The following is a 46930-nucleotide window of genomic DNA, read 5'->3' as shown; positions in this document are numbered from 1 at the left end:
ACCCCACCCACAGAGTCGGCAGTCGGAAAATCATCCAGCCCCCGGAGCGGCCACCCCCGGAACCGCCCCGGCCACCCACCCTCCCGAGAGCCCCCCACCCCACAGAACCCCCCACCCGTTTGCCTCCCGCTAGCGCCTGCTTGCAATTGCAAGCGCCCTGCTGCACGCTGTCTCCATGGCCTCACTGAACGTCGGCTCGCTGGGCGAGTACATCCGCGAGCAGCGCCGCAACGCGCAGTACTCACTGCGCCAGCTGGCGGAGGCCGCCGGCGTGTCCAACCCCTACCTCAGCCAGATCGAGCGAGGGTTGCGCAAGCCGAGCGCGGAGATCCTGCAGCAGATCGCCAAGGCGCTGCGGATCTCGGCGGAGACGCTGTACGTCCAGGCCGGGATCCTGGAGGAGCGGCGGGGTGAGGGCCTGGAGCTGCGGGCCTCGATCCTGGCCGATCCGCTGATCAACGAGCAGCAGAAGCAGGCGCTGCTCGCGGTCTACGACGCTTTCCTCAAGGAGAACGCCGCTTCGGCCTCCACCCCGACGACCGACGGCGCGGCCACCCAGCACACCCACCGGGAGGACCGGTAACCATGCCGATCACCGACGAGATCAAGAAGACCCTCACCGACCCGACCCCGCTGTACGCCCTGGCCGGTGCCGGGGACCTCGCGTACGAGAAACTGCGCGAGGTGCCGGGCCGGGTCGAGGCGCTGGCGGCGGACCGCCAGGGCGCACAGGAGAAGGCGACCGCCAGGCTGCACGAGGCGCAGGAGTTGCTGGCCGGGGCACCGGCCAAGGTCTCCGAGGCCGTCAGCGCCTTCCCCGCCGACCTCAAGGTCCTGCAGGAGCGGGCCCAGGACTTCGCCCTGCAGCAGGTGGCCCGCGCGCTCGAGCTGGCCGTCCGGGCCAAGGAGACGTACGACGAGCTGGCCGAGCGCGGCAAGGTCGTGGTGGAGAAGGCCCGCCCCCAGCAGGCCCCGGCCGCCGCACCCGCCGTCGAGGCCGAACCGGCGGACGACGCCGACGCCCGCGCGCCGAAGAAGTCCGCCAAGGCCCGGAGGAGCAGCCCCGAACTCTCGGAGTGACCGCGTGACCGCGTGACCGCGTGACCGTGCCCGCGCCGCCGGGGCACATCCGGTGACGGCGGGACGTTCACACCGTGCGGGCGGCCGCCGTGCCAGGATGAGCGGCGGCCGGGGCGCAGCAACCCGAGAGACGTAGGAGATCGCGATGACCGGAGTGTTCCAGATCCTGGCCTTTTCCTACCTGAACCCGTTCTGGTGGCTGGCCGTCGCCATCCTGGGCTACAAGTTCTTCGCGCTGGTCGACGCGGCCACCCGCCGGGAGGACGCCTACCGGGCGGCGGACAAGAAGACCAAGGGGTTCTGGGTGGCGGTCCTCGGGATCAGCTTCGGCTGGGACCTGCTGTTCGGGGCGAACTTCCTCGGCAGCATCGGCACCCTGGCCGGCCTGGTCGCCTCGATCGTCTACGTGGTGGACGTCCGCCCCGCGATCCGGGCCCTGACCGGCGGCAGCGGTCGGGGCGGGCGGAGCAACACCGGCCCGTACGGCCCCTGGTAGGCCACGGCCGGTCGGACGGACGACGCCGCAGCCCGGGCGGGGAGTTCTCCCCGCCCGGGCTGCGGCGTTCCGGCAACTCGGCTCGGCCGAGGAGCTCGGCCGAGGAGCTCGGCCGAGGAGCTCAGCCGAGCAGCAGTTGCACCGGGTTGCGCTCCAGCAGCAGCACCGCGACGTCGTCGGTCAGCGCGCCGCCGTTCAGCTCCTCGACCTCCGCGATCGCGCTGTCGACCAGCCGGCCCCGGGTGAGCCCGGCGGCCTGGTGGTCGGCGATCAGGTCGGCGAGCCCGTCCTGGCCGAGGCGGCGCGACCCGGCCCCGACCCGGCCCTCGATCAGCCCGTCGGTGTAGAGCAACAGTCGCCAGCCGGGCTGGAGTTCGACCTCGTGGGCGGGCCAGGCGGCCTGTCCGTCGTGGCAGGGCAGCAGGCCGAGCGCGGGTCCCGCGAGCTCGGAGGGCAGGGTGACCGGGGTGTGGTCGCGTCCGAGCAGCAGCGGCGCCGGGTGTCCGGCGAGGTAGAGCCGGGCCTTCTCGCAGGTGCCGAGCGAGTCGAGGTCGGTGACGGCGGCGCCGGGTTCGATGACGAGCATGCAGAGCGTCGCGAAGATCTCGTCGCTGCGCCGTTCGTGCTCCAGCACGTGCTGGAGGGTGGTGAGCAGGGTCTCGCCGGTGAGGCCGGCGAAGACCAGGGTGCGCCAAGCTATCCGGAGCGCGACGCCGAGCGCGGCCTCGTCGGGGCCGTGGCCGCAGACGTCGCCGATCACGACGTGGACGGTGCCGTCCTCGGTGCGCACGGCGTCGTAGAAGTCGCCGCCGAGCAGGGCGCGGCGGCGGCCGGGGCGGTAGCGCCGGGTGAAGGAGAGCCCGGCGCCGTCCAGCAGCGGGGTGGGCAGCAGGTGGCGCTGCAGGCGGGCGTTCTCCTGGCCGCGCAACTCGGCCTCGACCAGGCGGCGCTGGGACTCGTCGGCGCGCTTGCGCTCGACGGCGTAGCGCAGCGCGCGGGCCAGCAGCGGGCCGTCCGTCTCGTGCTTGAGCAGGAAGTCCTGGGCGCCGGCGGCGACGGCGGCCGCGCCGAGTTCGGCCCCGGCGGCGTCGGTGAGCACCACCACGGGGATGTGCGGGGCGCGGCGGAGCAGCTCGTGCAGGCCCTCCAGGCCGTCCGAGGCCTCGGACGGGTGCGGCAGGTCGGCCGGGGAGGCCAGGTCGAGCAGCACGCAGCCGAACTCGGTGCCGCGGGCGCGTCCGCGCCGGGTGGCGAAGGAGGACTGGGCGAGCAGCTGGGTGGCCTGCTCGAGGCCGCGGGCCCAGTGGATCTCGATCGAGGTGCCGCTGTCGGCGACCGCCGCCTTGATCAGCTGGGCGTCCGAGGCGTCGTCCTCGATGACCAGCAGCCGCAGCGGCGCGCCGCCGCCGTCGGGCCCGTCGCCGGCCGGCGGAACGCTTCCCGCCTCGGTGACGTGCGACGGGTGGTGGGTGCCGTGCGCGGTCCGGACCGGCTGCGAGCGGGGGTGGGGTATCGGGGGAGTGGCCGTGGCCGGGCCGGTCGTCGCCGGGCGCTTACGGGCATGGCCGACGGGGGCGCCGTCATGGGCGCCCGGCAGGTCCGCGGCACCAGGTGCCCGCCCGTCTCCCGTTGCGGGCATCGGTGGTTCCTCCCTTTCCCCGACTGCGTAACGGCCGGCGTCCGTCCGCAGTGCCCGCCTGGCACCGCGCGTCGGGGAACTTCTCGCGACCATAACGTGATCTCCGGGGATTTCTCTGGCCGACCGGCGCCGTTGTGGTTATTGCCACGCCGGTGGCGGGGTGGTGATCGGATTCGGACGACGGCTCGGATCCCGGCCCGGCGGCTGCCGGGCGGGCCCGGGGAAGGGGGTTGGTGGTGAGGACACGGATCACCCTGGTCGAGGGTGACATCACGGAACAGCAGGTGGACGCGGTGGTGAACGCCGCCAACTCGTCGCTGCTGGGCGGCGGCGGGGTGGACGGTGCGATCCACCGCCGGGGCGGGCCGCGGATCCTGGAGGAGTGCCGCCGGCTGCGGGCCTCGCACTGGGGCAAGGGGCTGCCCGTCGGGCGGGCGGTGGCGACCACGGCCGGGCGGCTGCCGGCCCGGTGGGTGGTGCACACCGTCGGGCCGGTGTACCTGGCGGAGGAGTACGAGGGGCGGGCTGAGCTGCTGGCCTCCTGCTATCGAGAGTCGCTGCGCACGGCGGCCGAGTTGGGCGCGCGCACGGTGGCCTTCCCGGCCGTGTCGGCCGGGATCTACGGCTGGCCGCCGGCCGACGCGGCCCGGATCGCGCTCGGCACCGTCGCCGGGGTGCTGGGCGGCGGTGACGCGCGGGCGGGCGCGGAGCTGGCGGAGGTGCGGTTCGTGCTGTTCGGGACGGAGATGTACGGGGTTTTCGAACGGGCCCGGAGGGAGCTGCTCGGGCCGGAGGGCTGACGCTCCCATCGTGACGTGACGAGGCGTCAACACGCCAGAGATATTCGATAACTCGTTCGAGTGAGGATGTCGGGAAGCTCACCAGCACGGCGACGCCGGACGGCGCTACGGCGCGAGCGCCGTCCAGGGCAGCGTGACCTCGCCCTGCCGCCACCGCCCCCGCGCGTCCACCAGCGGCCAGCTGCCCGCCAGCGCCGTGCACGCCGCCACCCACCGCTGCCGCGCCCCGAACGCCCCGTACGGCGCGGCCGCTGCCCAGGCCCGGTCGAAGTCGGTCAGGAAGGTGTGCACCGGCCGCCCCGGCACGTTGTGGTGGATCAGCGCCTTCGGCAGCCGTTCGGCCAGGTCGGAGGGCTGGCCCAGGCCGCCCAGCCGGGCCGCGAAGGTCACCGTCCGGGGCCCTTCCGGCCCGAGCGCGACCCAGACGTGCCGCCGCCCGATCTCGTCGCAGGTGCCCTCGACCAGCAGCCCGTCCGGGGCGAGCCGGGCGCACAGCCGTTCCCACACCGCGGCCACCGCCGACTCGTCGTACTGCCGCAGCACGTTGGCCGCCCGGATCAGCTGGGCCGGCGCGCCGCCGTCCAGCGGCACCTCGAAGCCGCCGCGCCGGAAGGTGAGCAGCGGCGGCTCGGCGTACGGCAGCGCGGCCGCGACCCGCTCCGGCTCGATCTCGATCCCGACCACCCGGACGTCCGGCCGTACCGTGCGCAGCCGTCCGGCCAGTTCCACGGCCGTCCACGGCGCCGCGCCGTAGCCGAGGTCGACCGCCACCGGCGGCCGCTCGGCGGCGCGCAGCGCCCGGCCCAGGGTGTGGGCGATCCAGCGGTCCATCCGGCGCAGCCGGTTGGTGTTGGTGGTGCCCCGGGTGACCGTCCCCACCGGCCGTCCGGTCCGTCCGCGGGCGGGCGCGGCGGTCGCGGGGTCGAAGGAGGCAGCCATGCCCAGAAGGGTAGTCGGCGTCCGTGGACCGGGTCGGCCAGCGCCCTGACCTGGGCGGATGCCGGCCCGGCCGACCGATCGCCGGGACCGGGAATGCCGGGCGACCGTCGAGTGGTTGGCACACTGGTGGTGATGTGTGCCCGGACGGGGCAGCGCACACCGGACATGCGGCGGCCCGTTCACGCGGACCCGCCGAGACGGGCCGCACACGAGGAGGCTTCAGCCAGGTGATCCAGCACCCCGTCCGTTCGGTACGCCGTGCCCAGTCCGCCACGCCCGCGCGGGGCCGGTTCCAGTCGCTCGTCCCGGGCCGGCGCCGCCCGCGCCGGATAGCCATGCTCAGCGTGCACACCTCGCCGCTGCACCAGCCCGGCACCGGGGACGCGGGCGGGATGAACGTCTACATCGTCGAGCTGGCCAAGCGCCTGGCCGAGCTCAACATCGAGGTCGAGGTGTTCACCCGGGCGATCTGCTCGGACGACGCGCCGACCGTCGAGCTGGCCCCGGGCGTGCTGGTCCGGCACGTCACCGCCGGGCCGTACGAGGGCCTGGTCAAGGAGGACCTGCCGGCCCAGCTGTGCGCCTTCACCCACGGGGTGCTGCGGACGGAGGCGGGCCACCGCCCCGGCCACTACGACCTGGTGCACTCGCACTACTGGCTCTCCGGGCAGGTCGGCTGGCTGGCCGCGCAGCGCTGGGGCGTGCCGCTGGTGCACACCATGCACACCATGGCGAAGGTCAAGAACGCCGCGCTGGCCGAGGGTGACACGCCCGAGCCCGCGGCCCGGGTGATCGGTGAGACCCAGGTGGTCGAGGCGGCCGACCGGCTGATCGCCAACACCACCGAGGAGGCCGCCGAGCTGGCGCTGCACTACGCCGCCCGGCCGGAGCAGCTGGCCGTCGTCCACCCCGGCGTCAACCTGGACGTCTTCCGCCCCGGCGGCCCGCGCACCGCGGCCGACGCCCGGGCCCGGCTGGGCCTGCCGCAGGACGCCGCGGTGCTGCTGTTCGCCGGGCGGATCCAGCCGCTGAAGGCGCCGGACGTGCTGCTGCGGGCGGTCGCCGCGCTGCTGGAGCGCCGCCCGGAGCTGCGCGAGCGCCTGGTGGTGCCGGTGGTCGGCGGGCCGTCCGGCACCGGGCTGGCCCGGCCGGAGAGCCTGCACAAGCTCGCCGCCCAGCTGGGCATCGGCGACGTGGTGCGCTTCCACCCGCCGGTCGGCCAGACCCGGCTGGCGGACTGGTACCGCGCGGCGACGGCCCTGGTGATGCCCTCGTACAGCGAGTCCTTCGGCCTGGTGGCGCTGGAGGCCCAGGCCTGCGGCACCCCGGTGGTGGCGGCCGCGGTCGGCGGCCTGCCGGTCGCGGTGCGGGACGGCGAGTCCGGCACCCTGGTGCCCGGCCACGACCCGCTGGAGTGGTCGCACGCGCTGGAGCCCTACGTCACCGACCCGGCGCTGGTGGCGCGGCGCGGCGCGGCGGCGGCCCGGCACGCGGCCGCCTTCGGCTGGGACACCGCCGCGGCGACCACCGCCGAGGTGTACGCCGGCAGCCTGGCCCGCCCGGCCGGCCGGCTGGCCGGGGCCCTGCGCCGCTGACTCCGGTGCGAGACCTCGGCTGCGCTCTTCGGGTACTGCCGAGTAACGTCACCCCCATGGCAATCCGCACCAAGGACGAGGCCCTGACCCTCCTGCGCACCGCCCTGGACGACGCCGGAGTGTCCTGGGAGCCGGCCGCCGCCGACCCGTACACGCTGGTGGCGACCCTCCCGGGCACCCGCAAGCTGAACACCGCCTGCGCCCTGCGGGTCGGCGACCACACCCTGTCGGTGAACGCCTTCGTGATCCGCCGTCCGGACGAGAACCACGAGGCCGTCTACCGCTGGCTGCTGGAGCGCAACACCCGCCTCTACGGCGTCGCGTACGCGATCGACGCGCTCGGCGACGTCTACCTGGCCGGCCGCCTGCCGCTGGAGTCACTCACCCCGGACGCCGTCGACCGGCTGCTCGGCACGGTGCTGGAGAACGCCGACGAGCCCTTCAACACCCTGCTGGAACTGGGCTTCGCCTCGGCGATCCGGCGCGAGTGGGAGTGGCGCACCAAGCGCGGGGAGTCCACCCGCAACCTGGCCGCCTTCGCCCACCTGGCCGCCCCGGCCGCCGACTGACCCGACCTGAGCACCCGGGCCGGCGCGGCCCCGGGTGCTCAGGCGCCCGCCGGAGCCTTCTCGGCCTCCGCCGTCGGCGCCACCCCGGTCGCCGCGTCCGCCCCGGCCGTCGTCCGAGCGCGGCGGGCCACCGCCACGTGACCGAGCGCCGCCACCGTGCCGCAGATCCCGCAGCCGACCCACAGCACCCCGGCGCCGGCGTGCTGCAGCACCACGCCGCCGACCCCCGGGCCGAGGAACATGGCGAGCGACCAGGAGAGCGAGTAGACGCCCTGGTAGCGGCCGCGTCCGTGGGTCGGTGACAGTTCGGCGACCAGGCCCATCGTGGTCGGCGCGTTCAGGATCTCGCCGACCGTCCAGACCGCCACCGAGAGCGCGAACAGCCAGGCCGAGGAGCCGGCGAGCGCCGCCAGCCCGAAGCCCCATCCGGCGAGCAGGCAGCTGGCGATCAGCAGTCCGGTCCGGGAGCGGCCTTCCATCCAACGGGTCAGCGGGATCTGCAGCACCACGATGAGCAGCCCGTTCAGGCCGATGACCACTCCGTACTCGGTGGCGGTGATGCCCGAGGCGCCCATGTCGACGGGCAGGGTGGTGCTGCTCTGCTGGAAGACCAGGGCGAGCAGCAGGTTGAGTCCGACCACCGCCATGAACCGGCCGTCGCGGAACACCGTGCCGAGGCCGATCGTGGGTCCGCCGTCGGCCTTCGCGTTCGCGAGCGGCTGCGCCGGCTTGGTCTCCGGGATCCGGATGAAGATCACCACCGCGCAGACCAGCGTGGAGAGCGCGTCCAGCAGGAAGAGCGTGAGGTAGCCCTGGGTCGCGATCACCCCGGCCACCGCGGCGGAGACACCGAAGCCGATGTTGATCGCCCAGAAGTTCAGCGAGTACGCCCGGACCCGGTCCTCGGCCGGTACGAGGTCGGCGATGATCGCCGAGGTGGCCGGTCGGGTGGCGTTGTTGCACAGGCCGACCAGGAAGGCCACCACGGCGATCGCCACCTGGCCGTCCACGAAGCCGAGCACGGCGGTGGCCGCCGCGGTGCCGAGCTGGGCGGCGACCAGCGTGGGCCGGCGCCCGATCCGGTCGGCCAGCACGCCCGCGCCGACCGCCGCGATCGTCGAGCCGAGACCGAAGAGGGAGGCCACCAGGCCCGCGTAGGAGGCCGAGTACCCCCGCTCGGTGGTCAGGTACAAGGACAGGAAGGTGATCACGAAGGCGCCGAGCTTGTTCACCAGGGTGCTCACCCAGAGCCACCAGAACTGCCGCGGCAACCCGCCCACCGTCTCGCGCACCAGTCTTCGGATCCGGGAATCGGCGGCCAGGGTTACGAGCATGTGGGGGCTCCCGAGGGCAGGCGTCCGCTGAGCGGCGCGGGCAGGCCCGGTCAGCCGACGTGGGTAAGTGGCAGATAACCGCGGCACAGATTACCCAGCCGCCCATGGCCCCCACCAGGGGTTTTCCGGCCCTCCACTAAGCTGGGGGCCATGGCTGACACGACGTACCGACTCATCCTGCTCCGCCACGGCGAGAGCCAGTGGAACCAGAAGAACCTGTTCACCGGTTGGGTCGACGTCGACCTCAACGAGAAGGGCGAGAAGGAGGCCGCCCGCGGTGGCGAGCTCCTGGCCGCCGAGGGCCTGTTCCCCGACGTGGTGCACACCTCGCTGCTGCGCCGCGCCATCCGCACCTCGCAGATCGCCCTGGACAAGGCCGACCGCCACTGGATCCCGGTCAGCCGCAGCTGGCGCCTGAACGAGCGGCACTACGGCGCGCTGCAGGGCAAGGACAAGGCCCAGACCCTGGCCGAGTTCGGCGAGGAGCAGTTCCAGCTGTGGCGCCGCTCCTACGACACCCCGCCGCCGGTGCTGGCCGACGACGCCGAGTACTCGCAGGCCGGTGACGCCCGCTACGCCGACATCCCGAGCGAGCTGCGCCCGCGCACCGAGTGCCTGAAGGACGTCGTCGAGCGGATGCTCCCGTACTGGTACGACGCCATCGTCCCGGACCTGGCCGCCGGCAAGACCGTGCTGGTCACCGCCCACGGCAACAGCCTGCGCGCGCTGGTCAAGCACCTCGACGGCATCTCCGACGCGGACATCGCCGGCCTGAACATCCCGACCGGCATCCCGCTGGTCTACGAGCTCGACGCCGACTTCAAGCCGGTCGCCAAGGGCGGCCGCTACCTCGACGCGGAGGCCGCCGCGGCCGCCATCGAGGCGGTCAAGAACCAGGGCAAGAAGTAACCCACCTGGCGAAACGGCCCCCCACCTGCGCGTTTGGCGCTGGTGAGGGGCCGTCGTCATTCCCGGGCCGCCTGTGGGCCGTCAGCCTTCGTGATCTTGGGGCTTGAAGACCCCTTCGATCGCCTTCCGGGCCCGGTGCCGGCTGTCCGGCATCAAGTGGGCGTACACCCGGAGCGTCAGCCCCGGATCGGCGTGGCCCAGGTACTCGCTCACCGCCTTGATGCTCTCCCCGGCGTCCAGCAGGACCGACGCGAAGAAGTGCCGGAGCGCGTGCATACCGTGCTCCCGGGCGGACGCGTACGACTCGCCCTTGCCGGGCGTCGGGATGACTCCGGCGGCGGCCAGCGCGGGTTTCCAGTGGTCTTCGTTCAGCATGCCGCGCCAGACGATCGACTCGGACAGGCTGGTGAAGATCAGGCGCTTCGTGACCGGCGGTCCACCGACCTTCATCCACGGCAACGTGATTTCCACCGGTGGGAACCGCTTCATGTGGGCCTTGAGCGCGTCGGCCACCGGCGCCGGGAGCGGCACGCTCCGCAGCGTCCCGCCCTTCGGCGGCGCGAACACCGGCTTGCTCCGGCTCAGCTTGAGCTGCTGGGTGACGTGCATCGTGGTCGCGTCGAAGTCGAGCGCATCCACGGCCAGGCCCAGGATCTCGCCCTGCCGAAGCCCGCAGCCGGCGCCGACGTCGACCGTCGCCCGGTACCGCTCGGTCATCGCCTCCCGGACGGCGAAGACCCGCTCCGGCTCCCACGGGACGACCCTCCGAGAGCCGACGACCGGCGGGCGCACGGTCTGTGCGGCGCACGGGTTCCGGAGCAGAATACCGTCGTCCACGGCCGCGCTCAGCACCGCCCGCACGTTGGAGAAGATGACCCGGGCGTACGACCCGGACATGCCGGAGGTCTCCAGCTCGGCCACGAACTCCCGGATGTGGCTGGGCTGGAACGACACGACCGGCCGGGCCCCGATCCGCGGGAAGGCGTGCCGCCGCAGCTGCGACTGCATCGAAGCCTGCGTGTTCGGGTCGCTGGTCTGACTCCTCAGCCAGTGTTCGGCGAACTCCTGGAACGTGGTCTTCGCCGTCGTCGGGTCGAGGTACTGGCCGCGCGACATGTCGGCCTCGATCCGGGCCAGCCACTCCTCCGCCTGCCGCTTCTGCCGGTCGGGGAAGCTCTTGCTCTTCTCGGTGCCGTCCGGGGCGACGTAGCGGGCCCGGTAGCGCTTGCCAGTGCCGTAGCGGTCGGCGCGGACCCGGCGGGGCTTGCCGTCCGGGCCGGTCGCGGTCTTGTACCAGCGGTCTTGGATGTGTCCGGCCATGAGGCCGCTCCTAGGGGTTGAAGCGTGGACGTGATGGAGGGGGTGTCAGGCCGGGCGCGGGAGGGGTGTCAGAGGCGTCAGAAATGGGTGTCAGACGCGTCAGACACCCCTCGCACGCACGCGTTACCTGGGGAAAACGGCCCTTTCGGCGTCACGGCCGTCTGACGCGTCAGGGCCGTCAGAAAGAGGGCTGGGCGGTGGTTCAGGCTGCCTGGTGGGTCTGGTCGGCGACCCACTGGGCGACGGCTTCGGGGTGGTAGCGGAGGTGCCGGCCGACGCGGAAGGCGGGCGGGCCTGTGCGCTTGCGGCGCCACTGGTACACGGTCTCCAGCGGGACGCCGAACATCGCAGCGATGTCCTCGGGGGTGAGGAAGCGGGTGGGCAGGGCGACGACGCTGGGTCGGGGGTCGTCCGAGGTGCGGCGGGTGGCCATGGGCCTCTCCTGCGGTGGTCGGGTTGGCGGGTGTCAGGCCAGGCGGGCCGGGGTGTCAGCGGCCGATGTCAGGCGGTGTCAGAGGCCGCCTGACACCGCGTTTGCCTAGGGGTTTGGGTGTCAGGGCTGTCAGGTGTCAGGGGTGTCAGGCCCGATGCCGGGGAAGACCCTGAGCCGGCGGGATATCCGGGGGCTCAGGGGCGAGAGCGGGCGCCCGTGATGCTTCACGGTTTCTCACGCTGAGCGATCTCCCACCCACCCCCCACCCGGTGGGAGAACGTCCTCCCGACCCTCTGAGCGGGTGGGAAGGGTCTTTCTCGGGTGGGGGGTGGGTGGGGGGAGACTACGAACAGTTACGGGAATCGGTGGTGCGTTTTGCTCGGCGGCCGGGTGCGGTGAGCTGTCGGACAGCAAGAGGAGCACCCCCCTCGCGGGCGCCGGTGCTCTTCTTGCCTGTCTGGGCGCGGCCCGGCGGGCGTCTGGCGCGGCTTGAAGAGGCCACCCGCCCGCCCTGGGGTGGGGTGGCTTCTTCTGGTCCGGCCGCGCCGTGGTGGGGAGCGTGCTCGGGGCGTCGTGGTCGCCGGTGGGGTGTCGAGGCCTCTGGACGGTCGGGCGGTCGGTGCGGCGGGTGTGCGGGGCATCGGGGGCCTCCGATGGGTCGGGTTCGGTGGTCGGTTCGGAGAGTTGGTGCGGTGCAGCGTCCGCAGTGCCCGCAGCGTCCGCAGGTGCGCTATCCGCACTGGTCGGGCGGGGTGTGGGGGGTGTGGACGCTGGCGGGGGTGCAGCGTCCGCACTCGGGGTGCCAGCGTCCGCAGCACGGGTGGTTGCGGACGCTTGACGGGCCTTTGCGGACGCTGCGCGGACGCTGGCGGGTCAGTTAGTGTCCGGGAAGTTCCTGCTGGTCAGGGGGCCTGCGCACGGACGGCCAGGACACTGCGGGCACTGCGGACGCTGCGTTCACCGAACTCTCCGGATCGGCCAGGGAGATTGTGATGAGGCGGCGGCGGTGGCGGTCGGCTGAGCGCTGAGTGTCGTCGACCAGGACGCCGACCGTGCGCAGGACCGGGGCGAGGCGCTTGAGCTGCCCGCTGGCGCGGGTGGCGTCCTTGGGCCACTTCGGGTGGAAGGTCTCACCGGTGAGGGACAGGCGGGCGAGGAGTTCCCCGGCGGTGCCGCTCCAGTGACCGGCGTCGTCCACCAGGGCCAGGACGGCCGAGCCGAACGGGTCGCCCTCCAGGGCGTCGGCGTTGGTGTTCGCGGAGGCGGCCAGGTAGGCATCTAGGGTGGTCCACCCCCGGATCTGGTCGAGGGCGGCCAGTACGCGGGCGAAGTCGGCCATGCGCGGCAGGCTGTCCAGCCGGATCATCGGCAGCAGGGCCAGGGCTTCGGCAAGCAGGTCGAGTAGGGCGGCCAGGATCGCGGGGCGGTGCTCGGCGAACGCGGCGTCCAACTCCTGCTCGGTGCGGCGCTGGGAGGGGTCGATGAGCTGGAGGTCCAGGGTCATCAGCCGCTCGGCCAGGTCACCGGCCAGGGCCCCGGCGTCGATGGTGGTCATGGCCAGCACCCGGCGGAAGGTGAGGACGACGACGTCGTCGTCGGTGTACAGGGCGCGGTCCACGATGCCGTCGCCGGTCACGGCCTTGCACAGGGTGTCGGACAGCCAGGGCGGGATGGTGGAGACGTTGTCCAGGCACAGCGCCCAGGAGTTGAACGCCTGGGTGGCCCACGCCTTGATGTCCCGGGGCTGGGAGCGCTTGGTGGCCGGGGAGGGGTCGATCAGGTTCACCACGGTCTGTGCGGCTTTGGACTTGCCGGTGCCCTGCTCGCCCTTGAAGGTCAGGATCGGGTGCGGGATGTGCGGGATCCACGCGGCGACCAGCCAGCCGACGAGCTGGCGGAAGGCGGTGTCGTCCATGTTCACCAGGGAGCGCAGCCGGTCCAGGCCGGTGGCGGCCTGGTCGCGGTCGGGGGTGGGCATGACGGCCATGGCGCCGGAGCGGCGGAAGTAGACCGGGGAGCGGTCGGCCAGCAGCCAGGAGCCGGGCGTGATGATGACGCACCGGCCATCGGCGGTGCCCAGGTCCAGCACGATGCGCTCCGGTCCGCCGGCCACCCGCAGGTGGACCGGGACCGGGTCGGTGGCGGCGGCCTGTCCCTCCAGCACGGTCATCGCGTCGGCCAGGGAGCCCTGGGAGGGCACGGAGCCGCCGTTGGCGTCGGTGTAGGCGCGGGCCAGGGCCGAGCGCAGACCGGCCTTTCCCCGCAGCGGCAGCACGATCCTCGGCCCGTCCAGGGCGACGGCGTAGGGGCGGCCGTCCTCGGACACGATGAAGTCGTAGCGGGCGCGGGCCAGGGCGACGAGCTGGGTGGCCTGGTTCGGCTTGCCATCGTCGGCGGACACGGCGGCGCGGGCGACCGGCCGGGCGGGCCTGGTGTCGGCTGGGCGGGTCTCGCTGCGGGGATTGGTTGGTGGAGCGGTCGGAGTTGGTCGGGTCGTCTCGGGCACCGTTGGTGTCCTTCCGTCGTGTCGTCAGTCGAGTGGAGAAGTCGGGCGGGCCGGGGCCGACCGCGCGTCCTACCGCTGCCCCTTAAGAGCGCTTCTCCTTGGGGGAGTTGGCGGTGCTTGCGCGCGCACGCTCGCCCTCGATCCGCCAAGGAGAAGCGCTCTTAAGGAGGGGTGTTCACCGGCGGTCGGTCGGGTGCTCACCGGCGCTCACGGCCGGGCTTGAAGAGGCCACCGCCGCGCCTGAAACGGCTGCGGGGCGGGTGCCGCCAGGCCGGTGGCGGGGCTGGAGAAGCGCTTCTCCGGCCCCGGGTGTTCACCGGCCCTGAGTCGAGCGCTCACCGGTGTTCACCGGCTCTGACCAGGAGGTTCAGGTCCACGGCCGGAGGTTTCAGCCGCACCCCGGGCCATTTCAGGGACGGCCCCAGGTGTTTCAGCCCCGGTCAGTGAGCGGGGTGTGAGCGGCGGTGAACACCCCGGTGGTCACCGGTGAACACCCTCCTGGACCGGCCGCCGTTTCAGGCGCGGGGGTGGCCTCTTCAAGCCCGCTCGCCCCGGCTTCAAGGGCGCCCGGTGAGCGGCCCGTGAGCGGAGGTGAACACTGGTGAGCGTTCACCTGTCCCGGCCGCCGTTTCAGGTCCACCGGCGGCCGTTTCAGGTCCGGTCTTCCGGGGTTTCAGGGGCGCCCGGTGAGCGGCCCGTGAGCGCAGGTGAGCACCGGTGAGCGTCCACCCGCACAAGGCGTCAGGCGGCGGCCGGGGCCAGCAGCGACAGGACCGGCGCGGCCGGGGTCGGCGGGTGCGGGGCGGTCATGCCGAACGTGCGGGTGACGGCCTCGGCCACCAGCTTGGTGTAGGTGTAGAAGGGCCGACGCGGGTGCGACAGCGCGGCGCGGGCCAGCTCGGAGTACTCCTCGATCTGGGACGCGTCGGAGTCCACGATCGTGAACCGCAGGGCCTCGGCCAGTTCGTCGGAGTGCTGGAGGTCCGAGGCAGTGAGCATCATCGCCGGGTGGAAGGCCAGCAGGCCCACCAGGTCGTAGAACCGCAGCGACAGCGACACCCGCACCGAGAGGCGGGCCTCGGTCTCGCCCGGGTCCGCCTCGCCGAACAGCGAGACGTTCTCCTGGACCGCGTCGACAGTCAGGGACGGCTGAGTGGTGAGCGAAGCGTGCATGATGGAACTCCCTTCACCGGGGCACGAAGCGGCGTACTGACTTGGCGGTTGGGGCGCCGCTTCGCTGCGTTTGGGCAGGTCAGAGAAGTGCTAAGCCCTTCCCCCGTGCTGCTTAGGGGGGCTTTCGCTCTCTCGCGATACCCAAGGTAGGCAGAGGCTGCCTGTGCGTCAAGCCCCTCTAGCGGTACGCTTGCTTCGCCCCCCTAAGCGGTGAAGGGATCACGATGCACGAGGAGCTTGAGCAGGTGGCCAACGTGGCCGTCCCGATCGAACGGGCCAAGGCGGCGATTGCCCTGATGGCCGACTACCAGAACCGGGTGGTCGAGCTGTCCCGCGTCCGCCGGGAAGCCATCGAAGAGGCGTCGGCGGCGGGCATGTCGCAGACCGAAATCGCTGCTCTGCTCGGTGTAAGCCGCGGGCGTGTCGGTCAGCTCGCGTCCGCCGGCCCCGCCCCCGAGCGGGCGTTCTTCGGGTTGGGGCCGATGACCGTGGCGGTCGGAGGCAAGTACGAGGCCGGGAAGTCCCTGGAGGAGAACCCAAGCGAGGTTGTGACCAGGGAAGACCTGAGCAACTACGAGCACCTGCGCAAGCTGTTCACGGGTCTCAAGCTCGACTCGGGCTACGAGGTGATCCCGCCGTCCGGCATCGTGAACCTCAACCGTGACCACCTGGTCGTCATCTGTGGTCCGCGGCTGTCCCCGATCGTGGCCCAGGTGCTCGAAGGTGACGACAACCTGCGGTTCCGCAAGGACGACGCCTGGCACCTGGTGGACCTGCACACCGACACCGAGTACCGCTCGCCGCTCGACGTGGATGGCACGGCCGGGGACGTCGGCTACCTCGCTCGGCTTCCCCGCCTCGACGGCAAGGGGACGTTCCTCTACGTCGCGGGCATCCACGCGATCGGCGCGAACGGAGTCGTGCACTACCTGGAGAACCACCTCGGAGAGCTGTACCGCGAGGTTCGGACGAAGCGTTTCTCCACGCTCATCTCCTGCCGTTACGACCCGAAGACCCTGGAAGTTCTGGAGAGCAGCAGGGTTACCCCGATCTACCGACACGAGGGCTGACAGATGCGCGTCTCCATCGCCACCGCTCCGGGCGGCGCAAACCCGAACGAGGACTGGGTGGCGGCCACGCCCACGCTCGCCATCGTCCTGGACGGCCTGAGCACGGCCGGGCTGGACACCGGCTGTCGGCACGGCGTCCCGTGGTACGTCTCCCAGCTCGGCGGCCACCTGGTGGCCGCACTGGCAGAGCCCGGCCGGCCGCTGGCCGACGGGCTGGCGGAAGCGCTGGAGCAGGTGGCGGCTCTCCACCCGGGATGCGACCTCGGCAACCCCGGCACGCCGTCCGCGACGGTCTCGATCCTGCGGGCTGGTGCCGACCGGTTCGACTACCTCGTTCTCGCGGACTCGCCCATCGTTTTCGAGCGGGCCGACGACTACCAGATGGTCACCGACCTGCGGGTGGACACCGTGGTGCCCGAACTCCGCGCCGAGACGGAACGGTTCGCCACGGGCACGCCGGAGCACACAGGGGCCGTTCGCAGGATGGTCGAGGCCCAGAGGCTCACCCGGAACACCCTGGACGGCTACTGGGTGGCGGCCTCCAACGGCGAAGCAGCGCGCCATGCGCTCACCGGCGCGGTGCCGCTGGCCGGAGTCCGAGCAGCGGCAGTTCTGTCCGATGGGGCCTCGCGACTCGTCACCGAGTACCGTGCCGCATCGTGGGCGGACGCCTTCGCGACGCTCCGCGAGACTGGTGCGCATGGTCTGATCTCGGCCGTACGAACGGCTGAGGTCAGTGACCCTGACGGACTTCGATGGCCGCGATACAAGGTCAGTGACGACGCTGCTGTGGCGTTCTGCCAGCTCTCGTAGCCAGGACGGGTACCTCTTGGGTCTGCTGCAAGGAGGCCTTCCGAGCACCGATCCTTCGAGAAGAACCCGAGCACTGATCCTTCGAGAAGAACCCGAGTACCGATCCGAGAAGAAGATGCTGGTCGAGGCGAAGTTGCGAGGAACGACGAGGAACTGCGAGGAACGAAGAGGAACTACAAGGAAGTGAGAGCGCTCGTTTCATGTGGTTCAGTTGATAGAGTTCTCTTGTTGCTTGCTAGCAAGCAACAAGATCTTGCCAGCGAGCAACGAAGCAAGTTGGTTCAAACTTCTTGATTGAAGTCTGGAAGTAGCGAACGGTTGCTTCACTAGCTTCTACAACAGAACGCCCGGACCTGGCGGCAACCAGACCCGGGCTCCTGTGTAGAGAGGTCGAGTGAGTCCGGCCGACTAAGCAACGGCCGGGCTTGCTCGCGCTAGCCCTGGGCGCTCGTCCGGTTCTGCTCTCGACCATGGGGGAGCGCTAGTTCAGCGCACCAGCTGCTCTACGCAGCTCGCGATAGCCGTCACCGCCGTGAGTGCCGCAATGATGATCTGCCCCCAAGAGGGCTGACTCTCCTGCTTCCTGGCAGGTGGCCGTCGCTTTCCCATGTTTGCCCAGCTCCTCGGGTTGAAGTGTCTCGCAATGCGAGAACCTCGGCCGCTCGCCGAGGCGCGCAAGACCGTTGGAGCTGAACATCGATCAGCATACCGGTTGAGAGCGTGCGTTAAGACGTTTGCGGCGGTGATTACCCTTGATTAAGGCATTGGCTTCGGGCGTATCCGACCGATGTGACGTCGGTGCCAGGGCTGCGGTCCAGGGGTTCGCGCCCCGGGCCGTCTGTGGGCCGTCCGGCGTCGATCAAGGGCGGCCAGCGATGACAACTGCCGACGCCTCAGCCCCAGGTCAGGGGCCGTTGATCAGGCCCGAAAAACAGACAGGCCAGACCCAGGGCAAGAAGTAAGCCCGAAGGTTCCAGGGCTCCGCACCCGGTTCGCCGGGGGCGGGGCCCTCGGCATTCAACCGGCCTGCGGTGCGGGCGAGCCGGGGTCCGGCGGTCGACTCCCGGCAGCGCCCAAAAACGGTGGAGCGTCGAGGGGCCGAAGGACTTCCCGGCCGCCGGGCCCGCCGACGGCACCACCTACGCGGGCGGCAACGCCCGCTTCGCCGGGCTGGACGACCCGCACGGCGGCGCGTGGCCGACCACTCCGGTGACGGCGGGCCAGCAGCTCACCTTCACCCGGAGGTTCACGGCCAGGCACGCGATCACCGCCTTCGAGTACCACCTGACCAAGCCGGGCTACGACGCCGCCCAGCCGATCACCCGGGACGGCCTCGACCCGACGCCCTTCCTGGTCGTCCCGTACGGCGGGGTGCAGGTGCTGCCGAGCACGCTCAGCCACACCGCGACCCTGCCGAGCAGGCGCACCGGGCACCAGGTGGTCGTCGCGGTCTGGACGATCGCCGACACCGGGAACGCCTCCTACTCCTGCACCGACGTGCGGTTCTGATCCCCCGACCACGGGACGGGGCGCCCCGGGGTGCACGGCGCTGCACCCCGGGGCGCCCCGGTGGGTCCGGTGACGGTGGGCTTCCTCAGTGACCGCCGCAGCAGCCGCCGTCCGCGCCGCCGCACTGGCAGGGCGCGCCGGACTGGCAGCCGCATCCGCAGCCCGGGCCGCAGCCACAGCCGGCCGCGAGGACGGGCAGCAGCTTCGGAGCGGGCGGCTCGACGGTGTCGTGGGCGGTTGCCGGTCGGGTCGGGTTGGCCTTCATCGAGCTCTTCCCTCCTAGTGACGGGCACACCACGGTGCCCCGTCCTCGAGTGAAGCCGCCGTTCGGCGGGAGCGTCAACGGGCGCGCAGTGGTGGGAAGTACGGGGAACCGTGCGCCCACACCACCGTCGCCGCAGGTTTACTCACCCCTGGAGGTGAGCCGCGGTCACTCCGCCCCCGCGGTCGCTCCGTCCTGCCGTCACTCCGCCCCCGCGGCCTCCGCCGCCTCGGTGGCGGCCACGAACTCGGCCACGTGCTCGCCCGTCACCAGGTACACCACGCGCTTGGCGACCGACACCGCGTGGTCCGCGAAGCGCTCGTAGTAGCGGCCGACCAGGGTGATGTCGACGGCGGTCTCGATGCCGTGGTGCCAGCGCTCGTCGATCAGGTGCGACAGCAGCTCGCGGTGCAGGGCGTCGATCCGGTCGTCGTCCTGCTCCATCTCCAGGGCCTTGTCGACGTCCTTGGTGGCGATCACCAGGCCCGCCTTGGCCACCAGGCGCTGGGCGAGCTGGCCCAGCTCCAGGACGGTGGACTGCAGGTCGGCGGGCACCGCCGACTCGGGGTAGCGCATCCGCGCGACCTTGGCGACGTGCCGGGCGAGGTCCCCGCAGCGCTCCAGGTCGGCGCTCATCCGCAGGGACGTGACCACGATGCGCAGGTCGGTGGCGACGGGCTGCTGGCGGGCGAGCAGGTCGATGGCGCGGTTCTCGAGATCGTGGTGGAGATCGTTGATCTTCTCGTCGGCGGCGATCACGCCCTCCGCCAGCGCCAGGTCCGCGTCGAGGAGGGCGGTGGTGGCCCGGCCCAGGGCCGAGCCGACCAGCCGGGCCATCTCGACCAGGCTGTCGCCGATCGCATCGAGTTCCTCGTGGTACGCGTCGCGCATGTTCTCTCCTCAGTAGCTGTGTCGGTGGCGGTGCCGACCGGTCAGCCCGTCCGACCATCGTTCCGCGTTCGGGCGACCGCTGCTGGTGGCGCGAATGGTACGCGCGCACCCGAGACCCCGGCGGCCGTTCGGCGCACCGATCTCTCCCACACGGGCTGCATGACCAACTCTGTGCCGTTCGGGCGACGAGGCACGGCCGCCCCGGTGAACCGGCAGCCACCTGGAGGTGAATTCTCGGCAACGCGCGGTCGATGCCTTGATCCAGCCCTTGGGGAGTGCCCAGGCCGTGCGCTTACGCTGGCCACATGGACGTGAACGTGGCCGCTGCCGCTGCCTGCGCCATAGCCGGGCTCGGCGTCGGCCTCACCGCCTCCATCGCCTTCCGCTGGAGCGAGCGCGAGCAGGCCAGGAGCAGGTACGCCGGCGGCAAGCACTACGGCCGGTACCAGCCGCTGGGCACCGGCACCCCGGAGCCCCCGCTGCCGCCGGGCGTCGACACCGTGCTCTCCGTGCTCCGCTCCTGCGCGATCGTGCTGGGCGAGGGCGACGAGGTGGTCAAGGCCAGCTCGGCGGCGTACGCGATGGGCTTGGTGCGCGGCGGCGCGGTCGCCGTGGACCAGATGCTCGCACTGGCCCGCGCCACCCGCCGGGACGGCGAGATCCGGCAGGTGGAACTGGAGGTGCCCCGCCCCGGCGCGGCCCGCGCGGCCGAGCCGCTAGCGGTCTCCGTCCGGGTCGCCCCGCTGGGCTCCCGGCTGGTGCTGGTGCTGGTCGAGGACCAGACCGAGCGCCGCCGGGTGGAAGCCGTCCGCCGGGACTTCGTGGCCAACGTCAGCCACGAGCTCAAGACCCCGGTCGGCGCCCTGTCGCTGCTCTCCGAGGCGGTCGCCGACGCGGCCGACGACCCGGAGGCGGTGCAGCGCTTCGCCGGCCGGATGCAGGTCGAGGCGACCCGCCTGGCCAGCCTGGTGCAGGAGATCATCGACCTCTCCCGGGTCCAGGACGACCGGCTGATGGTCGACCCGGAGCCGGTCGCGGTGGACGAACTGATCGCCGAGGCGATCGACCGCTGCCGCCAGCAGGCCGCCGCCAAGCAGATCCTGATCGCGGCCGGCGGCATCGCCGGGCTCTACCTGCACGGCAACCGCGGCCAGCTCGCCGCCGCGCTCGGCAACCTGGTGGAGAACGCCGTCAACTACAGCCCGCCCCGTACCCGGGTGGCCATCGCCACCCGCCGGATCTCCAGCGCCGCGGCGCTCGGCGAGGCGGACGGCGAGCTGATCGAGATCTCGGTCACCGACCAGGGCATCGGCATCTCCGAGAAGGACCGCGAGCGGGTCTTCGAGCGCTTCTACCGGGTCGACCCGGCCCGCTCCCGGCAGACCGGCGGCACCGGCCTCGGCCTGTCCATCGTCAAGCACGTCGCCGCCTCGCACGGCGGCACCGTCTCGGTGTGGAGCGTCGAGGGACAGGGTTCGACCTTCACCGTGCGCCTGCCCGCCGGCCAGGCGCCCGCCACCCACGACGACCCGGACGAGCGCGACCCGGACGAGCGCGACGACGACCTCGACGGCGACGCTTCCGACGACCGCGCACCCCGCGCACCCCGCGACGAGCCCGGTGCCGACACCGCCGGGCCCGCCACGGCACCCCGAACCCTCACCACGGACCGCACCGACCGTACGGCCCGTTCGCTCCCCGCCGGGGAGCGGCAAGTACCCCTGACAAAGACAACCCAGCTTGCCCCGGAGGCCTGATCGTGACCCGAGTACTGGTGGTCGAGGACGAGGAGTCGTTCAGTGACGCCCTCTCGTACATGCTCCGCAAGGAGGGCTTCGAGGTGGCCGTCGCCGCGACCGGCCCGGACGCCCTGGAGCAGTTCGAACGCAACGGCGCCGACCTCGTCCTGCTCGACCTGATGCTGCCGGGCCTGCCGGGCACCGAGGTCTGCCGCCAGCTCCGGGTGCGCTCCAACGTCCCGGTGATCATGGTGACCGCCAAGGACAGCGAGATCGACAAGGTCGTCGGGCTGGAGATAGGCGCCGACGACTACGTCACCAAGCCGTACTCCACCCGTGAGCTGGTCGCCCGGATCCGCGCGGTGCTGCGCCGCCGCGGCGAGGACGGCGGCGCGGGCGAGAACGGCGGCGGCCCGGGCGCCCTGGAAGCGGGCCCGGTCCGGATGGACGTGGACCGGCACGTGGTGACGGTGGACGGCGCCAAGGTCGACCTGCCGCTCAAGGAGTTCGACCTGCTGGAGATGCTGCTGCGCAACGCGGGCCGGGTGCTCACCCGCATGCAGCTGATCGACCGGGTCTGGGGTGCGGACTACGTCGGTGACACCAAGACCCTGGACGTCCACGTGAAGCGCCTGCGGGCCAAGATCGAGCCTGACCCGGGCGCGCCGCGCTACCTGGTCACCGTCCGCGGCCTCGGCTACAAGTTCGAGCCGTAAACCCGACGGCCCGCGATGGACGCGAAAGGCCCCCCTCCGGCAGTCGCCGGAGGGGGGCCGTCGCGTCGGTGCGCCCGCGTCAGTGGGCGGCCGGAGCGGTCGCCGTCGCGGTGGCACCGGCGACCGGGGCGCCCGGGACGGTGGCGCCGACCGACGGGGTGGCCGGGGTGGCCGGTGCGCCCGGGGTGGTGGCGCCGGCGGACGGGGTGGCCGGCGTGGCCGGGGTGGCCGGGGCGCTCGCGGCCGGGGAGGCGGCCTTGGTGGACGCGGAGGCGGCCGGGGTCGGGCCGTAGCCCTTGTACAGGCCGCGGCCGTTCTCGCCGGAGTCCGGGCTCACGCCGGCCTGGGCGTCGACCTTCTGGCCGTCCTTGAAGGCGAAGGTGGTGGTGGCGAAGCCGCCGATGTGGACGGAGGCCGAGCTGAAGGAGGCGGAGGGGTTGCCCTGGCCGCCGAGCATCACGGAGCCGCCGGCCGGCACGACGATGCTGGACTGCGGGGCGCCGGCGGCGTCCGCGAAGGTGGCGGTGGCGCTGCCGACGGTGATCGACTGCAGCTCCGCCGGGGTGCCGGCCGTGTTGGAGATGTTCACGACCAGGTTGGCGGGGCCCGTGTAGTCGCCCGAGGTGCCGACCCCGGTGACGATCACGATGTTGTTCAGTCGAAGGTTCGTCCCCAGGGTCGCCGCCGCGTTGTCCGGCTTGATCTGCAGGGTGTCCGGCGTGGTGCCGGCGGCGCAGGAGGACAGCGAGGCGATGGCGATGGCGGCGATGGCGGCGATGCTGCCGCGTCGAAGGCTGCGGCTCACGGCGGCGGCTTCTCCTAGGTCACGTGTCGACAGGTCAGGACTCAGATTATCGACCTCACTTATGCGCTCCTCACGGGGTGGTCCCCGTGTCGCACTCCCGGGGCCCGGCGGAGGCCGTCCGGCGGTACTGATGGCATGGCCGGGTCGGTGGGAGGACAAGCTTCGACCAAGATCGAATAACGATCGGGTCACGACGCGGAAAGTGGCGAAAGCTCAAGATCCAATCATGGTTGCGGGGGTGTTGCGCAAGGGTTTCGCCGGACGTCGGAACCGCCTCCGACCTGCGGGAAGCCGCTCTCGAACATCGGTCGCAGCACGTCATGGGGGTCCTTGTCAAGCCCCGAGACCGGCCCTGACCTGCGAAAACGCCCTTCGGGTGCGCCGCGAGGCGTGTTATTCTGGAAAGCCACGGAAGGGGTCCTGTCACATGACGTTCAAGGTTGGCGACACGGTGGTCTACCCCCATCACGGGGCCGCGCTGATCGAGGCCATCGAAATTCGCCAGATCAAAGGTGTGGACAAGACCTACCTGGTGCTCAAGGTGCAGCAGGGAGACCTGACGCTCCGCGTGCCCGCCGAGAACGCGGAGTTCGTCGGCGTGCGCGATGTGGTCGGCCAGGAGGGTCTGGACCGGGTCTTCGAGGTGCTCCGGGCACCGTACACCGAAGAGCCGACCAACTGGTCCCGTCGCTACAAGGCGAACCTGGAGAAGCTCGCCTCGGGCGACGTCATCAAGGTCGCCGAGGTGGTGCGCGACCTCTGGCGTCGTGAGCGCGAGCGCGGCCTCTCGGCCGGCGAGAAGCGGATGCTCGCGAAGGCGCGCCAGATCCTCGTCAGCGAGCTCGCGCTGGCGGAGAACACCAACGAGGACAAGGCGGAGACGCTGCTCGACGAGGTCCTCGCCTCGTAGTGCGGTCGGGCTGCCGCCCAACGCCCACAGCGCCCGGTGCCGGCGCGCCGCTCCCAGGACGGACCGTCCAGGGGTGGTGCAGTGGCACTCCGGGCGCTGAGGCGTGTCCGGACCACGCCCCCCGCCCGAGCCGGTCCAGGCTTGCAAGACCGTTTCTGCGCAGATGTGCGGCAGGCAGTGGACCAGTGGTTCTTCGGAAGGGGCCCCGCGCCCGCCGGGCACGCCAAGGCCATACCCACTTCGCCGAAGGAGTGAAACCTGAACGCCTCAGGAGCAGTCGCAGCAGCAGTGGTGCCCGCCGCCGGACGCGGTGAGCGGCTGGGGCCCGGCGCCCCGAAGGCCCTGCGGGAACTGGGTGGCGTGCCGCTCCTGGTGCACGCCGTACGGGCCCTCGCCCGCAGTCGGGCGGTCGGCCTGGTGGTGGTCGCCGCGCCCGCCGACGGGGTGGCCGAGGTGGTCGCCCTGCTGGACAGCCACGGGCTGGCCGGCAAGGACATCCGGGTGGTGGCCGGCGGCGCGACCCGCCAGGAGTCGGTCCGGCTCGGTCTGGCCGCGATCCCGGAGGAGGTCGAGATCGTCCTGGTGCACGACGCGGCCCGCCCGCTCGTGCCGGTCGAGGTGGTGGACGCCGTCGCGGCCGCCGTCCGGGCCGGGGCCCAGGCGGTGGTGCCCGCGGTGCCGCTGGCCGACACCGTGAAGCGGGTCGACCCCAACCCGGGCCGCCCCGAGCCGGTCATCGACACGCCCGAGCGGGCCACCCTGCGCGCGGTGCAGACCCCGCAGGGCTTCGACCGGGCCGCCCTGGTCGAGGTGCACGCCAAGGCGCTGGCCGAGGAGGCCGCCGGCGGCGCCGACGCCCCGCCCGTCACCGACGACGCCGGACTGGTGGAGCGCTACGGCGGCACGGTCGTCGTGGTGCCCGGCCACGAGGAGGCGTTCAAGGTCACCCGCCCGTTGGACCTCGTGCTCGCCGAGGCCGTACTCGCCCGCCGGAGGGCCGCCGATGACTACTGAGCCCCTGATCCCCCGGGTGGGGATCGGCACCGACGTGCACGCCTTCGAGGCTGGCCGCCCGCTCCGGGTGGCCGGACTGGATTGGCCGGACGCCGAGTTCGGGCTGGCCGGGCACTCGGACGCCGACGTCGCCGCCCACGCCTCCTGCGACGCGCTGTTCTCGGCCGCCGGGATCGGCGACCTGGGCGCCCACTTCGGCACCGACCGCCCGGAGTGGGCCGGCGCCTCCGGGGTGAAGCTGCTCGGCGAGGCGGCCCGGCTGGTGCGCGAGGCGGGCTTCGAGATCGGGAACATCGCGGTCCAGGTGATCGGCGTCCGGCCGAAGATCGGCAAGCGGCGGGCCGAGGCGCAGGCCGCGCTGTCCGAGGCGGCCGGTGCGCCGGTCTCGGTCTCCGGCACCACCACCGACGGCCTGGGCCTGACCGGCCGGGCCGAGGGGCTGGCCGCGATCGCCACCGCGGTGGTGTACCGGCGGCGTTGAGCCCGCGGGCTCGATCCTCCTGGAATAACCCAGGGCTGACGGGTGTTCACCGGGGGTCGCGGGGGCCCGGATCGATAGTGTTCGGTCCGGGCCCGCGCGGTCGTCCGGCCGGGCTCGTACCGCAGCCGATGAGAAGAGGGATCCCGATGAGTGCGCAACTCTCCGACAAGGCCAAGGCGTTGCTCGACGCGAAGAGCTTCGCCGTGATCTCCACGATCCAGCCCGACGGCAGCCCCCAGTCCTCGGTGGTCTGGGTCAAGCGGGACGGCGACGACATCCTGTTCTCCACCGTCCAGGGCCGCCGCAAGCACCTCAACCTGGTGAAGGACCCGCGGGTCTCGATCCTGATCAACCCGGCGGACAGCCCGTACGAGTACTTCGAGGCGCGCGGTTCGGTGACGATGACCACCGAGGGCGGCCGGGAGCTGATCAACGAGCTGGCCGCCAAGTACCGCGGCGTGGACGAGTACACCTGGGACGGTCCGGAGGACGTCCGGGTGGTCGTGCGGCTCTCGCCGCGCAAGGTGGTCGGCAGCATCTGACCGGCGCGGACGACCGGCGTTTCCCCGGGGCCGGGCCCGCCGTTCCCGGGGAACGTCCTGCCGTTCCCCGGTTAATGTCGCGGGGCACCCCCCGCCGCCCACTACGCTTGACGCTGTGAGCATTCGTCTGTACGACACCAGCACCCGCCAGGTACGCGACTTCGTCCCGCTTGTACCGGGTTGTGTCTCGATCTACCTGTGCGGCGCTACCGTCCAGTCGGCGCCACACATCGGGCACATCCGGTCCGGCCTCAACTTCGACATCATGCAGCGGTGGTTCGCCTACCGCGGCTACCAGGTGACCTTCGCCCGCAACGTCACCGACATCGACGACAAGGTGATCGCCAAGGAGCGCGAGCTCGGCACGCCGTGGTGGCAGATCGCCTACGAGAACGAGCGCGCCTTCAACGACGGTTACAGCTCGCTCGGCTGCCTGCCGCCGACCGTCGAGCCGCGGGCCACCGGGCACATCCCCGAGATGATCGAGATGATGCGGGGGCTGATCGCCAAGGGCCACGCCTACGCGGCCGACGGCAACGTCTACTTCGACGTGAAGTCGTACCCCGACTACCTCGCGCTGTCCAACCAGAAGCTGGCCGACCTGCGCCAGCCCGAGGGCGAGGGCGAGACCGGCAAGCGCGACCAGCGCGACTTCGCGATGTGGAAGTCCGCCAAGCCGGGCGAGCCGAGCTGGGACACCCCGTGGGGCCGCGGCCGCCCGGGCTGGCACCTGGAGTGCTCGGCGATGGCCCACAAGTACCTGGGCGCGGCCTTCGACATCCACGGCGGCGGGCTGGACCTGATCTTCCCGCACCACGAGAACGAGATCGCCCAGTCCAAGGCCTACGGCGACGACTTCGCCGCCTTCTGGGTGCACAACGCCTGGGTCACCATGGCCGGCGAGAAGATGAGCAAGTCGCTGGGCAACTCGGTGCTGGTCTCCGAGATGGTCCGGCGCTGGCGGCCGATCGTGCTCCGCTACTACCTGGGCGCCGCGCACTACCGCTCGATGATCGAGTACAGCGAGGACGCGCTGCGCGAGGCCGAGGCCGGGTTCGGCCGGATCGAGGGCTTCGTCCAGCGGGCCGTCGAGCGCTGCGGAACGGTCGACGCGGCGCCCGAGGTGCCGCCGGCCTTCGCCGAGGCGATGGACGACGACCTCGGCGTTCCGCAGGCGCTGGCCGTCGTGCACACCGCCGTCCGCCAGGGCAACAGCGCCCTGAACGCGGACGACAAGGAGAGCGTGGTGGCGCGACTGGCCGAGGTCCGTGCGATGCTCGGTGTACTGGGCCTCGACCCGCTCGACCCGCAGTGGGCCGGGACGGAGCGCGGTGAGGACCTCCACGGCGTGGTCGACTCGCTGGTCCGTCTGGTCCTGGACCAGCGGCAGGCGGCGCGTCAGCGCAAGGACTTCGCCACCGCGGACGCCATCCGCGACCAGCTCGGCCTGGCCGGGCTGGTGATCGAGGACACCCCGTCCGGCCCGCGCTGGACGATCAACAGCCAGTAACCCCATCTGACGATCGGGGTGATGGGTGGGCCGTACCGGACCGGTGCGGCCCTCCCGCATGACGTAGCGCATGCCGTCGGCCGCCGCCGCACCGAGCGGAGCGGCCGGGCATGCCGGACAGACAGGAAGTACAGCCATGGCCGGCAACAGCCAGCGCAGGAACCGCCGCAACCCCGGATCGAAGAAGGGCGCGTCTGTCGGTACCGGCGGGCACAGCCGGAGGGCGCTGGAGGGCAAGGGCCCGACCCCGCCCGGTGAGGCGCGCAAGGGACACCCCAAGCAGCGGGCCGCCAACGCCGCGCTCAAGCGCGAGCGCGACGCCAAGTCCCGGGCCGGCATGCGCCGGGCAGGGGCCGGCCGGGGCGGTCGCGGCGGCGCGGGCAGCGCCGAGCTGGTCTTCGGCCGCAACTCGGTGGTCGAGGCCCTGATCGGCGACGTGCCGGCCAACGCGCTGTACGTCCAGCAGTTCATCGACACCGACGACCGGGTCCGCGAGGCCTTCCAGGCCGCCAACGACCGCGGCATCCCGCTGATGGAGGCCCCGCGGCCCCAGCTGGACCAGATGACCGGCGGGATGAACCACCAGGGCCTGGTGCTGCAGGTCCCGCCGTACGAGTACGCCCACCCCGAGGACCTGCTGGCCGAGGCCGCGGACGCCGGCCAGGACGCGCTGATCATCGCGTTGGACGGGGTCACCGACTCGCGCAACCTGGGCGCCGTGGTCCGCTCCGCGGCCGCCTTCGGCGCGCACGGCGTGGTCATCCCCGAGCGCCGCGCGGCCGGCATGACCGCCGGTGCCTGGAAGACCTCCTCCGGCGCCGCGGCCCGGCTGCCCGTCGCCCGTGCCACCAACATGACCCGCGCCCTGGAGGCCTACCAGAAGGCCGGCCTGATGGTGGTCGGCCTGGCCGCCGACGGCGAGGCCGAGCTCGGCGACCTGGAGCTGCTGACCGGCCCGGTCGTGATCGTCGCGGGCAGCGAGGGCAAGGGCCTGTCCCGGCTGGTCTCGGAGACCTGCGACATGCGGGTGCGGATCCCGATGAGCGGCCTGACCGAGTCGCTGAACGCCGGTGTCGCGGCGGGCATCGTGCTGTACGAGGCCGCGCGACTGCGCGCCAAGCGCTGAGCACGGCGGGCGGTCCGCCCGCAGGGGATCTTCCGAATTCTCCGCGAACCGAGTGAAAAGCGATCGGGCCCGACCGGGTCCGATCGCTTTTTTCATGATCACTTCAAGTGCGCGCCGGACATCCACCCGGGAGAGTGTCCTAAGCGGCCGTCACCCGGTTAGACCGGGCGTGGACGTGGACACCAGAACACCTCGGCGCCCCCTGTTCGGCGGCGGCAGCACCGGGATAGACGCGGGCCCAGGGCTCGACACCGTCAAGGTGCCGTCGGACCCCGCGCGCCTCAGCAGCACCCAGGCGAGCTTCCGGCTCCGGTTCGGCGCCCCGGTGGCGCCGCTGATCGAGGCCCCGGCCGGACTGCTGTCCACCGGCGCCGCGTTCGGCGACCCGTACGCCAACCAGGGCCTGATCCGCCGTCCGCTGGTCACCCCGCAGGTCGTCGTGCCCGCCTCCGCCGTGCCGGCGCTGGCCGGGGCCGCCGCCGGGGCCGTCGGCGGCGCACCGCGCCGCAAGGGCCGGGTCACCGCCGTCACCTGGACCGGCCAGGCGGCCCCCGGGGACTTCGCGGCCACCCAGCTGCTGGAGGCGGTGCGGACCAACGGCTCCCCGGCGGGCATCGACCTGGACGAGGCCGACACCCAGGTGCTCCCGGCCTACGTCGGCGCCCGGACCGTCCCCCGCCAGCCGCGCGAGGGCACCGGCAGTGCCACCGACGCCGGCGTCGGCCCGATCGGCGAACCGCACGGCTGGACCCCCAGCGGCGAACTGCCCGAGGTCTGCGCCGCCGCCGCCGAGGGCAAGCAGCCCTGGTACCCCGGCCGGCGGGTCGACCTCGGCCTGGTGCTGCTGCCGCTGCGCGCGGTGCTCGGCTCGCTCTCCGTCTACGCCGGGTTCAGCAAGCTCTGCGACCCGGTGTACTTCGACGGCGGCGAGCGCGGCTCGATGGTGCGCTGGCTGGCCTCGCTGCACCCGTGGAAGGTCGCCGAGCCGCTGCTCTCCTTCGCGATGGCGCACCCCGTCGGCTCCGGCCTGGTGGTGTCCTTCACCGAGATCGTGGCCGGCGTGCTCACCATCCTCGGCCTCTGGCAGCGGCTCGCGGCCGGGGCGGCGATGCTGCTCTCCGCCGCGCTGCTGTTCACCGTCAGCTGGCGGGCCGTGCCGGTCTACGACACCCCCGACCTGATCTTCCTCGCGGCCTGGAGCCCGCTGCTGATCGCCGGGGCACCCTTCGCCTCGCTCGACGGGCGGCTCAACCTGGAGGCCTGGCGCCGGATCGGCTCCGGCGCGCCGGGCGCCCTGCGCCGCCGGGTGCTGCGCCGGGGCGCGGTGGTCACCACCGTCGTGGTCGGCCTGACCCTGCTGCTCGGCTCGATGCTGGGCGCGGCGGTCCGCACCGGCGCCCGGCCGCACCAGGCACCGGACCGTCCGGCCACCGACTACGGCACCCCGGTCTGGCCGTCGGGCGGCCCGTCCGGCGCCCCGGGCGGCGGCACGTCCACCTCGCCGCCGGCCGTGGCCCCGCACGCGGCCACCCCGACCCCGAGCGCCACGTCTTCCACCCCCGCCGCCAAGCCCACCGGTGCCTCGCCGAGCGGCAAGCACTCCGGCAAGGCCGAGGCCGGCGGCTCCTCCCCGGCGCCCGCCGCCCCGTCCGCCGGGTCCGGCTCCGCGTCGGCCCAGCGGACCCCGGCCCCCGGCGGCTCGGGCACGGCGCCCAAGCCCAGCCCGAGCAACGGCTCCGGGCTACTGGGCGGAGTGCTGGGCAGCGGCCCGCTGGCCGACCTGTCCGGTGGGCAGTCCTCCCGTCCGGGGACGCCGACCGCCACCTGAGGCGACGGACGTGCTTCGGCCGGGTGCTCCGTGGGGGAGCACCCGGCCGAAGCGCTGTCCGGGCCCTAGCTGTTCTGACCCGCGCGGTAGGCGGCGAGCTCCTTGGCCGCCTCGGTGAGGTCCTTCGCCGTGTCGATGGCGCGCCAGTACACCCCGATCGCCAGCTGGTAGCCGGCGAGCCGCTTGCCGCGGGCGAGCTGGGGGAAGGTGGTGCGCTCGTGGTCGCCCACGTCCGGCAGCAGCTCGGCGAACTCCGGGCTGAACACGTACAGCCCGGCGTTGATCAGGAAGGGCGAGGGCGGGGCCTCGATGAAGTCCAGCACGTTGCCGAACTGGTCGGTCTCCACGGCGCCCCAGGGGATGCGCGGCCGGGCCAGCGCGAGCGTCGCGACGGCGTCCCGCTCGTGGTGGAAGGCGGCCATGTCGCGCAGGCTGAAGCGGGTCCAGATGTCGCCGTTGGTGGCGTACCAGGGCTCGTCCGGGCGGGGCAGCGCCTTCGCCGCGAGCTTGAGGCCGCCGCCGCGCCCCAGCGGCTCGGCCTCGACCACCGTGCGGACCCGCAGCGGCAGGTCCGCCGTGTCCAGCCACTCCTCCAGCACGTCGGCGAGGTGGCCGCAGGACACCACGACGTCGGTGACGCCCTCGGCGGCCAGCCAGGCCAGCTGGTGGCCGAGGATCGGCGTGCCCGTCCCCGGGATCTCGACCAGCGGCTTGGGGCGGTCGTCCGTGTAGGGGCGCAGCCGGGAACCCTGGCCGCCCGCCAGGATCACGGCCTGGGTGACGGGCGTCGTGGTCGGCCTGGGCTGGTGGGACGGCGGGGACGCGGGGTCGGCGGTGGGGCCGGAGTCAGCGGTCATGCCTGAACAATAGGGCGCCCGGCCGCGCCGGGCGGTCCGCTTCGATCAGCCGGACCGGGGCCCTCAGCCGACGACGCCGGCCGCGAAGGAGCCGTCGCAGACCGGGCGGGCGAAGGAACGGGCCCGCTGCACGTCGCCCTGGTACTTGCGCACCGCGGCCTTGCCCAGCTCGGTGGCCAGCGAGGTGCAGTACGGCGTCAGCGCGGGCTGCTCGCGCATCGAGCGCTCCAGCAGGTCCAGCGCGGCGGACGGGTTCTTGGCGCGCAGCTCGTCCAGCAGCGCCACCCGCAGCGACTCCTGCGGGGCGAGCCCGTCCGTCTTGGTGGCGGCGGTGGCGGAGCGCCCGATCCCGGCGCCGTCGCCGCTGGACGCCGCCACGACCTGCTGGTCGAGCCCGGTCGGTGGGGCCCACGGGACCCGGGTCACGGCGAGGGTGCCGGTGGTCACCAGGACGACCGGCAGGGTCAGGGCGACGGTCTGGCCGATACGGCGCACAAGCTGCTTCACCCTCAGGAGAGTAGCGGTGAGTGCGGGCCGGATAGCCCTCCGTTACACCATCGAGTGACAGGGTGTCCGGGTTCGTCCCTGCACCGTGTTGACGTGGAGGTGTACGGACGGAGCCCGCCGGACCGGAAAGGGTCCGACGGGCTCCGTCGCGCTCGGCCGCTTCAGCGGCCTTCAGTGGTTCGGCCGGTTCGGCCGGTTCGGCCGGTTCAGTCGCAGACGCTCAGGCGCACGCCGCTGCTGGTGGCGAAGACGTGGGTCTCCTGGGCGATCGGCACGACGTGGATGGTCTCGCCGCGGGTCGGGATCTGGCGGCCGGGCACGCGGACGACCAACTCCTTGTCCACGCCGCCGATCTGGGTGGTGCCGTAGACGAAGCCGTCCGAGCCGAGCTCCTCGACCACGTTCACCGTCACCGCGACGCCCTCGATGCCGCCGGCGTCGACGATCTGGAAGTGCTCGGGGCGGATGCCGACGATCACCGTCTTGTCGGTGCCGGCCCCGGCCAGGTTCTCGCGCGAGATGTTGACCACCGAGCCGCCGAACTTCACCCCGCCGTCCACCAGCGGTACTTCGACCAGGTTCATGGCCGGCGAGCCGATGAAGCCGGCCACGAACAGGTTGGCGGGCTTGTCGTACATGTTGCGCGGGGTGTCGACCTGCTGCAGCAGACCGTCCTTGAGCACCGCGACCCGGTCGCCCATGGTGAGCGCCTCGGTCTGGTCGTGGGTGACGTACACGGTGGTGATGCCCAGGCGGCGCTGCAGGCCGGCGATCTGGGTGCGGGTCGAGACGCGGAGCTTGGCGTCCAGGTTCGACAGCGGCTCGTCCATCAGGAAGACCTGCGGCTGGCGGACGATCGCGCGGCCCATCGCGACGCGCTGGCGCTGACCGCCGGAGAGCGCCTTCGGCTTGCGGTCCAGGAAGTCGGTGAGGTCGAGGATCTTCGCCGCCTCCTCGACCTTGGTGCGGATGTCCGCCTTGTTCACGCCGGCGATCTTGAGCGCGAAGCCCATGTTCTCGGCGACGGTCATGTGCGGGTACAGCGCGTAGTTCTGGAACACCATGGCGATGTCCCGGTCCTTCGGCGGCAGGTGGGTGACGTCCCGGTCACCGATCCGGATCGCGCCGCTGTTGACGTCCTCCAGACCGGCCAGCATGCGCAGGCTGGTCGACTTGCCGCAGCCCGACGGGCCGACCAGCACGAGGAACTCGCCGTCCGCGATCTCCAGGTCCAGCGCGTCCACCGAGGGCTTGGTGGCCCCCGGGTAGATCCGGGTCGCCTGGTCGTACGTGACAGAAGCCATGGTCGTTCTCTCCTTCACCGGCAGGAACGTGCCGGACGATCCGAGTAAAGGGGTTCGTTCGTCTCCGTCGACCCGCCAGTGGTCTGAACCACTACACGAGCCGACTCCCCGCGACGCTACCTGCGCTCCCGCCCCTTGTCAGCCCCCTCCGCCCCGATTTCGGCATCGGTTCCATCACGCCCGCCCACCCCCACCCACCCCGCCAACCCCCGGATATCCCCCCACTCCGCCACCCCGGCCCGGTAGACTGCCCCCGGTGCCGCCGTGATCCTTCGCGGACGGCCACCGTGCCTCCTTAGCTCAGCTGGCCAGAGCACCGCTCTTGTAAAGCGGGGGTCGTCGGTTCGAACCCGACAGGGGGCTCAGCGCCGGACACGGCAGAAGGGCCAGCTCACCGGGGTGATCCGGGGGAGCCGGCCCTTCGTCGTTGCTGCGGTCCTGCTCGGGCTGTGCCACGTGCGTGCCAGAAGTCGCCGACGAGAAGCTGCAACGACCGGCCGCGGCCACACGGAGGAGCCTAGGATCCGATCATGACCCAAGAGAAGCTCGGCATGATCCTCGGCTCTGTGGCCAAGAAGATGCATGCCGACTTTGAGCAGTCCCGGAACTTCAACCACAACGGTGAGGCCGGCGCGTCACGCGAGGCGCTGGTACGTGAGTTCTTCTCGGGCTACCTGCCGTCGCATGTTGAGGCTGTCCACAGTGCTGAGATTGTGGCCTCTGCCGGGCAGGTTTCGCCTCAGTGCGACATCGTACTTATTGACCGAGGGACGCCGCCGTTCACCACGCTCAACGGCTATAGAATCATTCCTAATGAGTGCGTCTACGGCGTGGTTGAGGTAAAGACGAAACTCGACAAGGCACAGTTGGTGGATGCCTGCGAAAAGATCGCCAAGGTTCGCAGGCTTGGAAAAGTGGCCTACCGGCCAGTTCCGGGGCTCATTCCTCGTTCCACATCGGCGTATGGCAGGAAGTTTAGCTTCTTCCCGACATCTGGGATGATCGTTGCCTTCGGCAGTCTCAAGCTTGGGACAATTGGTGACCATCTGATGGATTGGTGCGCGGGGCGCGACCCAATCGAGTGGCCGGACAGCGTGTGGGTCCTTGGTGAAGGTCACTTGCAATGGACCGATCCCAAGAACGGCAATCTTGACAGGTCGCCGTCGCCGGGGTCATCGCTCATGCAGGTGGATGCGGTGCCGGATCAGGACATTTTGTTGCCCATGGCTCTCCATTTGAACATCCATTTCTCCGATGCGTGGATGCACCCGCTGGACCTGGTGCCCTATTCCGGTGTGACACCGTTGGGGTTTGCTGCAAAGAAATGGAGCTTTTAGAAAGTGCCGGATGCTGCTCCAATTGCTAGCGGTGGTCAGCGGTTGGAGCAGCGCCCATCGTGACTAGAGCAGGGCCGGGATGTCCGGGCCGGTGAATTGGCCATTGCTCAGCTGGTACACCAAGCCGATCTGGTGGCGCTCAAGCAGGGCGCGAATGTCCGGGTCTGGAGCTGTGGGAAGCAGTACCACCTGGCGAGGCTCGTGTGGATGAGTGTCTGTCTTCACGTATCGGCCGTAGTCGAGCAGTTGGCCGATGGCCATGCGTACGTCCTCGCGCGAGCTTGAGCCCTTTGCTTCGTAGAGGACGTGAGCGGTGGCGTCGTAGAGGTCGGTGCGAAGGGTTGAGCTCAGACCCTCGACTCTGATCTGAAATGCACCCACCTGATGGCCAGCTGATTCCAAGTGGGCCCTGTACGACTTTGTCAGCGCGGCCTCACGGCGAACGGCGATGCTTGCTGCGGTCGCGGCCCTGAGGCTCATTTCCGTGTTGAAAGCCTCGGATACGACAAAGATGCCCTCGGTGGATGCGTGCGCGGTCCGCTTCTTACTTGACCCCTTTGCTCCGGCCCGTTGCGCCGGAAGGGATAGCGCCCCTTGGGTTGCTGGTCCCGAGTTCAACATCGATGCCGTGATCGGCTGAAACTGGACGAAGTCAGCCGTGGTTTCCGTGGCCGCAGGGAGGGCATCCGCTGTAGAGCTCTCGAATGCGCCATCTGGTCGGAGGCGGAAGACGATTACGCTTCGTACCTCGCCATTTTCTCCACGCACCCTCCGCCAGACGTACGGAAGGCGCTGGTCAAGGTTGAAGGCGCCGACATAACGGTGCGTCGCCGTCGCGGTTCCCTTGACGGTGCCTGCGCGGATGAATACCCTCAGCTTTCGGCCTTGCTCGGCATGGCGGAGGATTGCCCGGTTGCCTAGCCCGAGCGTTCCCTCAAATGTCTGGTCGCCAGTCAGTCCCGCCCCGGTATATTCAAAGACAGGGCCTAGCTCGTCTTCCTCTGCTAGCCACCCGTCGTAGTAGCCGACGTGCTCCCCGACGCTTGGATCAGAATAGAGATTGACACTCTTTTTTTCGCCCGAGGGGCAGATGCCACCCTGCGGGCTTCCTCCGAATTCCTGTCGGATCTGTGCCCGAGTGCGGATGTCGCCGGGAGCCATCGGGCCGAGGGAGGTCGTCATGGCCAGACCCTAGATCATGGCGCTGACAGGTCGAGGCCCGAATCTGAAAGTCGTCTCCCCTGTGACGCCGGAAGGCCAGCTCTGTGCGCGCGGGGTGGCGCGGACAGAGCTGGCCGGCGGGGGTGCTGCTTGAGTTGCGTGCAAGTGGTCCCGCTACTCAGATGCCCCCGAGCCCCTTGTTGGCGGTTCATTGAGTAGCGCCTGGCGAACGGCTTCGCCCATGCGGTCAGCGATGGCGCGGTCCCGGTCGCTGGTCATGTGCTGGTAGACCAGCGCGGCCCGGGTGGTGCTGTGGCCCATCCTGGTCATAAGCTCCCGGGTACTGGCGCCGTTCTGCGCGGCGATGTTGTTGCCGGTGTGCCGGACATCGTGGAAGTGCACATCCGGGGAGACACCGGCCTTGGCCTTGGCGGCCGTCCAGTCATCCCGGAAGTTGCTCCGGCGGAGTGTGCCGCCCCGGGGTCCGACGAAGAACAGCCCATCCTGCCCCTTGCCCGCGTGACGCTCCATGTGGCGTTCGAGGTCCGGGACGATCAGGTCCGGGAACGAGACCGGGCGGAAGCCGGCACGGCTCTTGGGCGCCTTGGTGATCAGCTTGCCGCTGCTCAGCTCGGCCTGATTCCGGCGGACCCAGAGGATTCGGGCGTCCAGGTCGACGTCCCGCCGACGAAGCGCGGCCAGCTCGCCGAACCGGAGCGTGGTGAACGCGGTCAGCAGCACGAGCGCCCGCCACTGCGGCTGGATGGCTGCGGCAACGGCGTACACCTCGGGGATGGTCAGGACCGGACGCTCCGGGACGTCGTAGGTGTCGGCGCCCTTGATCCGGCACGGGTTGCGCTTGATCAGCTCATCGTCCACGGCGGTGGTCATGATGCTGCGGAGGAGCTGGTACGCCTTGACCACGGTAGGTTCGCCAACTCCAGCTTCAAGAAGCCGAGTTCGCCACGTGCGGACGCGGGCGGCCGTGATCTCGGAGATGAACTTCCCGCCGAGCGCAGGCTTGATGTGCAGTCGAAGGACGCCCTCGTACCGCTCCCTGCTGGTCTCCTCCAGCTTGCGGTCCTTGAGCCACTCGTCGGCGAAGTCGCCGAGCGTCACCTTCCCGGCATCCGGGTCCGTCCACTGGTCGCGCTTGATGTCCGCCTCGATCAGCGTGAGGGCGACCTCGGCGTCGGTCTTGGTGGGGTAGGTCTCCTCCCCAGGGCGCATCACGCCGGTGACGGGATCGGGGTAACGGATCTGAAAGCGGCCGGACGGGAGCTTGCGGACCGAACCGAAGCGCCGGCGGTTGCCCCGGGAGTTGGCCATCACGCCACCTTCCGGGCCGGGCGACGGCGGGCGGTCACCGGCTGCACGGTCCGTTCGGCGATGAACGCGTCTACGGCCGAAGCCGGGATGCGCACGTGGTGGCCGAGCTTGACGTAGGCGATGCGTCGTTCGGCGATCAGCCGGCGGGGGAAGCGCTCCCCGCTGGTATCCCAGGTGCCGAGCAATTCGGCAGCCTGCTTTGCGGTCAACAGGCGGTCAGCCATTGGTCGGTTCTCCTTCCGTGCCGGGTGCGGGTTGCAGTGCTTGGGTGAGCCAGGCTTCGCCGCGGGTGAGGCCGAGACCGGCGAAGGTCCAGTGGGCGAGGACGAGCGTCGATTCCTCGGCAACCGGGGCGTCGGGGCCGTGGAAACGTTCGAGGGTCTGCGCGCGGCGCCAGGCGGTGCGGGCGTCGCGGAGGGCACCGAGGGTGGTCGAGTACTTGCGGGTCTTGGTGGAGAAGTGGCCGCGGAAGCCGAGCATGTGAGCCCAGGCACGGAGGCGGAGTTCGGCCAGTTCGGGGCGGGCACCGAGGTTCCAGCAGGTGCGGATGAGCCGGCGGGCGTGCTCGGGGATGTCGTGTTGGGCGATCTCGGCGAGCAGCCGTACGGGTCGGTCCAGGGTGCCTGTGGCGGCCTCAGCGCCCTTGGTCGCGTACTTGGCGATGTAGGCGGCGACAGCGCGTTCGGTGATCTGGACGGTGCCGGTGAAGTCGGTGCCGCGGATCGTCCGGATGTCGAGCTGCCGACCGAAGGCGAAGCGGTGCTGTCGGCCGTCGACCAGTGGACCGGGGATGTCGGCCCGGTGGGCGGCGGCACGGATGGCATCAGTGAGCAGGTCGGGGGTCGCCCAGGCGGGCGGGGATGTGTCGCCACCCTCGGGGCCATCGAGGCGGACGACGGCGTGGAAGTGGATCGCGCCGCGCTTCTGGTACTCGGCGACCTTGCCGAACGAGACCCGGGCGACGTCCTTGAAGGCACGTTGTGACAGCCCGGCCAGCTTGGCGATCTCTCGACGCAGGTGGATCGTGAACCGGGCCCAGATCTTGCCCGCGTGGGCGTTCCACAGGACCGCGCCCTCATAGTCGTAGGTCTCCGGGGCGAGCGGTGAGCCGAGTAGCGGGTCGTCGGCCGGGTGGGCGGTTCCGCAGCGGCAGGCGCCGGAGCCGGGCCGGTTGTGGACGGGGCCGAAGCTGGGCGCGGTGAAGGTGGCGAACACCCGGGGGTGCGCGGTGACGGTCTCCGGGGTGCCCTTGCCGCCGACGAGTCCGGCGGTGATCAGGTGGTAGGTGTCACGCCGGTAGGTCTCGGCGCAGGATGGGCAGCGGGTGACTCGGCGGTTGCCGCAGCGCAGCAGCAGGTTCCCGGCGGGCAGGTCGGCGGACTCCAAGTGGTGGAGGACCTGTCCGGTGGCTTCGTTGATCTCGGTCCGCCAGCCGTCGAGGCGGACGGGCGAGGTGCAGCCGGCGAGGCCGGAGAGCTGCCGCATGAGGGCGGGCATGGTGCCGAGCTGGGCGAGGCTGAGGAGATCGGCGATCGGCGGCGCGGTGGTGGTGGTCATGCGGTTCACCTCCTGAGCGAGGAAGGGCCCCGGAGCCCAGGCGCAGACTCCGGGGCGAGCGGGTCAGGACGGGTCGGCAGGCTTCTGGTGGCGGTCGATCCACTCCTCGGCGCACACCTTGTGGACGGGCTTGCCGCGGTCGGAGCGGAGGTTGGTGGGCTTGTCGCAGACGCCGCAGGGGGCGGGCTTCGGGGCCCAGTGTTTGGAGTCGCGCCAGTCGAGGAGGGCCACCGGTCAGGCCGCCTTGGCGGTGGTGGCAAGCGGGCGGGCGACGGTGCCGATGCCCTCGCAGGTGGGGCAGGTGACCGGGACGGTGTGGCGGGAGCCGTCGCGGAGACGGACGCCGGTGGCGATGGCGACGGCGGCGAAGCCGGAGCAGTTCGGGCAGATCCGGTTCGGGGCGTGGTTGTGCTGCGGCATGATGGTGCTCTCCTTCGTGGGCTTCGGTTCGGGAAGGGGTTGCGGCCTCGGGGCGGCGGGATGCTTGGCGGCGTGTTGCCGCCCCGGGGCCGGTCTTGGAGTCAGCGGCGGCGAGTCGTGCGGCCGTCGCGCTTGTGCGCGTACATGTCCCGGTCGGCGGAGCGGAGCGCGTCCGTGAGCGAGACGACCGGCAGCTCGGCGATGGGGCAGATGCCCACCGAGGCGGAGGCCGGAAGCATGGAGCCGGCGTACGGGACCGGCCGGTTAAGGGCTGCGCGCAGTTCGGGCAGCCGCGACGGGGCGTCCAGGGCAACGACGGCGAACTCGTCCCCGCCGAGGCGGGCGGCGATGCCGGTGCGGCCGCACCACGTGGACAGGCGGTCGGCGGTGGCGGTGATGACCGCGTCGCCGGCGGCGTGGCCGTAGGTGTCGTTGGTGGCCTTGAAGTCGTCCAGGTCGATCAGCAGCACCGAGGTGCGGTCCGGGCGGCGTTGGGTCAGTCGGTGGGCGCGGGCGGTGAAGCCGTCGCGGGTGTGGAGCCCGGTGAGCGGGTCGCGGCGGGCGGTGGCGAGACGCTGGCTCAGCCAAACGCTGTGGGTGGTCCATCCGATCAGCGGGACAGCGGCAGCAAAAGCCGTGGGCAGATCCATCTGCGGTCCTTCGTGATGGGCGGGGTGGGGGTTGCGATCTCCGGGCGGCGGGATGCTGGCGGCGTGTTGGCCGTCCTGGAGAAGTCAGAGGCCAAGGCGCTGGGCGCGGGCGGCGGCCCGGTCGAGCAGTTGGTGAATGTCGGCCTGGCGGGTGGTGGGGCGGTCGTTGTACTCGTCCGGGGACCGGACAGGGCGGCCTGTGGCGTGGAGGATCTCCATGAGCTGCACCCGGGCGGTCGTGACGGTGGCCGGGGTGCCGTAGCCGTGGGCGAGGACGGCGGCCTGAGCACCGAGGAGGCAGACTCGGCCGGCGGAGTCCCACATCGCGCCCTGGAGCCAGCCGAAGGCGTCGATGTAGCGGGAGGTGAGCCGGAGGTGGCCGGCGGAGCTCACCGGGACCGGGCGGGCTGGGCGGTGGGTGAGTCGGTCGAGGAGTGTGAGCCGGGGCGTCGGGTAGCCGGCGTTCCAGGCCTGGAGGGTGGAGCCGAGCGGCGAGACATACGGGACCGCGATGCGGGCCGGGGCGGGCAGCGAGGCCAGGTACGCCTCGATCTCGGCGATGAGGCCGGAGCCGTCCACGGTGATCAACGGCGGCAGGCGGACGGTGGTCTTCATGGTGAACTGTCCTTTCTGACTGGCTACTTGGTGGTGGTCTTGTTGATGACGGTCACGCCGTCGTGGGTCGTGTTGCCGATCAACGGGGCGGCGGAGGTGTCGGCGAGGTAGAAGCCGAGGAGGACGAGCGCGGCGACGGCCCACCAGCGCAGCCGGAGGTGCCGGACGATGAGCCAGGCGACGATCGCGAGGACGACGATGAACGGGAGCTGGATGTTCACCAGGTGAGCCCTTCAGGCGAGTTCGGCGGCGAGCGCCGAGGCGAGCGGGTCTTTGACGCCGAGCAGGGTTCGGAGCGTGGCGGCGTCGATCGGGGTGCCGGTGCGGTTGCGGTGGTCGTCGGCGACCTTGCGGGCGTGGTCGAGGAGGAAGGCCGGGACCGGGACCGTGGGCGCCGGGGCCACGCCGGGGAAGGAAGTCGGCGCCGGGGCGGGAGCCTGTTCGATCGCCGGGACAGCCGCGGGCGGATCGACGGGCGTCGACTCGATGACCGGTTCGGTGATCGGCTCGGCGGCCGGGACGTAGAGCGGCTGGACGTCATCGGTCTCGGTGTCGTCCGGTTCGAGCTCCGCGACCGGGGTTTCGTCGGCGGGCGTGGCGGTCGAGTGGGCGAGCAGGGTGCCGCCGAGGAAGGCGGCGGCGGGCCAGCCGGCGACCAGGACGCGGAGCCAGGCCGGGGCGTTGCCGAGGTCGAGCAGTCCGGCGGTGCCGACGTTGGCGCCGAGCGAGGCGGCCAGGGCGATGACGAACCAGCACCAGGCGAGCCGGCGGGCGGTGCCGGAGCGCATCCGGCGCCAGGCGGCGACGAGCAGGAGGTCGACGGACACCGGGTAGGCCCAGGACTTCCAACCGGTCTGGCCGGCGGCGTCGGCAAGGTCGTGCAGGTGGGCGAACGAGAGGGCGGCGGCGATCACCGCCTGTGCCAGTACAGCGTCCAGCTTGGGGAGTCGGCGCATGGCGGACCCCGTCAGATCTGGTTCTTGTCGAGGGCGAAGAACAGGACCGCGCCGCCGGTCAGCGCGGGCTGGTGTCGTGTGAGCTGAGTGATCGCCAGGTTGAAGATGTCGGCGCGGGTCATCCCGGGCGCGGGATTGATGGTGTCGGAGAAGGTACCGAGGGCGGTCTCCCCGTGCGTGGTCTTCTGCATCGTGAGGACGCAGTGGTAGGTGTCCTGCTTCATGGCTTGTCTCCCATGTGGGGTACGGACCGGGCGGCGATGTGGTGGTCGACCGCCCGTCCCATCGAAGTCGGGTTACGCGAGGGCGGTGCCGGTGCCGAGACAGTCGAGGCAGGTGGCCTCCTGCTCAGCGATCCGGCGACGGCGAGTGCCCCGGCCGGCGTACACGGTCTCGGTGATCTGCCCGGTGCCCTTGCAGGGCTCGCAGGGCGAGGGCTTCGGCGGCGCGGTGCGCTTGCGGGCGGCCACCGGGTCACCCGTTGTTGCGCTGGGCGCGGTCGGCGGCGGCACGGGCTTCGCGGGCGATCTGGGCGGCGTCGCGGTCGTCCGGGTTGGCCTCGGCGATGCGCTCCAGGATGTCGGCCTTCTCGGCGAGCAGGGGGCCGGTGTCGGCGTGCTGCGCGCGGGTGGCCTTGAGGTGGCCGAGGAAGGCGCCGATCTCGGAGATGGACGGTTTGCGGGACATGGCGGTTACTCCTCGTCCGAGTCGGTGGCGCCGTACCAGGGGCAGTCGCGCTCGTCGTGGTCGATGCCGGTCTCGGCACCGTCCTCGTCGCCGCAGTGCTCGCAGAACATTGGTGATCTCCTCGTTTCTGGGCGTGGTGGGGTAGGGACTTGGCGCGAAGCAGTCGCGCCGGCTGTTGGGTGAGGTATCGCTACTTGCCGAGCGAGACCGGCATCAGGTCCGGCGGCGTCGAGGGCGCCGGCGGGATGATGACCGGGTGGGCGACCTGCGGGCGGAAGGCCGCCAAGCGGTCCAGGTCGGGCGTCAGGTGCGCGAACTCTGCGCAGCGCTCGGCGACTTCGGTGAGCGAGCGGTACGGCGTGCGGATCTGGAACCACATGCCGGAGGTGTCGCCGGCGACGGCGGTACCGGGCATGTCCGGGCTGATCTGAGTGGAGGCCGCGACGGCGGCATCGGAGATGTCCCCGAGCCCCATCTTGGCCGTCTCCAGGTCGTTGACCCGGTGGACGGTGCGGCCGGTGAGCTGGGAGCGGAGCAGGGTCGCGCCCTTGCCCAGTTCCGAGCCGAAGCGCTGACCGGCGATCTCCAGGTAGATGCCGGCGGCGCGGGCGAGTTGGGCGAGCCGGATGAGCGCGGTGACGATCTGGTTCCGCCGCTCCTCATCGGCCCTGCTGGCCACGAGGAAGAGTTCGGCGATCTCGTCCACCAGGACGACGATCGGCACCGGCCGGATCTTCTCGGGCAGACCCCAGATGTCCGCAGTCAGGTCCTCGGCCGCGACCGATCCGGGAACACCCTGGTGGTCCCGGATGAGGTCGTACCGGTCGTCCATCTCGACCAGCAGCGCGAGCAGCAACCCGAGCGCTTCACTCTGGTCGGTGGCCAGCGCGGACAGCCGCGGCGCGAAGGGGCGCTGTTCGACACCGCGCTTGCAGTCGATCCCGACCAGGGCAACCGGTTGCGGGGCGAGGCCGTGAACCAGGTTGCGGGTGAACATCGACTTGCCGGACTGGTTGGCGCCGAGGTTCAGCCCGTTCGGAGCCTGTCGGTAGTCCCGGTGATGCACGGTGCCATCGGCTCGCAACGCGACCGGGACCCGCAGCAGCTCACGGGACTTGGCCGTGGCCCGGCGCGGCATGCGCACGTTGCGCAGCACGTCGAACCCGACTATCCGCAGTTCCACCACGCCGGGCTTGACCTCCGACACGTGGACCGCGTGGACCTCCCAGGCGTGCCGCAGCCGCTCGGCCGCGTCGGCCATGTCCTTCGTCTGCTGGCCCCGGGCGAGCCGGAGCCGAACCCGAAGGCCGGTCGAACTCATCTGCATGCTGCGGATCTTCGGCATCGCGGGTTTGGCCGGCCGGTTGGTGGCGGACGAGGCCATGGCGCGCCAGAACGAGGGCTCTACGGTCAGCCCGCAGGCCTCCATGACGTTCTCGTAGTCGTGCCGGATGCGGTGGATGGTCAGCGGGATGCCGACCGTCGCCCAGTACGTCCGGGGCATCTTGGCCCTGGCGTAGAGGGCGCCGGAGCCGAGGACCGCAGTGGGAGCGCCCAGCTCCAGGAGCGCCGTCGTCAGGGTGTTCACGGCGATCAGGCGTTCGCGCTGGCGAGGACCGGGGCGGAGACCGTCACGGCGTCGGCACGGAAGGCGATGCCGGAGCGCTTCTGGCCGTTGAACTCGTTCTCCCACGGCCGGGCGATGAGCCGGGTGAGGGTGACCAGCATGCCCGGCGCCAGGCCCTCCGGGATGCCGGGCTGCGGCACGGTCAGGGACAGGATGTCGGCCTCACCGTTGGCCACGAACGTGACGTCCAGGGTGACCAGCGGCGCGCCGGTCTCGGCGTCCATGGCCATCTCGCCGGTGCGGCGGTCCTTGAGCTTCGGACGGGGCGCCTGGGCGACCATCACCAGCGCGGCGGTCGTGTCGACGGGGATGAAGCGCATGAGCTGAGCTCCTTCGTCTGGCACCGAGGGATTCGTCGTCCTCGGAGCAGCCTCACCACGGCAGATGCCGGGCGTCATCAGCACCTCCTGAGATCTTGTCTTCAAGTCCTCATTAGGAGTTGCCGTGGTGAAAACTATGACGGCTCCTCAGCTAGTCGTCAACACCTCTTTAGGACTTAGGATGGGCGCGAGACCACGACAGGACGGTGACCAGCACCATGGCCAACCAGTACGAGCGGATCGCTGCCGATATCCGGCGCCAGATCGAGGCCGGCGAGCTGGGCCCGGGTGACCGGCTGCCCGCAGAAACGGCGCTCGCCGATCAGTACCGGGTGAGCGTGCCGACCGTCCGGCAGGGCGTTGGGGTGCTTGCGGCCGAGGGGCTGGTCGAGAAGCAGCACGGCCGGGGCACCTTCGTCCGCCGGCAGCCGATCCCGGCCAAGCGGGACAACCTGCGTCACCAGTGGGAGAAGGACCGCGCCCGCCAGTCTCAGGCGGAGCGGCAGAAGACCGGAGCCACCGAGCACGACACCGGGCTCACGGTGAATGACCTGGTGTTCAACGCCAAGTACGAGCAGGTTCCGGCCGACACAGATCTTGCTGCTGAGTTCGGCGTTCCCGAAGGCACCATGCTTCTGCAGCGCACCTACCGCACCCGCCACAGCGAGGAGCATGCGCCGTTCAATGTGGCCCGGTCGTACCTGCTCCTGGACCTGATTTCCGGGAACCCGGATCTGCTCCGCGAGGACCTGGAGCCGTGGCCAGGTGGGACGCAGAACCAGCTGTTCACCGTCGGCATCGAGCTGGACCGCATCGTGGAGACCTTCCGAGCGCGGCCGCCGACGCCTGAGGAGACGGAGGAACTCGGCCTGCCGGTGGGTGTGTCAGTGATCGTTCTCCGGAAGACTTCCGTCGACACGACGGACCGCGTGGTGGAAGTCGCCGACGTAGTGCTGCCCGGTGACCGCACCGAGATGGTCTACACGACCAAGCTGAACAGGTGGTGAGCATGACCAATCTCGTAACCGTGATCACGGCCGTCTACGGGCCGAGCGCCGAGTACCTGGCGGACGCCTACAAGTCGCTGCTCGATCAGGATCTCCCGGACGGCTGGGACTGGCAGTGGGTGATCCAGCAGGACGGCGAGACGGACGACGTGGCCCCGCACGTGCCGGACGACGCTCGGATCAGCTTCGGCCAGGGTCGGCACGGTCGGGCGGGCATGGCGCGGACCATGGGGCTCTCCAGGGCCACCGGGCAGTTCGTGAAGGTACTTGACGCCGACGACCAGCTGCCCGCGGGCACGCTCGCCCGTGATGTTGCGGTTCTAACCAGTCGACCGGACGTGGCGTGGACGACATCGCGCGTGCTCGACCTCCTCCCGGACGGCAGCACGGTCGGCTTCGACCAGGACCCGCCGGCGGGGCCGATCGAGCGGGGCGAGGTGCTGTCGCACTGGAAGGCCCATGACTTCCGCGCCCAGGTGCACCCGGCGACGCTGTGCGTTCGGCGGGACCTGCTGCTCGCGCTCGGCGGATGGATGGCGCTTCCGGCCTCCGAGGACACCGGGCTGCTGATGTCGCTCAACGCGGTCAGCCGTGGGTGGTTCATCGAGGAGACCGGACTCCTGTACCGGAAGTGGCCGGGGCAGAGCACCCACCAGGCGGCGCACAACCAAGAGGTCGAGCGCTCGGCCCGCATGGGAGTCATCCAGGCCCGGGCGGAGTCGCTGCTGGCAATGGAGAACTGGCGGCTCGACGCCGCCTGAGCACAACCGCTCGCAGACGGCTCCGGCAGTGTGAGCGTCGGGGCCGTTCGGCTGCCCGAATCAGGCCCGGTCTGCGGCTTCACCCGTGTTCCGGGCGCCGGGTAGCAGAAGCCCGCGGGCGGTGTGCTGTTCTCCCTCGAAGCGGCCCCGAACGCCGAGGTCTGCGCGGGCGGCTTCATGGAACCGGTTGATCGCCTTGAACGCCTCGGTGTGCAGCGCACGCCAGTCCGCGAGAGTGCCGTCGACCAGGCCCCGAGCCTGCCAGCCGATCGCGGCGAGAGTCTCCTGAACGCCATGGGCCGCTTCGATCACCTCATCCCCGGCGAGCAACATGATCCGCTCGAACGCCATCGCCTGCGCTCCGCCGGCCTCGGTCAGCTCCAGCGACAACTCATGCTCTGAGCGGGGCATCTCCCGGATCTCCTCCCGCACCTCGTACAGGAGCACCGCAATGTGGATCGAGGTCCGGACCCGTCCGACGTAATCCGCGTACGCGTCGAGCTTCTTCTCGTCCCAGCGAAGCCGCAGACCGTCCTTGCGCTTGCTGCGCTCCATCAGGTGGTTCGTCGCGTAGGTGGTCAACCCGCCGAGCACGACAGCGGCGATGGTCACTAGCTGGGTGATCGTATCCATGGCCCCCGCACCGAGGATGTGAACAGCAGTCAGTTCAGAGCCTGCCGATCATAGGCGTCCGGCGAGCCTGGAGGCAGAGCGCGGCGGGGGCGCAGGAGGAAACGGGAGTGCGTAAAAACCTTCTCTACGGGTTCAAGGCGCCTCGCTCCGCTCGGCGGGGAGGTGGGCGGAGCCCAACGGGAAGGCACATCACGGCGGATCGGAGATCCGGCGAAGATTCCCGGCCTCCTGAACTACTCAAGAGCAGCCTCACACAAGGTTCGGGGTGCCGCGCACAGCGCGGGCGGCGCCGGCCTTCCTCCGGCGCGCGCCCCGCCTCCTGTCTGCGCCCCGGCTGGGGCTTCGCCCTCGTCGGCCGCCGCCCGATGGGCGGAAAAGCTAAGGCCGGGGCGGTACGGACAAGACAAGACTTCCCCCGCAGCGGAGGAGGGTGCGCCGGTACAACTCAGAACCAACCCCGCCGGGGCGGGGGCGGGCGGCTCCGCGGTTTTACCCACCTCCCCGGACAGGGACCCGCGTCGAGCAAGACCGGGGGGCCACTCGGCCAAATTGCGGTCAGGCCCAAAGAGCCCTGACCGAGTCGCAACAGCTTACGGCCCCCCGATCATGCTCGACCCCAGCCCGGACAGGGCACCGACCAAAACCGCTCCACCGCCCGCAGGTGCGCGTCCTCGTTCCGAGGCGACATGTTTCTCGAGTCGGTGGTTGGTGCGCTGGGGGTCGAACCGCGGTGGTTGACCGTGGGGATGACCGGATCGTTGACCGCGGGGATGAGCAACAACGGTAAACCGCGGAGATGAACCAAATCGTTGACCGTGGGGATGACCGGATCGTTGACCGCGGGGATGGGCAACAACGGTAAACCGCGGGCATGAACCAAATCGTTGACCGTGGGGATGACCGGATCGTTGACCGCGGGGATGACCGGATCGTTGACCACGGGGATGAGCAACAACGGTAAACCGCGGAGATGAACCAAATCGTTGACCGTGGGGATGACCGGATCGTTGACCGCGGGGATGGGCAACAACGGTAAACCGCGGGCATGAACCAAATCGTTGACCGTGGGGATGACCGGATCGTTGACCGCGGGGATGAGCAACAACGGTAAACCGCGGGCATGAACCAAATCGTTGACCGTGGGGATGACCGGATCGTTGACCGCGGGGATGAGCAACAACGGTAAACCGCGG

At 71.2% G+C, this 46930-nt stretch carries 50 protein-coding genes, 1 tRNA gene and 2 pseudogenes; 23 read left to right on the top strand and 30 right to left on the bottom strand.

Translation table 11 applies throughout. The features are described 5' to 3' along the window. Positions 1-175: 175 nt before the first annotated feature. The 3 genes from ACWCYO_RS25520 to ACWCYO_RS25510 all read left to right on the top strand — a co-directional run bounded on the left by ACWCYO_RS25520 (position 176) and on the right by ACWCYO_RS25510 (position 1576). The gene (locus tag ACWCYO_RS25520; RefSeq protein ID WP_270146122.1) at positions 176-583 is read left to right on the top strand and encodes a helix-turn-helix domain-containing protein; all 408 of its coding nucleotides are present in this window, start codon (positions 176-178) and stop codon (positions 581-583) included. A gap of 2 nt (positions 584-585) precedes the next feature. Next, positions 586-1080, top strand: a complete 495-nt coding sequence (locus tag ACWCYO_RS25515) for a hypothetical protein (protein WP_270146124.1) — start codon at positions 586-588, stop codon at positions 1078-1080. A gap of 145 nt (positions 1081-1225) precedes the next feature. Then, on the top strand, positions 1226-1576 hold the full coding sequence (locus tag ACWCYO_RS25510) for a DUF2516 family protein (protein ID WP_270146126.1): 351 nt from the start codon (positions 1226-1228) through the stop codon (positions 1574-1576). A gap of 121 nt (positions 1577-1697) precedes the next feature. Here the strand turns inward: ACWCYO_RS25510 and ACWCYO_RS25505 are convergent, their stop codons facing one another. Then, positions 1698-3215 carry a PP2C family protein-serine/threonine phosphatase gene (locus ACWCYO_RS25505; protein WP_449785506.1) on the bottom strand — a complete coding sequence of 506 codons (1518 nt, stop codon included), beginning with the start codon at positions 3213-3215 and terminating at the stop codon, positions 1698-1700. Positions 3216-3445: 230 nt separating this feature from the next. On the opposite strand from ACWCYO_RS25505, the gene ACWCYO_RS25500 reads away from it, so the two are divergent. Continuing rightward, positions 3446-4015: an O-acetyl-ADP-ribose deacetylase gene (locus ACWCYO_RS25500; RefSeq protein WP_449785505.1), complete on the top strand. Its 570-nt coding sequence runs from the start codon at positions 3446-3448 to the stop codon at positions 4013-4015. Positions 4016-4120: 105 nt separating this feature from the next. On the opposite strand, the gene ACWCYO_RS25495 is transcribed toward ACWCYO_RS25500, so the two are convergent. Further along, on the bottom strand, positions 4121-4954 hold the full coding sequence (locus ACWCYO_RS25495) for a class I SAM-dependent methyltransferase (RefSeq protein WP_449785504.1): 834 nt from the start codon (positions 4952-4954) through the stop codon (positions 4121-4123). Between the two features lie 227 nt (positions 4955-5181). Between ACWCYO_RS25495 and mshA the strand changes: the two genes are divergently transcribed. Continuing rightward, positions 5182-6549 carry a D-inositol-3-phosphate glycosyltransferase gene (mshA, locus tag ACWCYO_RS25490; protein ID WP_270146134.1) on the top strand — a complete coding sequence of 456 codons (1368 nt, stop codon included), beginning with the start codon at positions 5182-5184 and terminating at the stop codon, positions 6547-6549. 56 nt (positions 6550-6605) lie between these two features. After that, a complete protein-coding gene (locus tag ACWCYO_RS25485; RefSeq protein ID WP_270146136.1) occupies positions 6606-7118 on the top strand; it encodes a type III secretion system chaperone family protein in 513 nt (170 codons plus the stop codon). Between the two features lie 38 nt (positions 7119-7156). Here the strand turns inward: ACWCYO_RS25485 and ACWCYO_RS25480 are convergent, their stop codons facing one another. Next, complete coding sequence (locus ACWCYO_RS25480) at positions 7157-8452, bottom strand: MDR family MFS transporter (RefSeq protein ID WP_449785503.1); 1296 nt, start codon at positions 8450-8452, stop codon at positions 7157-7159. Between the two features lie 150 nt (positions 8453-8602). Here ACWCYO_RS25480 and ACWCYO_RS25475 point away from each other — a divergent pair, with 150 nt between their 5' ends. After that, positions 8603-9361: a phosphoglyceromutase gene (locus tag ACWCYO_RS25475; protein ID WP_270146139.1), complete on the top strand. Its 759-nt coding sequence runs from the start codon at positions 8603-8605 to the stop codon at positions 9359-9361. An 81-nt stretch (positions 9362-9442) separates the two neighbouring features. On the opposite strand, the gene ACWCYO_RS25470 is transcribed toward ACWCYO_RS25475, so the two are convergent. The 4 genes from ACWCYO_RS25470 to ACWCYO_RS25455 all read right to left on the bottom strand — a co-directional run bounded on the left by ACWCYO_RS25470 (position 9443) and on the right by ACWCYO_RS25455 (position 14793). Beyond that, positions 9443-10681 (bottom strand): tyrosine-type recombinase/integrase, encoded by a 1239-nt coding sequence (locus ACWCYO_RS25470; protein WP_449785502.1) that lies wholly within the window; start codon positions 10679-10681, stop codon positions 9443-9445. Between the two features lie 202 nt (positions 10682-10883). Continuing rightward, the gene (locus tag ACWCYO_RS25465) at positions 10884-11114 is read right to left on the bottom strand and encodes a helix-turn-helix domain-containing protein (RefSeq protein ID WP_449785501.1); all 231 of its coding nucleotides are present in this window, start codon (positions 11112-11114) and stop codon (positions 10884-10886) included. A gap of 877 nt (positions 11115-11991) precedes the next feature. Then, positions 11992-13620, bottom strand: a complete 1629-nt coding sequence (locus ACWCYO_RS25460; protein ID WP_449785500.1) for an ATP-binding protein — start codon at positions 13618-13620, stop codon at positions 11992-11994. 741 nt (positions 13621-14361) lie between these two features. After that, positions 14362-14793 (bottom strand): hypothetical protein, encoded by a 432-nt coding sequence (locus ACWCYO_RS25455; RefSeq protein WP_449785499.1) that lies wholly within the window; start codon positions 14791-14793, stop codon positions 14362-14364. A 224-nt stretch (positions 14794-15017) separates the two neighbouring features. Between ACWCYO_RS25455 and ACWCYO_RS25450 the strand changes: the two genes are divergently transcribed. From ACWCYO_RS25450 to ACWCYO_RS25440, 3 genes and pseudogenes are all read left to right on the top strand, one after another. After that, positions 15018-15863, top strand: a complete 846-nt coding sequence (locus ACWCYO_RS25450; RefSeq protein WP_449785498.1) for a sigma-70 family RNA polymerase sigma factor — start codon at positions 15018-15020, stop codon at positions 15861-15863. A 3-nt stretch (positions 15864-15866) separates the two neighbouring features. Beyond that, positions 15867-16676, top strand: coding sequence for a hypothetical protein (locus tag ACWCYO_RS25445; protein ID WP_449785497.1), 810 nt, complete (start codon positions 15867-15869; stop codon positions 16674-16676). A gap of 993 nt (positions 16677-17669) precedes the next feature. Continuing rightward, positions 17670-18185 (top strand): annotated as a pseudogene (locus tag ACWCYO_RS25440) (lytic polysaccharide monooxygenase); the annotation flags it as partial. Between the two features lie 85 nt (positions 18186-18270). Here ACWCYO_RS25440 and ACWCYO_RS25435 read toward each other — a convergent pair. Then, positions 18271-18450 (bottom strand): hypothetical protein, encoded by a 180-nt coding sequence (locus tag ACWCYO_RS25435; RefSeq protein WP_030288526.1) that lies wholly within the window; start codon positions 18448-18450, stop codon positions 18271-18273. Between the two features lie 198 nt (positions 18451-18648). After that, a complete protein-coding gene (gene phoU / locus ACWCYO_RS25430) occupies positions 18649-19338 on the bottom strand; it encodes a phosphate signaling complex protein PhoU (protein WP_270146142.1) in 690 nt (229 codons plus the stop codon). A gap of 305 nt (positions 19339-19643) precedes the next feature. Between phoU and ACWCYO_RS25425 the strand changes: the two genes are divergently transcribed. After that, on the top strand, positions 19644-21095 hold the full coding sequence (locus ACWCYO_RS25425) for a sensor histidine kinase (RefSeq protein ID WP_449785496.1): 1452 nt from the start codon (positions 19644-19646) through the stop codon (positions 21093-21095). Positions 21096-21097: 2 nt separating this feature from the next. Continuing rightward, positions 21098-21793, top strand: coding sequence for a response regulator transcription factor (locus ACWCYO_RS25420; RefSeq protein ID WP_030061050.1), 696 nt, complete (start codon positions 21098-21100; stop codon positions 21791-21793). 79 nt (positions 21794-21872) lie between these two features. Here ACWCYO_RS25420 and ACWCYO_RS25415 read toward each other — a convergent pair whose 3' ends face one another. Continuing rightward, on the bottom strand, positions 21873-22598 hold the full coding sequence (locus ACWCYO_RS25415) for a DUF461 domain-containing protein (protein ID WP_449785495.1): 726 nt from the start codon (positions 22596-22598) through the stop codon (positions 21873-21875). 427 nt (positions 22599-23025) lie between these two features. Here ACWCYO_RS25415 and ACWCYO_RS25410 point away from each other — a divergent pair, with 427 nt between their 5' ends. The 7 genes from ACWCYO_RS25410 (at position 23026) to ACWCYO_RS25380 (ending at position 30009) form a co-directional block, all read left to right on the top strand. Then, a complete protein-coding gene (locus tag ACWCYO_RS25410; RefSeq protein WP_030244332.1) occupies positions 23026-23508 on the top strand; it encodes a CarD family transcriptional regulator in 483 nt (160 codons plus the stop codon). A 291-nt stretch (positions 23509-23799) separates the two neighbouring features. Then, on the top strand, positions 23800-24522 hold the full coding sequence (gene ispD / locus ACWCYO_RS25405; protein WP_449785494.1) for a 2-C-methyl-D-erythritol 4-phosphate cytidylyltransferase: 723 nt from the start codon (positions 23800-23802) through the stop codon (positions 24520-24522). After that, entirely contained in the window at positions 24512-25003 is a 492-nt protein-coding gene (gene ispF, locus ACWCYO_RS25400) for a 2-C-methyl-D-erythritol 2,4-cyclodiphosphate synthase (protein ID WP_270146150.1), read from the top strand. Before ispD ends, ispF begins: the two co-directional genes overlap by 11 nt. 146 nt (positions 25004-25149) lie before the next feature. After that, complete coding sequence (locus ACWCYO_RS25395; RefSeq protein WP_270146152.1) at positions 25150-25545, top strand: PPOX class F420-dependent oxidoreductase; 396 nt, start codon at positions 25150-25152, stop codon at positions 25543-25545. Between the two features lie 115 nt (positions 25546-25660). Continuing rightward, positions 25661-27055, top strand: coding sequence for a cysteine--tRNA ligase (gene cysS, locus ACWCYO_RS25390; RefSeq protein ID WP_449785493.1), 1395 nt, complete (start codon positions 25661-25663; stop codon positions 27053-27055). Positions 27056-27191: 136 nt separating this feature from the next. After that, positions 27192-28181 (top strand): 23S rRNA (guanosine(2251)-2'-O)-methyltransferase RlmB, encoded by a 990-nt coding sequence (gene rlmB, locus ACWCYO_RS25385; RefSeq protein WP_270146156.1) that lies wholly within the window; start codon positions 27192-27194, stop codon positions 28179-28181. A gap of 175 nt (positions 28182-28356) precedes the next feature. After that, the gene (locus ACWCYO_RS25380) at positions 28357-30009 is read left to right on the top strand and encodes a DoxX family protein (RefSeq protein WP_449785492.1); all 1653 of its coding nucleotides are present in this window, start codon (positions 28357-28359) and stop codon (positions 30007-30009) included. A 65-nt stretch (positions 30010-30074) separates the two neighbouring features. On the opposite strand, the gene ACWCYO_RS25375 is transcribed toward ACWCYO_RS25380, so the two are convergent. The 3 genes from ACWCYO_RS25375 to ACWCYO_RS25365 all read right to left on the bottom strand — a co-directional run bounded on the left by ACWCYO_RS25375 (position 30075) and on the right by ACWCYO_RS25365 (position 32677). After that, positions 30075-30866 (bottom strand): nucleotidyltransferase family protein, encoded by a 792-nt coding sequence (locus tag ACWCYO_RS25375; RefSeq protein ID WP_270146159.1) that lies wholly within the window; start codon positions 30864-30866, stop codon positions 30075-30077. Between the two features lie 63 nt (positions 30867-30929). Beyond that, on the bottom strand, positions 30930-31373 hold the full coding sequence (locus ACWCYO_RS25370; protein WP_270146161.1) for a hypothetical protein: 444 nt from the start codon (positions 31371-31373) through the stop codon (positions 30930-30932). Between the two features lie 206 nt (positions 31374-31579). Next, positions 31580-32677, bottom strand: a complete 1098-nt coding sequence (locus ACWCYO_RS25365; RefSeq protein WP_270146163.1) for an ABC transporter ATP-binding protein — start codon at positions 32675-32677, stop codon at positions 31580-31582. Positions 32678-32966: 289 nt separating this feature from the next. Here ACWCYO_RS25365 and ACWCYO_RS25360 point away from each other — a divergent pair. After that, a tRNA-Thr gene (locus ACWCYO_RS25360) sits at positions 32967-33040 on the top strand. A 167-nt stretch (positions 33041-33207) separates the two neighbouring features. Further along, positions 33208-34014, top strand: a complete 807-nt coding sequence (locus ACWCYO_RS25355; protein ID WP_449785491.1) for a DUF6602 domain-containing protein — start codon at positions 33208-33210, stop codon at positions 34012-34014. 63 nt (positions 34015-34077) lie between these two features. Here the strand turns inward: ACWCYO_RS25355 and ACWCYO_RS25350 are convergent, their stop codons facing one another. The 15 genes from ACWCYO_RS25350 to ACWCYO_RS25280 form a co-directional block, all read right to left on the bottom strand. Continuing rightward, entirely contained in the window at positions 34078-35196 is a 1119-nt protein-coding gene (locus ACWCYO_RS25350) for a hypothetical protein (protein WP_449785490.1), read from the bottom strand. 153 nt (positions 35197-35349) lie between these two features. Beyond that, entirely contained in the window at positions 35350-36504 is a 1155-nt protein-coding gene (locus ACWCYO_RS25345; protein WP_449785489.1) for a tyrosine-type recombinase/integrase, read from the bottom strand. Then, positions 36504-36728, bottom strand: a complete 225-nt coding sequence (locus ACWCYO_RS25340; protein WP_449785488.1) for an excisionase family DNA-binding protein — start codon at positions 36726-36728, stop codon at positions 36504-36506. Before ACWCYO_RS25340 ends, ACWCYO_RS25345 begins: the two co-directional genes overlap by 1 nt. Next, complete coding sequence (locus tag ACWCYO_RS25335) at positions 36721-38061, bottom strand: replication initiator (protein ID WP_449785487.1); 1341 nt, start codon at positions 38059-38061, stop codon at positions 36721-36723. Before ACWCYO_RS25335 ends, ACWCYO_RS25340 begins: the two co-directional genes overlap by 8 nt. A 63-nt stretch (positions 38062-38124) precedes the next feature. Continuing rightward, the gene (locus ACWCYO_RS25330; protein ID WP_167352977.1) at positions 38125-38292 is read right to left on the bottom strand and encodes a hypothetical protein; all 168 of its coding nucleotides are present in this window, start codon (positions 38290-38292) and stop codon (positions 38125-38127) included. A 3-nt stretch (positions 38293-38295) separates the two neighbouring features. Then, positions 38296-38481, bottom strand: coding sequence for a hypothetical protein (locus ACWCYO_RS25325; RefSeq protein WP_045703916.1), 186 nt, complete (start codon positions 38479-38481; stop codon positions 38296-38298). A 101-nt stretch (positions 38482-38582) separates the two neighbouring features. Then, positions 38583-39131 carry a GGDEF domain-containing protein gene (locus tag ACWCYO_RS25320; protein ID WP_449785486.1) on the bottom strand — a complete coding sequence of 183 codons (549 nt, stop codon included), beginning with the start codon at positions 39129-39131 and terminating at the stop codon, positions 38583-38585. 84 nt (positions 39132-39215) lie between these two features. Then, on the bottom strand, positions 39216-39746 hold the full coding sequence (locus ACWCYO_RS25315) for a DUF6197 family protein (protein WP_449785485.1): 531 nt from the start codon (positions 39744-39746) through the stop codon (positions 39216-39218). A 23-nt stretch (positions 39747-39769) separates the two neighbouring features. Beyond that, positions 39770-39967 carry a hypothetical protein gene (locus ACWCYO_RS25310; RefSeq protein ID WP_449785484.1) on the bottom strand — a complete coding sequence of 66 codons (198 nt, stop codon included), beginning with the start codon at positions 39965-39967 and terminating at the stop codon, positions 39770-39772. A gap of 12 nt (positions 39968-39979) precedes the next feature. Then, positions 39980-40702 carry a DUF2637 domain-containing protein gene (locus tag ACWCYO_RS25305; protein WP_449785483.1) on the bottom strand — a complete coding sequence of 241 codons (723 nt, stop codon included), beginning with the start codon at positions 40700-40702 and terminating at the stop codon, positions 39980-39982. 11 nt (positions 40703-40713) lie between these two features. Then, complete coding sequence (locus tag ACWCYO_RS25300; RefSeq protein WP_449785482.1) at positions 40714-40926, bottom strand: hypothetical protein; 213 nt, start codon at positions 40924-40926, stop codon at positions 40714-40716. Between the two features lie 72 nt (positions 40927-40998). Further along, positions 40999-41172, bottom strand: coding sequence for a hypothetical protein (locus ACWCYO_RS25295; protein ID WP_167352978.1), 174 nt, complete (start codon positions 41170-41172; stop codon positions 40999-41001). 4 nt (positions 41173-41176) lie between these two features. Continuing rightward, positions 41177-41389 carry a hypothetical protein gene (locus tag ACWCYO_RS25290; protein ID WP_449785481.1) on the bottom strand — a complete coding sequence of 71 codons (213 nt, stop codon included), beginning with the start codon at positions 41387-41389 and terminating at the stop codon, positions 41177-41179. Between the two features lie 190 nt (positions 41390-41579). Further along, positions 41580-42977: an FtsK/SpoIIIE domain-containing protein gene (locus tag ACWCYO_RS25285; protein WP_449785480.1), complete on the bottom strand. Its 1398-nt coding sequence runs from the start codon at positions 42975-42977 to the stop codon at positions 41580-41582. A gap of 5 nt (positions 42978-42982) precedes the next feature. Further along, positions 42983-43336: an SCO3933 family regulatory protein gene (locus ACWCYO_RS25280; RefSeq protein ID WP_449785479.1), complete on the bottom strand. Its 354-nt coding sequence runs from the start codon at positions 43334-43336 to the stop codon at positions 42983-42985. Between the two features lie 218 nt (positions 43337-43554). Here ACWCYO_RS25280 and ACWCYO_RS25275 point away from each other — a divergent pair, with 218 nt between their 5' ends. Both ACWCYO_RS25275 and ACWCYO_RS25270 read left to right on the top strand, forming a co-directional pair. Further along, positions 43555-44343 carry a GntR family transcriptional regulator gene (locus ACWCYO_RS25275; protein ID WP_449785508.1) on the top strand — a complete coding sequence of 263 codons (789 nt, stop codon included), beginning with the start codon at positions 43555-43557 and terminating at the stop codon, positions 44341-44343. Between the two features lie 2 nt (positions 44344-44345). Continuing rightward, the gene (locus ACWCYO_RS25270; protein WP_449785478.1) at positions 44346-45104 is read left to right on the top strand and encodes a glycosyltransferase family 2 protein; all 759 of its coding nucleotides are present in this window, start codon (positions 44346-44348) and stop codon (positions 45102-45104) included. 60 nt (positions 45105-45164) lie between these two features. On the opposite strand, the gene ACWCYO_RS25265 is transcribed toward ACWCYO_RS25270, so the two are convergent. Both ACWCYO_RS25265 and ACWCYO_RS25260 read right to left on the bottom strand, forming a co-directional pair. After that, positions 45165-45716, bottom strand: coding sequence for a hypothetical protein (locus ACWCYO_RS25265; RefSeq protein WP_449785477.1), 552 nt, complete (start codon positions 45714-45716; stop codon positions 45165-45167). Positions 45717-46341: 625 nt separating this feature from the next. After that, positions 46342-46930 (bottom strand): annotated as a pseudogene (locus ACWCYO_RS25260) (hypothetical protein); the annotation flags it as partial.

The sequence above is a fragment of the Kitasatospora sp. NPDC001683 genome (genome assembly GCF_053596495.1).
This window is presented reverse-complemented; position numbering and strand designations above follow the sequence as displayed.

What these genes read in the sequence shown, in the direction of transcription:
- ACWCYO_RS25520 (WP_270146122.1), top strand. Translation starts at nt 176, where the DNA reads ATGGCCTCACTGAACGTCGGCTCGCTGGGCGAGTACATCCGCGAGCAG.
- ACWCYO_RS25515 (WP_270146124.1), top strand. Translation starts at nt 586, where the DNA reads ATGCCGATCACCGACGAGATCAAGAAGACCCTCACCGACCCGACCCCG.
- ACWCYO_RS25510 (WP_270146126.1), top strand. Translation starts at nt 1,226, where the DNA reads ATGACCGGAGTGTTCCAGATCCTGGCCTTTTCCTACCTGAACCCGTTC.
- ACWCYO_RS25505 (WP_449785506.1), bottom strand. Translation starts at nt 3,215, where the DNA reads ATGCCCGCAACGGGAGACGGGCGGGCACCTGGTGCCGCGGACCTGCCG.
- ACWCYO_RS25495 (WP_449785504.1), bottom strand. Translation starts at nt 4,954, where the DNA reads ATGGCTGCCTCCTTCGACCCCGCGACCGCCGCGCCCGCCCGCGGACGG.
- ACWCYO_RS25485 (WP_270146136.1), top strand. Translation starts at nt 6,606, where the DNA reads ATGGCAATCCGCACCAAGGACGAGGCCCTGACCCTCCTGCGCACCGCC.
- ACWCYO_RS25480 (WP_449785503.1), bottom strand. Translation starts at nt 8,452, where the DNA reads ATGCTCGTAACCCTGGCCGCCGATTCCCGGATCCGAAGACTGGTGCGC.
- ACWCYO_RS25475 (WP_270146139.1), top strand. Translation starts at nt 8,603, where the DNA reads ATGGCTGACACGACGTACCGACTCATCCTGCTCCGCCACGGCGAGAGC.
- ACWCYO_RS25470 (WP_449785502.1), bottom strand. Translation starts at nt 10,681, where the DNA reads ATGGCCGGACACATCCAAGACCGCTGGTACAAGACCGCGACCGGCCCG.
- ACWCYO_RS25465 (WP_449785501.1), bottom strand. Translation starts at nt 11,114, where the DNA reads ATGGCCACCCGCCGCACCTCGGACGACCCCCGACCCAGCGTCGTCGCC.
- ACWCYO_RS25455 (WP_449785499.1), bottom strand. Translation starts at nt 14,793, where the DNA reads ATGCACGCTTCGCTCACCACTCAGCCGTCCCTGACTGTCGACGCGGTC.
- ACWCYO_RS25450 (WP_449785498.1), top strand. Translation starts at nt 15,018, where the DNA reads ATGCACGAGGAGCTTGAGCAGGTGGCCAACGTGGCCGTCCCGATCGAA.
- ACWCYO_RS25445 (WP_449785497.1), top strand. Translation starts at nt 15,867, where the DNA reads ATGCGCGTCTCCATCGCCACCGCTCCGGGCGGCGCAAACCCGAACGAG.
- ACWCYO_RS25435 (WP_030288526.1), bottom strand. Translation starts at nt 18,450, where the DNA reads ATGAAGGCCAACCCGACCCGACCGGCAACCGCCCACGACACCGTCGAG.
- phoU (WP_270146142.1), bottom strand. Translation starts at nt 19,338, where the DNA reads ATGCGCGACGCGTACCACGAGGAACTCGATGCGATCGGCGACAGCCTG.
- ACWCYO_RS25425 (WP_449785496.1), top strand. Translation starts at nt 19,644, where the DNA reads ATGGACGTGAACGTGGCCGCTGCCGCTGCCTGCGCCATAGCCGGGCTC.
- ACWCYO_RS25410 (WP_030244332.1), top strand. Translation starts at nt 23,026, where the DNA reads ATGACGTTCAAGGTTGGCGACACGGTGGTCTACCCCCATCACGGGGCC.
- ispF (WP_270146150.1), top strand. Translation starts at nt 24,512, where the DNA reads ATGACTACTGAGCCCCTGATCCCCCGGGTGGGGATCGGCACCGACGTG.
- ACWCYO_RS25395 (WP_270146152.1), top strand. Translation starts at nt 25,150, where the DNA reads ATGAGTGCGCAACTCTCCGACAAGGCCAAGGCGTTGCTCGACGCGAAG.
- rlmB (WP_270146156.1), top strand. Translation starts at nt 27,192, where the DNA reads ATGGCCGGCAACAGCCAGCGCAGGAACCGCCGCAACCCCGGATCGAAG.
- ACWCYO_RS25375 (WP_270146159.1), bottom strand. Translation starts at nt 30,866, where the DNA reads ATGACCGCTGACTCCGGCCCCACCGCCGACCCCGCGTCCCCGCCGTCC.
- ACWCYO_RS25365 (WP_270146163.1), bottom strand. Translation starts at nt 32,677, where the DNA reads ATGGCTTCTGTCACGTACGACCAGGCGACCCGGATCTACCCGGGGGCC.
- ACWCYO_RS25355 (WP_449785491.1), top strand. Translation starts at nt 33,208, where the DNA reads ATGACCCAAGAGAAGCTCGGCATGATCCTCGGCTCTGTGGCCAAGAAG.
- ACWCYO_RS25350 (WP_449785490.1), bottom strand. Translation starts at nt 35,196, where the DNA reads ATGACGACCTCCCTCGGCCCGATGGCTCCCGGCGACATCCGCACTCGG.
- ACWCYO_RS25345 (WP_449785489.1), bottom strand. Translation starts at nt 36,504, where the DNA reads ATGGCCAACTCCCGGGGCAACCGCCGGCGCTTCGGTTCGGTCCGCAAG.
- ACWCYO_RS25340 (WP_449785488.1), bottom strand. Translation starts at nt 36,728, where the DNA reads ATGGCTGACCGCCTGTTGACCGCAAAGCAGGCTGCCGAATTGCTCGGC.
- ACWCYO_RS25335 (WP_449785487.1), bottom strand. Translation starts at nt 38,061, where the DNA reads ATGACCACCACCACCGCGCCGCCGATCGCCGATCTCCTCAGCCTCGCC.
- ACWCYO_RS25325 (WP_045703916.1), bottom strand. Translation starts at nt 38,481, where the DNA reads ATGCCGCAGCACAACCACGCCCCGAACCGGATCTGCCCGAACTGCTCC.
- ACWCYO_RS25320 (WP_449785486.1), bottom strand. Translation starts at nt 39,131, where the DNA reads ATGGATCTGCCCACGGCTTTTGCTGCCGCTGTCCCGCTGATCGGATGG.
- ACWCYO_RS25315 (WP_449785485.1), bottom strand. Translation starts at nt 39,746, where the DNA reads ATGAAGACCACCGTCCGCCTGCCGCCGTTGATCACCGTGGACGGCTCC.
- ACWCYO_RS25305 (WP_449785483.1), bottom strand. Translation starts at nt 40,702, where the DNA reads ATGCGCCGACTCCCCAAGCTGGACGCTGTACTGGCACAGGCGGTGATC.
- ACWCYO_RS25300 (WP_449785482.1), bottom strand. Translation starts at nt 40,926, where the DNA reads ATGAAGCAGGACACCTACCACTGCGTCCTCACGATGCAGAAGACCACG.
- ACWCYO_RS25290 (WP_449785481.1), bottom strand. Translation starts at nt 41,389, where the DNA reads ATGTCCCGCAAACCGTCCATCTCCGAGATCGGCGCCTTCCTCGGCCAC.
- ACWCYO_RS25280 (WP_449785479.1), bottom strand. Translation starts at nt 43,336, where the DNA reads ATGCGCTTCATCCCCGTCGACACGACCGCCGCGCTGGTGATGGTCGCC.
- ACWCYO_RS25275 (WP_449785508.1), top strand. Translation starts at nt 43,555, where the DNA reads ATGGCCAACCAGTACGAGCGGATCGCTGCCGATATCCGGCGCCAGATC.
- ACWCYO_RS25270 (WP_449785478.1), top strand. Translation starts at nt 44,346, where the DNA reads ATGACCAATCTCGTAACCGTGATCACGGCCGTCTACGGGCCGAGCGCC.